At 70.1% G+C, this 49,481-nt stretch carries 48 protein-coding genes and 1 tRNA gene (1 of these 49 running past the window's edge); 28 read left to right on the top strand and 21 right to left on the bottom strand.

Annotated features, from left to right (window positions below; all coding sequences use genetic code 11):
- Positions 1-113: 113 nt before the first annotated feature.
- Both ACIBI4_RS34200 and ACIBI4_RS34195 read right to left on the bottom strand, forming a co-directional pair.
- Positions 114-2,708 carry an ABC transporter permease gene (locus ACIBI4_RS34200; protein WP_399208130.1) on the bottom strand — a complete coding sequence of 865 codons (2,595 nt, stop codon included), beginning with the start codon at positions 2,706-2,708 and terminating at the stop codon, positions 114-116.
- A 53-nt stretch (positions 2,709-2,761) separates the two neighbouring features.
- Positions 2,762-3,532 (bottom strand): ABC transporter ATP-binding protein, encoded by a 771-nt coding sequence (locus ACIBI4_RS34195; RefSeq protein ID WP_399208129.1) that lies wholly within the window; start codon positions 3,530-3,532, stop codon positions 2,762-2,764.
- Positions 3,533-3,761: 229 nt separating this feature from the next.
- On the opposite strand from ACIBI4_RS34195, the gene ACIBI4_RS34190 reads away from it, so the two are divergent.
- The 6 genes from ACIBI4_RS34190 to ACIBI4_RS34165 all read left to right on the top strand — a co-directional run bounded on the left by ACIBI4_RS34190 (position 3,762) and on the right by ACIBI4_RS34165 (position 9,182).
- A tRNA-Thr gene (locus ACIBI4_RS34190) sits at positions 3,762-3,835 on the top strand.
- Between the two features lie 176 nt (positions 3,836-4,011).
- On the top strand, positions 4,012-5,703 hold the full coding sequence (locus tag ACIBI4_RS34185; protein WP_399208128.1) for a sensor histidine kinase: 1,692 nt from the start codon (positions 4,012-4,014) through the stop codon (positions 5,701-5,703).
- Complete coding sequence (locus ACIBI4_RS34180; protein WP_399208127.1) at positions 5,700-6,410, top strand: response regulator; 711 nt, start codon at positions 5,700-5,702, stop codon at positions 6,408-6,410. The genes ACIBI4_RS34185 and ACIBI4_RS34180 overlap by 4 nt, the downstream gene beginning before the upstream one ends.
- A 173-nt stretch (positions 6,411-6,583) precedes the next feature.
- A complete protein-coding gene (locus tag ACIBI4_RS34175) occupies positions 6,584-7,711 on the top strand; it encodes an ABC transporter ATP-binding protein (RefSeq protein ID WP_399208126.1) in 1,128 nt (375 codons plus the stop codon).
- Positions 7,712-7,958: 247 nt separating this feature from the next.
- Positions 7,959-8,402, top strand: coding sequence for a hypothetical protein (locus tag ACIBI4_RS34170; protein WP_399208125.1), 444 nt, complete (start codon positions 7,959-7,961; stop codon positions 8,400-8,402).
- A 48-nt stretch (positions 8,403-8,450) separates the two neighbouring features.
- On the top strand, positions 8,451-9,182 hold the full coding sequence (locus ACIBI4_RS34165; RefSeq protein ID WP_399208124.1) for an NDP-sugar synthase: 732 nt from the start codon (positions 8,451-8,453) through the stop codon (positions 9,180-9,182).
- 94 nt (positions 9,183-9,276) lie between these two features.
- On the opposite strand, the gene ACIBI4_RS34160 is transcribed toward ACIBI4_RS34165, so the two are convergent.
- From ACIBI4_RS34160 to ACIBI4_RS34135, 6 genes are all read right to left on the bottom strand, one after another.
- Complete coding sequence (locus tag ACIBI4_RS34160; protein ID WP_399208123.1) at positions 9,277-10,854, bottom strand: DoxX family protein; 1,578 nt, start codon at positions 10,852-10,854, stop codon at positions 9,277-9,279.
- 88 nt (positions 10,855-10,942) lie between these two features.
- Positions 10,943-11,893 (bottom strand): 23S rRNA (guanosine(2251)-2'-O)-methyltransferase RlmB, encoded by a 951-nt coding sequence (gene rlmB, locus ACIBI4_RS34155; RefSeq protein WP_399208122.1) that lies wholly within the window; start codon positions 11,891-11,893, stop codon positions 10,943-10,945.
- A gap of 95 nt (positions 11,894-11,988) precedes the next feature.
- A complete protein-coding gene (cysS, locus tag ACIBI4_RS34150; RefSeq protein ID WP_399208121.1) occupies positions 11,989-13,389 on the bottom strand; it encodes a cysteine--tRNA ligase in 1,401 nt (466 codons plus the stop codon).
- A gap of 91 nt (positions 13,390-13,480) precedes the next feature.
- The gene (gene ispF / locus ACIBI4_RS34145; RefSeq protein ID WP_399208120.1) at positions 13,481-14,011 is read right to left on the bottom strand and encodes a 2-C-methyl-D-erythritol 2,4-cyclodiphosphate synthase; all 531 of its coding nucleotides are present in this window, start codon (positions 14,009-14,011) and stop codon (positions 13,481-13,483) included.
- Positions 14,001-14,753, bottom strand: coding sequence for a 2-C-methyl-D-erythritol 4-phosphate cytidylyltransferase (gene ispD / locus ACIBI4_RS34140; protein ID WP_399208119.1), 753 nt, complete (start codon positions 14,751-14,753; stop codon positions 14,001-14,003). Before ispD ends, ispF begins: the two co-directional genes overlap by 11 nt.
- Positions 14,754-15,071: 318 nt before the next feature.
- On the bottom strand, positions 15,072-15,554 hold the full coding sequence (locus ACIBI4_RS34135; protein WP_003953493.1) for a CarD family transcriptional regulator: 483 nt from the start codon (positions 15,552-15,554) through the stop codon (positions 15,072-15,074).
- A gap of 641 nt (positions 15,555-16,195) precedes the next feature.
- On the opposite strand from ACIBI4_RS34135, the gene ACIBI4_RS34130 reads away from it, so the two are divergent.
- Positions 16,196-16,894, top strand: a complete 699-nt coding sequence (locus ACIBI4_RS34130) for a DUF461 domain-containing protein (RefSeq protein WP_399208118.1) — start codon at positions 16,196-16,198, stop codon at positions 16,892-16,894.
- Between the two features lie 90 nt (positions 16,895-16,984).
- Here the strand turns inward: ACIBI4_RS34130 and ACIBI4_RS34125 are convergent, their stop codons facing one another.
- Positions 16,985-17,665: a response regulator transcription factor gene (locus ACIBI4_RS34125; RefSeq protein WP_187817023.1), complete on the bottom strand. Its 681-nt coding sequence runs from the start codon at positions 17,663-17,665 to the stop codon at positions 16,985-16,987.
- A complete protein-coding gene (locus ACIBI4_RS34120) occupies positions 17,662-18,963 on the bottom strand; it encodes a sensor histidine kinase (RefSeq protein ID WP_399208117.1) in 1,302 nt (433 codons plus the stop codon). The genes ACIBI4_RS34125 and ACIBI4_RS34120 overlap by 4 nt, the downstream gene beginning before the upstream one ends.
- A 339-nt stretch (positions 18,964-19,302) precedes the next feature.
- On the opposite strand from ACIBI4_RS34120, the gene phoU reads away from it, so the two are divergent.
- The 4 genes from phoU to ACIBI4_RS34100 all read left to right on the top strand — a co-directional run bounded on the left by phoU (position 19,303) and on the right by ACIBI4_RS34100 (position 22,244).
- Entirely contained in the window at positions 19,303-19,998 is a 696-nt protein-coding gene (phoU, locus tag ACIBI4_RS34115; RefSeq protein WP_399208116.1) for a phosphate signaling complex protein PhoU, read from the top strand.
- A 117-nt stretch (positions 19,999-20,115) separates the two neighbouring features.
- Positions 20,116-20,268, top strand: coding sequence for a hypothetical protein (locus tag ACIBI4_RS34110; RefSeq protein ID WP_399208115.1), 153 nt, complete (start codon positions 20,116-20,118; stop codon positions 20,266-20,268).
- A 275-nt stretch (positions 20,269-20,543) separates the two neighbouring features.
- Positions 20,544-21,707 (top strand): hypothetical protein, encoded by a 1,164-nt coding sequence (locus tag ACIBI4_RS34105; RefSeq protein WP_399208114.1) that lies wholly within the window; start codon positions 20,544-20,546, stop codon positions 21,705-21,707.
- A gap of 42 nt (positions 21,708-21,749) precedes the next feature.
- Positions 21,750-22,244 carry a hypothetical protein gene (locus tag ACIBI4_RS34100; protein WP_399208113.1) on the top strand — a complete coding sequence of 165 codons (495 nt, stop codon included), beginning with the start codon at positions 21,750-21,752 and terminating at the stop codon, positions 22,242-22,244.
- A gap of 20 nt (positions 22,245-22,264) precedes the next feature.
- Here ACIBI4_RS34100 and ACIBI4_RS34095 read toward each other — a convergent pair whose 3' ends face one another.
- Positions 22,265-22,621, bottom strand: coding sequence for a hypothetical protein (locus tag ACIBI4_RS34095; RefSeq protein ID WP_399208112.1), 357 nt, complete (start codon positions 22,619-22,621; stop codon positions 22,265-22,267).
- Positions 22,622-22,721: 100 nt separating this feature from the next.
- Here ACIBI4_RS34095 and ACIBI4_RS34090 point away from each other — a divergent pair, with 100 nt between their 5' ends.
- Entirely contained in the window at positions 22,722-23,303 is a 582-nt protein-coding gene (locus ACIBI4_RS34090) for a DUF4240 domain-containing protein (RefSeq protein ID WP_399208111.1), read from the top strand.
- 232 nt (positions 23,304-23,535) lie between these two features.
- Positions 23,536-24,009 (top strand): DUF4240 domain-containing protein, encoded by a 474-nt coding sequence (locus ACIBI4_RS34085; protein WP_399208109.1) that lies wholly within the window; start codon positions 23,536-23,538, stop codon positions 24,007-24,009.
- A gap of 190 nt (positions 24,010-24,199) precedes the next feature.
- On the opposite strand, the gene ACIBI4_RS34080 is transcribed toward ACIBI4_RS34085, so the two are convergent.
- From ACIBI4_RS34080 to ACIBI4_RS34070, 3 genes are all read right to left on the bottom strand, one after another.
- A complete protein-coding gene (locus tag ACIBI4_RS34080; protein WP_399208108.1) occupies positions 24,200-24,448 on the bottom strand; it encodes a hypothetical protein in 249 nt (82 codons plus the stop codon).
- Positions 24,449-25,192: 744 nt separating this feature from the next.
- A complete protein-coding gene (locus tag ACIBI4_RS34075; RefSeq protein WP_399208107.1) occupies positions 25,193-26,425 on the bottom strand; it encodes an XRE family transcriptional regulator in 1,233 nt (410 codons plus the stop codon).
- A gap of 156 nt (positions 26,426-26,581) precedes the next feature.
- Positions 26,582-26,950 (bottom strand): winged helix-turn-helix domain-containing protein, encoded by a 369-nt coding sequence (locus tag ACIBI4_RS34070; RefSeq protein ID WP_399208106.1) that lies wholly within the window; start codon positions 26,948-26,950, stop codon positions 26,582-26,584.
- Between the two features lie 370 nt (positions 26,951-27,320).
- On the opposite strand from ACIBI4_RS34070, the gene ACIBI4_RS34065 reads away from it, so the two are divergent.
- The 5 genes from ACIBI4_RS34065 (at position 27,321) to ACIBI4_RS34045 (ending at position 31,194) form a co-directional block, all read left to right on the top strand.
- Complete coding sequence (locus tag ACIBI4_RS34065) at positions 27,321-27,731, top strand: hypothetical protein (protein WP_399208105.1); 411 nt, start codon at positions 27,321-27,323, stop codon at positions 27,729-27,731.
- Positions 27,728-28,126 (top strand): XRE family transcriptional regulator, encoded by a 399-nt coding sequence (locus tag ACIBI4_RS34060; protein ID WP_399208104.1) that lies wholly within the window; start codon positions 27,728-27,730, stop codon positions 28,124-28,126. Before ACIBI4_RS34065 ends, ACIBI4_RS34060 begins: the two co-directional genes overlap by 4 nt.
- Positions 28,127-28,370: 244 nt before the next feature.
- Positions 28,371-29,762 carry a replication initiator protein RepSA gene (gene repSA, locus ACIBI4_RS34055; protein ID WP_399208135.1) on the top strand — a complete coding sequence of 464 codons (1,392 nt, stop codon included), beginning with the start codon at positions 28,371-28,373 and terminating at the stop codon, positions 29,760-29,762.
- Entirely contained in the window at positions 29,759-29,953 is a 195-nt protein-coding gene (locus tag ACIBI4_RS34050; RefSeq protein ID WP_399208103.1) for a helix-turn-helix domain-containing protein, read from the top strand. The genes repSA and ACIBI4_RS34050 overlap by 4 nt, the downstream gene beginning before the upstream one ends.
- A complete protein-coding gene (locus tag ACIBI4_RS34045) occupies positions 29,953-31,194 on the top strand; it encodes a tyrosine-type recombinase/integrase (protein ID WP_399208102.1) in 1,242 nt (413 codons plus the stop codon). Before ACIBI4_RS34050 ends, ACIBI4_RS34045 begins: the two co-directional genes overlap by 1 nt.
- A gap of 80 nt (positions 31,195-31,274) precedes the next feature.
- Here the strand turns inward: ACIBI4_RS34045 and ACIBI4_RS34040 are convergent, their stop codons facing one another.
- Positions 31,275-32,036: a phosphoglyceromutase gene (locus tag ACIBI4_RS34040; RefSeq protein ID WP_399208100.1), complete on the bottom strand. Its 762-nt coding sequence runs from the start codon at positions 32,034-32,036 to the stop codon at positions 31,275-31,277.
- A 186-nt stretch (positions 32,037-32,222) separates the two neighbouring features.
- On the opposite strand from ACIBI4_RS34040, the gene ACIBI4_RS34035 reads away from it, so the two are divergent.
- A complete protein-coding gene (locus ACIBI4_RS34035; RefSeq protein ID WP_399208099.1) occupies positions 32,223-33,521 on the top strand; it encodes an MDR family MFS transporter in 1,299 nt (432 codons plus the stop codon).
- Here ACIBI4_RS34035 and ACIBI4_RS34030 read toward each other — a convergent pair.
- The 3 genes from ACIBI4_RS34030 to mshA form a co-directional block, all read right to left on the bottom strand.
- Positions 33,511-35,175 carry a glycosyl hydrolase family 28-related protein gene (locus ACIBI4_RS34030; RefSeq protein WP_399208098.1) on the bottom strand — a complete coding sequence of 555 codons (1,665 nt, stop codon included), beginning with the start codon at positions 35,173-35,175 and terminating at the stop codon, positions 33,511-33,513. The genes ACIBI4_RS34035 and ACIBI4_RS34030 overlap by 11 nt on opposite strands.
- Positions 35,176-35,281: 106 nt before the next feature.
- Positions 35,282-35,773, bottom strand: a complete 492-nt coding sequence (locus ACIBI4_RS34025) for a YbjN domain-containing protein (RefSeq protein ID WP_399208097.1) — start codon at positions 35,771-35,773, stop codon at positions 35,282-35,284.
- Positions 35,766-37,130 (bottom strand): D-inositol-3-phosphate glycosyltransferase, encoded by a 1,365-nt coding sequence (mshA, locus tag ACIBI4_RS34020; RefSeq protein WP_399208096.1) that lies wholly within the window; start codon positions 37,128-37,130, stop codon positions 35,766-35,768. Before mshA ends, ACIBI4_RS34025 begins: the two co-directional genes overlap by 8 nt.
- Positions 37,131-37,444: 314 nt before the next feature.
- Between mshA and ACIBI4_RS34015 the strand changes: the two genes are divergently transcribed.
- The 4 genes from ACIBI4_RS34015 to ACIBI4_RS34000 all read left to right on the top strand — a co-directional run bounded on the left by ACIBI4_RS34015 (position 37,445) and on the right by ACIBI4_RS34000 (position 43,611).
- Positions 37,445-39,769, top strand: a complete 2,325-nt coding sequence (locus ACIBI4_RS34015; protein WP_399208095.1) for a CDP-glycerol glycerophosphotransferase family protein — start codon at positions 37,445-37,447, stop codon at positions 39,767-39,769.
- A gap of 51 nt (positions 39,770-39,820) precedes the next feature.
- Complete coding sequence (locus tag ACIBI4_RS34010; RefSeq protein WP_399208094.1) at positions 39,821-40,621, top strand: class I SAM-dependent methyltransferase; 801 nt, start codon at positions 39,821-39,823, stop codon at positions 40,619-40,621.
- Positions 40,622-40,962: 341 nt separating this feature from the next.
- On the top strand, positions 40,963-42,045 hold the full coding sequence (locus tag ACIBI4_RS34005) for an NlpC/P60 family protein (RefSeq protein WP_399208093.1): 1,083 nt from the start codon (positions 40,963-40,965) through the stop codon (positions 42,043-42,045).
- Between the two features lie 261 nt (positions 42,046-42,306).
- Positions 42,307-43,611 (top strand): PP2C family protein-serine/threonine phosphatase, encoded by a 1,305-nt coding sequence (locus tag ACIBI4_RS34000; protein WP_399208092.1) that lies wholly within the window; start codon positions 42,307-42,309, stop codon positions 43,609-43,611.
- An 84-nt stretch (positions 43,612-43,695) separates the two neighbouring features.
- Here the strand turns inward: ACIBI4_RS34000 and ACIBI4_RS33995 are convergent, their stop codons facing one another.
- The 3 genes from ACIBI4_RS33995 to ACIBI4_RS33985 form a co-directional block, all read right to left on the bottom strand.
- The gene (locus ACIBI4_RS33995) at positions 43,696-44,031 is read right to left on the bottom strand and encodes a DUF2516 family protein (RefSeq protein ID WP_399208134.1); all 336 of its coding nucleotides are present in this window, start codon (positions 44,029-44,031) and stop codon (positions 43,696-43,698) included.
- Between the two features lie 119 nt (positions 44,032-44,150).
- Positions 44,151-44,768 (bottom strand): hypothetical protein, encoded by a 618-nt coding sequence (locus ACIBI4_RS33990; protein WP_399208091.1) that lies wholly within the window; start codon positions 44,766-44,768, stop codon positions 44,151-44,153.
- Between the two features lie 36 nt (positions 44,769-44,804).
- Positions 44,805-45,209 carry a helix-turn-helix domain-containing protein gene (locus ACIBI4_RS33985; RefSeq protein WP_399208090.1) on the bottom strand — a complete coding sequence of 135 codons (405 nt, stop codon included), beginning with the start codon at positions 45,207-45,209 and terminating at the stop codon, positions 44,805-44,807.
- A gap of 83 nt (positions 45,210-45,292) precedes the next feature.
- On the opposite strand from ACIBI4_RS33985, the gene ACIBI4_RS33980 reads away from it, so the two are divergent.
- The 5 genes from ACIBI4_RS33980 to ACIBI4_RS33960 all read left to right on the top strand — a co-directional run.
- Positions 45,293-45,817 carry a DUF2199 domain-containing protein gene (locus tag ACIBI4_RS33980; RefSeq protein WP_399208089.1) on the top strand — a complete coding sequence of 175 codons (525 nt, stop codon included), beginning with the start codon at positions 45,293-45,295 and terminating at the stop codon, positions 45,815-45,817.
- 33 nt (positions 45,818-45,850) lie between these two features.
- Entirely contained in the window at positions 45,851-46,309 is a 459-nt protein-coding gene (locus ACIBI4_RS33975; RefSeq protein WP_399208087.1) for a DUF6228 family protein, read from the top strand.
- Between the two features lie 225 nt (positions 46,310-46,534).
- Positions 46,535-47,191: a hypothetical protein gene (locus ACIBI4_RS33970; RefSeq protein WP_399208086.1), complete on the top strand. Its 657-nt coding sequence runs from the start codon at positions 46,535-46,537 to the stop codon at positions 47,189-47,191.
- Between the two features lie 47 nt (positions 47,192-47,238).
- Positions 47,239-48,576 carry a KGGVGR-motif variant AAA ATPase gene (locus ACIBI4_RS33965; RefSeq protein WP_399208085.1) on the top strand — a complete coding sequence of 446 codons (1,338 nt, stop codon included), beginning with the start codon at positions 47,239-47,241 and terminating at the stop codon, positions 48,574-48,576.
- On the top strand, positions 48,573-49,481 hold the 5' portion of the coding sequence (locus ACIBI4_RS33960) for a hypothetical protein (protein ID WP_399208084.1). Its footprint extends 567 nt past the window's final position; the window shows 909 of its 1,476 coding nt (coding positions 1-909); it begins with the start codon at positions 48,573-48,575; its stop codon lies beyond the right edge, outside the window. Before ACIBI4_RS33965 ends, ACIBI4_RS33960 begins: the two co-directional genes overlap by 4 nt.

Genomic DNA, 49,481 nt, shown 5'->3' with positions numbered 1-49,481 from the left:
GGGGCGAGCTCGACTCTCACGCTCACACCTCCCGCCCTCCGGGGGCCCCCCCCCCCCCCCGCGGGCGGGGGCGCCCCCCCCCCCCCCCCCCCCCCCCCCCCCCCCCCCCCGCCCTACGCCCCAATCGCCCCCAGCACATCCATCCGCGCAGCCCGCCGTGCCGGCCAGATCGCCGCCAGCACCCCGACCACCAGGGCGAGCACCACGAACAACCCCAGCCGCACCCACGGCAACACCGTCTCGTACGCGGGCAACGACCCACCCGTGACACCGCTGTTGAGCCACGCCAGGAAGATCCCGGACCCGATACCGAGCGCCGCGCCGAACAGGCAGATGATCACGGACTCCAGGCGCACCATCCGCCGGATCCCCGCCCGGTCGAGGCCGATCGCCCGCAGCATCCCGATCTCGCGGGTCCGCTCGAAGACGGACATCGCGAGGGTGTTCACGACGCCGAGGACCGCGATGAGCACGGCCATCCCGAGCAGTCCGTACATCATGTTCAGGACCGTCCCGACCGCCCCGACCTCGGACGCCACGATCTGATCGCGGTCCTGCACCTTGAGCAGCGGACTGTTGCCGAGCGCGTCACGGATCCTCCCGTCGAGGCCGGTGGCGCCGGAATCCGCCTTCACCAGGACCTCGTCCAGCCGCTTCTCGGTGGCGTACGGCAGCACGTCACCGAGCGTCCCGAGTGCCTCCGCGACCGTGCGGTTCTTCTCGAAGACGCCGACGACGGTGAACGACTTCACGTCCGCGCCCGTGCGCTTCCCGTCGGTGAACCGCCCGCCGAGCCCGGCCTTGACGACCGACCCCACCGCGAGCCCTCGCTCACCGGCCAGTTCCGAGGACACCGCGATCTTCCCGGGCCCGACGTCCGCCAACGACCCGTCGGTGAACCGCAGATCGGTCACCTTGCCGACCGTGCGGGGGTCGGCGCCGGTCAGCTGCAGATAACCGCCCGGCGTGTCCGCCGTCGCCGAGGCCACGGGTGCCGCGGCCGAGACGCCCGGCACCCGCGCCACCTTGCCGGCGGCGTCCGGCTCGATGCCGCGGTACGCGGAGTTGGAGATCCGGTAGTCGGCCGCGAGCCCCGTGGTCGCCTCGGCGGCCACGGCCCGGTCGGCGGACTGCGCGGCCACGGTGAGGCCGGTGATCAGGCACAGGCCGACCATCAAGGCGGAGGCGGTCGCCGCCGTACGGCGCGGGTTGCGCAGCGCGTTCTCCTTGGCGAGCTTGCCGCTCACGCCGTACAGCCGCTCGGTGAGCCGCCCGGCCAGCGCGATGAACGGCCGCGACAGGAGCGGCGCGAGCACCATCAGCCCGCACAGGAACAACCCCGCGCCGAACAGCGCGATGAGCAGGTCGGCCTCGGACGGCTTCGCGAGCCCGGCCACGTACAGCATGAACGGCATCCCGCCCGCGACGAGCAGTACACCCAGCACATTGCGGACCACGAGGCTGCGCGCCTTCGGCGGGGCGTCCACCGTGCTCATCGCCTCGACGGGGGCGATCCGCGCGGCCTTGCGGGAGGGCAGCCAGGCCGCGAGGACCGTCACCACGACACCCACGACGAGCGACCACGCGAAGGCGGCCGGCGAGACGACCAGCGGCCCGTCCGGCAGCCCCGCACCACCGGCGTTCAGGAGCGCGGGCAGGACGGCGGCGATCCCGAGGCCGAGCGCGAACCCGCCCGCCGAAGCGCCGAGTCCGAGCAGGCCCGCTTCGACGAGTACGGAGCGTACGACCTGCTTGCGCGAGGCGCCGACCGCCCGCATCAGGGCGATCTCCTTGGTGCGCTGGGCGATCAGCATGGTGAAGGTGTTGGCGATGATGAACACCCCGACGAACAGGGCGATCCCGGCGAAGACCAGCAGCGCCTTCGTCAGCGATCCGGTGCTCTGCTCGATCTCCCGTGCCTGCTGGTCGGCCAGTTCCTGACCACTGGTCGCGGTCGCGGCGCCGTCGCCCGGCAGCAGCGCCCGGACGTCCGCCGTCAGCGCGGTCTGGGCGGTGCCGGGGCGCGCGCCCACGGTGATCTCGTCGTAGTACCCGGGCGCGGTGAACAGCTTCTGCGCGGTGGCCGTGTCGAAGAGCGCGAGGGTGCCGCCGGCCGTGACGCGCGGGTCGTCCGTGGAGACGAGACCGACGAGCTTCTTGGTGAGCGCGGGTCCGTCCGTCGCGAAGCGCACGGTGTCGCCGATGCCGTAACCGGCCTTCTCGGCGGTCTTCGCGTCGAGCGCCATCTCCCCGGAGGAGGCCGGGGCGCGGCCCTTGGTGAGGGGATAGAGCGGGTCCTTGCCGCCCTTGTCACCGCCGGCGGGTGCGTAATTGACCGCGAGGTTCTGCCAGTTGGCGTCCGCGTTGACGGGCTTTCCGTCCTTGGCGGCGAGCGTGACGCGCCCGTTCACCGTGGGGCGTACGGACTCGGCACCGGGCAGCGCGGCGATCTTGCCTACGAGCGCGTCGTCGAGCGCCGTCCTGAAGGCGCCGGGCTTCGCCTCGGGCGCGGCGCTGGTGCCGCCGTCCTGCACGGCGACCGCGACACCGTCGAGGTTCTTGGCGGAGGCACCGCGGAAGGCACCGGCGACGGTGTCGCCGAAGACGAGCGTGCCGGAGACGAAGGCGACGCCGAGCATGACGGCGAGCGCGGTCATGACCAGCCGGGCTTTGTGCGCGAGGACGTTGCGCAGGGCTGTTCGCAGCATGGTGGGTTCCTGGAGACGTACGAGGGTGGGCGGGGCGGCTTCGGCGGTACGGCTCAGGTGGTCCGCACCCGCCCCTCGAACTGCCGCATCCGGTCGAGCACCGCGTCCGCGGTCGGCGCGTCGAGCTCGTCCACGAGCCGGCCGTCGGCGAGGAAGATCACGCGGTCCGCGTAGGCGGCGGCGACCGGGTCGTGCGTGACCATCACGACGGTCTGCTCCAGGCTGTGCACCGACTCCCGCAGGAAGCCGAGGACCTCGGCGCCCGTACGGGAGTCGAGGTTGCCGGTCGGCTCGTCCGCGAAGATGATCTCCGGCCGGGAGGCGAGCGCCCGCGCCACCGCCACCCGCTGCTGCTGCCCGCCGGACAGCTGCGCGGGCCGGTGCGTGAGCCGGTCGGCGAGCCCGACGGTGTGCACGATCCGGTCGACCCAGGCCTTCTCGGGGCTGCGGCCCGCGATGGCCATCGGCAGCGTGATGTTCTCGTACGCGGAGAGCGTGGGCAGCAGGTTGAAGGCCTGGAAGACGAAGCCCACCTTGTCGCGCCGCAGCCGGGTCAACTCCCGGTCGCGCAGCGCGGTCAGCTCCACCTCGCCGATCCGCGCCGAACCCGAGGTGATCGCGTCGAGGCCGGCCATGCAGTGCATCAGCGTCGACTTGCCGGAGCCGGACGGTCCCATGATCGCGGTGAAGCGTCCGCGCCCGAACGCGACATCCACCGAGTCCAGCGCCACGACCCGGGTCTCCCCCTCCCCGTACACCTTGGTCAGGCCGGTGGCGCGGGCGGCCGCGGTGGCGGCGGGGGCTTGGACGGGTGCGTACGGCATACGAGGGCTCCTGAGGCGGGGGAGGTGGCGATTCGCCTCCATCGTCGGCCTGCCGGCCTGCCCGGATCGTCGCTCTGAGGGCGTGATTCGGCGCTCTGCCGAAGGTCGGGGACAGGCCCTTCGGTAGTCCTCCGGGAGGACCCCCGGGGCCCGCAACTCCGTGGCCCGCACCGAGGCCCGCTGTGTACAGTGAGGGGGTCTGCGCACCTGGCGAACCGCCGGGCGCGACGCCCCCTTAGCTCAGTTGGCCAGAGCGGCTGTCTTGTAAACAGCAGGTCGTCGGTTCGATTCCGACAGGGGGCTCGTCCTGAGACCGAAGGCCCCGCTCCCGCCGAGGAGCGGGGCCTTCGGCGTGCAGGGACCGGGTCCTCGGCGGACGGAGGCGGGCGCGGGCTCTGTCTTAGGGCAGAGGAGCACGCCGGCAGGATCGCCCGCAGGGTGCACGAGTCCGGCGCCCCCGCCGCCCGATACTGGACGGCATGCCCGCCCTGTCCCTGTTCACGCGCCCGTTCGCCGCCCCCGGCGAGGACGGCCGCCATGTGTGGCGTGCGGCCGCCGAGGCGACGGGCGGCGGCATCCTCGTCCTGCTGACCTACGGGGGCATGGCCGGGCTCGGCCACGATCTGCCCTCGCACTACCTGATCCCGCTCACCCTGCTCGCCCTCGCGTTCCTGGTGATCCGCCGCCGCTTCCCGCTGACGTCCGTGCTCGCCCTCGCGGTGCTGCTCGGCGCCGTGCCCTACTACGGGCTGGTGGCCGCGGTGGCCTCGTACACCGTCACACGGCATCTGACCGTGCCGCGCCGGCGCACCCTGCTCCTGCTCGGCGCGACGGCGCTGACCACGGCCTTCTCCACCGTGCTCACCCCGGCCACGCTGCCCGGCGGGTACGGCACGGCCTACGGGGCCGCGCTCGGCCTGGTGCTCGCCGCGACCACGATCGTGGTGCCCGGCCTCGTCGGGATCTCCGCGGGCCAGCAGGACCGCCTCGTCACGGCGCTGCACGAGCGGACCGCGGCGGCCGAGGAGGCGCGGCGGCTCGCGGACGACGCGGGCCGCAGCGAGGAGCGCACCCGGATCGCCGCCGAGATGCACGACCTGGTCGGCCACCGGCTCAGCCTCATCTCCCTGCACACCGGCGGCCTGGAGATGGCGCTGCGCGACCAGGACCCGAAGCTGCAGGAGAGCGCCTCGCACGTGCGCCAGGCGACCCGGGACGCGATGTACGAGCTGCGCCAAGTCCTCGGCGTCCTCGGCCCGTTCAGCCGCGACACCGGTACGGAGGCGCTCACCGACGCGACCGGCACGCGCGCGGACATCAAGGCGCTCGTCGAGGAGTCGGCGGGCGCGGGCCTGACCGTCGGGCTCGACTGGGAGGGCCCCGACCTCGATACGCGCGAGGCGCAGGTGCGGCGTGCGGTGCACCGGGTCGTACGGGAGGCGCTCACCAACGTCCACAAGTACGCCTCGGGCGCGGCCGTCACGGTCGCCGTCGCGCACGCCCCCGACGAGGTCTCGGTCCGCGTCCGCAACGAGGCACCGCCCGCCCCCGCGGCCGAACCGGCCGTCGGCACGGGCCGCGGCCTGACCGGACTGCGCGAGCGCGTGGAACTCCTCGGCGGGCGGCTCGACGCGGGAGTGCGCCCGGAGGGCGGCTTCCAGGTGTACGCGGTGATGCCCGCCGTGCCCGGTCCGGCGGGCCGCCGCCCGGCGCCGGACACCGGGCCGCTCAGCGGGTCGACGGCACTGTCCGGCATCCAGCACCGGCTCGGCACCGTGATCACCGCGCTGCTGGGCCTCGCGGGGGTGGCCGTCACGATGATGCTCGGCGTGATCCTCGTGGAACAGGCAAGGCCCCAGCCCGAGTACGGCAAGCCCGAGGCGATCCACGTCGGCATGCCGAAGTCGCGGGTGCAGGAGCTGACGTACGACAACGAGGCGGTCCGCGCCGCCGCCGCGGACCGCGAACCGGCCCGCCCGTCCGGCACCACGAGCTGCCTGTACTCCTACGCGGACGACGAGGAGTCGTACACCGCGCAGGGCCGCTTCGGGATCGCGCGCTACTGCTTCGGCCCGGAGAACACCCTCACGAAGATCGACACGTTCACGGTCCCGATGGCCACGGAGCCCACCCTCCTGCCGACCGACCCATCTCCCAGGGAGACCCCATGACACCGGCCGCCGAAGCCTCCGTACGCGGACCCGTGAGCGGGCCCGTACGCGTGCTCCTCGCCGACGACGAGGAGATGATCCGGCGCGGGGTCGAGATGATCCTCAGCCACGCCGAGGGCATCGAGGTGGTCGCGGAGGCGGTGAACGGCGAGGAGGCCGTGGCGCTGGCCGCCGAGCACCGCCCGGACGTGGCCCTCGTCGACATCCGCATGCCGGTCCTCGACGGCCTCGCCGCCGTACCGCGCCTTGTCGCGCTCGACCCCGCACCCCGGGTCGTCATGCTCACGACCTTCGGCGACGACCAGAACGTCCTGCGCGCCCTGCGCGACGGAGCCGCCGGCTTCCTGCTCAAGGACGAGGGCCCGCAGGAACTCATCAGCGCGGTCCGCGCGGCGGCCGCGGGCGACTCGGTCCTCTCCCCCGGCGTCACGGCCTCCGTCATCCACCGCATGCTCACCGCCACCCCCACCCCCGCCTCCACCCCGTCCCCCGCCGCACCGGACCCCCGCATCGCCTCCCTCACCGAACGCGAACGCGAGGTCCTCGCGATGCTCGGCCAAGGCCTGTCGAACGCGGACATCGGGCGCGCGCTGGGCATCGGGGTGGGCACGGTGAAGACCCATGTCGGCTCGATCCTGGACAAGACGGACTCGACGAGCCGCGTCCAGGCGGCGCTGCTGGCACATCAGGCGGGGCTGGCCCACTGACACAAACCGACAACAGCCTCTACCGCCCAGACCCCCCACCAGGTACGGTCGGCCACAGTCCACCGAATGGACTACACCACTACGGCCCCCCGCAAGGGACCCGGCCGCAGCGGATCACCACCTTTACTCGGATCGTCCGGCACGTTCCTGCCGGTGAAGGGGGCCGAAGAAACATGGCCACTGTCTCGTTCAACAAGGCGACCCGCATCTACCCGGGCGGCGACAAGCCCGCGGTCGACCAGCTCGAACTCGAGGTCGCCGACGGCGAGTTCCTCGTCCTCGTCGGCCCGTCCGGCTGCGGAAAGTCCACCTCCCTGCGCATGCTCGCCGGCCTGGAGGACGTCAACGCGGGTTCGATCCACATCGGCGACCGCGACGTCACGCACCTGCCGCCGAAGGACCGGGACATCGCCATGGTGTTCCAGAACTACGCGCTGTACCCGCACATGACCGTCGCCGACAACATGGGCTTCGCCCTGAAGATCGCCGGTGTGCCGAAGGCCGAGATCCGCCAGAAGGTCGAGGACGCGGCGAAGATCCTCGACCTCACCGAGTACCTGGGCCGCAAGCCCAAGGCCCTCTCCGGCGGTCAGCGCCAGCGTGTGGCGATGGGCCGCGCGATCGTCCGCGAGCCGCAGGTCTTCCTCATGGACGAGCCGCTGTCGAACCTCGACGCCAAGCTCCGCGTCTCGACCCGTACACAGATCGCCTCGCTGCAGCGCCGCCTCGGCATCACCACCGTCTACGTCACCCACGACCAGGTCGAGGCCATGACCATGGGCGACCGCGTCGCGGTCCTCAAGGACGGTCTCCTCCAGCAGGTCGACTCGCCGCGCAACATGTACGACCGTCCGGCCAACCTCTTCGTCGCCGGCTTCATCGGCTCCCCGGCCATGAACCTGGTCGAGGTCCCGATCACCGACGGCGGCGTGAAGTTCGGCAACTCGGTCGTGCCGGTCTCGCGCGACGCCCTCGGCCAGACCTCCGACAAGACGGTCACGGTCGGCGTCCGCCCCGAGCACTTCGACGTGGTCGAGCAGAACGGCGAAGCCGCCAAGTCCCTCTCCAAGGAGACGCAGGACGCCCCGGCGGGCCTCGCCGTCACCGTCAACGTCGTCGAGGAGCTCGGCGCCGACGGGTACGTCTACGGCACCGCCGAGGTCGGCGGCGAGCAGCAGGACCTCGTGGTCCGCGTCAGCGGCCGCGCCGTCCCGGAGAAGGGCACGGTCCTGCACGTGGTCCCGCGTCCGGGCGAGACCCACGTCTTCTCGACGTCCTCCGGCGAGCGCCTGAGCGACTGATCCTTCGAGGACCGGCGCCGCACCGGGTTCCCGAACTCGCACCGAGGGCCCCACGCTTCACCGCGTGGGGCCCTTTGCCGTACAAGGCCCCATCGCTGCCCGTCGCACCAAAAGTCCCCAATTGCCCGGAAACTTCACCCATTTCACCCCACGACGTCAACACGGGATTCGAAAGACGGCCTCGAACCATCCCTCATTACGGTGACCAAATGTCGCCAAATCATCACTCGCCGCTACTCTCACACGCGTGACGCACTCCTACTCCCCCAGCTCCCGGCGGCACCGGCAGGGCCCCGCCCGCCGTATCGGCCGCACCCTCGCCCTGGTGCTCCCCGTGGTCCTGGTGCTCTCCGGCACCCTCGCGGTGGCCAGCGTCAACTGGACGGGCGCCTCGTCCTCGACGCTGACCACGGCCTCCGAGGACATCTCCCAGCCCGCCAAGTCCCGTGCCCCGCAGGACGTCCTGCGCGAAGCACTCCTGACCGAACTGCAGGAGAAGGACCCGGGCATCGCCCTGACCCACCTCCAGCAGGAGGTCGACCGGCGCCCGTCGCTCGCGAAGCACTGCGTCTCGATCGCACGCTCGCTGGGCCGCGCCGCCGTCCAGCACTACGGGCCCGCCCGCGCCCAGTCGTTCTCGCGCCCTGTCTGTGACACGGCCTTCGCGGCGGGTGTCGCCGAAACGGTCTGACCGCTGCCCCTGTGCGGCCCTCCCCGGAGGGCCGCATAGGGTGCGGCCATGACCTCCACCGCGCCCTGCGCGACCCCGACCCAGGCCGTCGTCCTCGCGGGCGGCCAGGGCTCGCGCCTCCGCCCGTACACCGACGACCGGCCCAAGCCGATGGTCGAGATCCCCGGCACGGGGACCCCGATCATCGGCCATCAGCTGTCCTGGCTCGCGGAGGAAGGCGTCACGGACGCCGTCGTCTCCTGCGGTCATCTCGCCGAGGTCCTGCAGGAGTGGCTCGACTCCGCCGATCTGCCGCTGAACGTCACGACGGTCGTCGAGACGGAACCGCTCGGCCGCGGCGGCGGCCTCAAGTACGCCGCCGCGCATCTGCCCCATCCCGACCAGGCCTGGTACGCCACGAACGGCGACATCTGGACGCGCTTCTCCTTGCGCGCGATGGCCGAGTTCCACACGGAGCGCGCGGCGACCGCGACCCTGGCCCTGGCCCGCCCCCGCATCCCGTGGGGCGCCGTGGAGACGGACTCCTTCGGTCACATCACCGACTTCATCGAGTCCCCGCCGACCTCGTACGAGATCAATGCGGGTGTCTACGTCTTCGCCCCCGACTTCGCCGCGCTGCTGCCCGACGTCGGCGACCACGAGCGCACCACGTTCCCGCAGCTGGCCCGCAGCCGCCGCCTGGCCGGCTTCCCGATCCCGCAGGGTGCGTACTGGCGCGCCATCGACACGGCGAAGGACCTCACCGAGGCGGCCAAGGAACTCGCGGCCCTGGCCCGCTGACCGCGCACGGCCGCCCGCCCCTGTCGCCGGCGCCCCCACGCAAAAGGGGCCTGGCACACCCCCCGATGTGCCAGGCCCCGGTTTCAGCCAACCCTCAGCCGAGGATCCCCCCGATCAGCCCGGGCTTCTCCTCTTCGCCGCCGCCCGGGGCGCCCGTGGAGCCGCCGTCCGTCCCGCCCGAGGTGGGGCCGCCGGAGGACGCCGGAGGCGCCGGAGCGGTCTGCTGAGGCGGCGCCTCGCCCGTGCCCGCGGTCTGGCTGGGCTGCCCGGCCCCCGTGCCCGTGGAGGCCGAGGACGAGGCCGCGCCCGGAGCCGAGGACTGCGGCGGAGCCGAGGAGGTGGCCTCGGCCGACGGGGTCCTGGTGGCGGAGGGGCTTGAGGAGCCCTTCCGCTCCTTCGACTCGCTCGGCAGCGGCGAACCCGGCAGCTCGTTGCGGGGCGGCTGCCCCGGACCGGGCACCGTCACCGTGCCCGCACTGCGCACGGCACCGCCCAGGAGCGCGCCGACCAGCAGCGTCGCACCCACCACGAACGTCCCGACGAGCAGGCCGCGGCGCAGCACGCGGCGGCGCAGCTCCCACAGTTCGGAGCGCGGGCCGAGCGTGCGCCAGGCCTCGCTCGCGAGCCGTCCGTCCACCGAGTACACCGGGGCGCCCGCGATGATCAGCGGCGACCAGGCGGCGAGGTAGATGATGTCCGGCGCGTCGTAGGCGGGGACGGTCTTCCAGCTGACCGTGACGAGCAGCGCCGCGGACAGCAGCGCGCCGATCACGGCCGCGACCCGCTGCCACAGCCCGAGGACCGTCAGGACGCCGACGATCACCTGCACGAACGCGATGACAAGACCCGCACCGACGGGGTGCTGCAGCGCGAAGTCCCGCAGCGGCTCGGCGAGCGGCCACGGATGCAGCGAGTTGAGCCACTTGACCATGGACCCGCGCTCGCCGCCGTCGAAGTAGACGGGGTCGCAGAGCTTGCCCATGCCCGCGTAGATGGAGATGAAGCCGAGGAAGATACGGAGCGGGAGCAGGACCACGCCGAGGTTGAGACGGCGGCCCGGGTAGTACGCGTGCCGCACCGGGTCGGCACCGTGCCGCCGTACGGTCTCGGGCTCGTCGGCCTCGTCGAAGTCCTCGTCGTCGTAGGCCCGTTGCCCGCCGCCGGAGGCTCCGCCGTCCGGCCGGAAGAGCTCGTCGTACGCGCTGTCCAGGGCGGAGACCGCGGGGATCAGCTGCGTCTCGTCGCCCTCGGGGCCCCGCGGTCCGACCACCTGCGGCGTCTCGACCGTCGCCTCGAGGTCCTCGACGGCGATCCGCGGGATGACCTGCGTGGCCGCCCCGTCGCCGAACTCCTCGGCCGGCCGCCGCACTTCGGCCTGGCGTGCCGCCTGCAGGAGCCCGGCGGCCGCGAGATCACCGGACGCGCTCTTCCCGCTCCACACGACAGGCGTGCGCCGCCGCACCACGGCGGCGCCGGCGGCCGCGGGGATCAGTCCGGCCACGGCCGGACCGGAGGCGATACGCGGGGATCGGGGCACTTGCGCGGCAGGAAGCTGCACACGGAAGCTCGCGTGATTGACGATGACCTGCGCCGGGTCGCACGGCACCTTCACCATGCTCAGCGCGGGAGTGTCGTCGAATCCCGTGCGGGGTGTTCTGGTGTCCACACTCATCTAACCGAGTGACGTCACCATAGGACACTGCCTTGACCCTGCGGATCTGTCCGTGACCGGTCAAGGTCAAGTACGGAACCCCAAACGGTCAGCCTCGGCGGCGCGCCGCCTCGTACAGGACAACTCCCGCCGCGACACCGGCGTTCAGCGACTCCGAGCCGCCCGGCATGGGGATGCGGACGAGGTAGTCACAGGTCTCGCCGACCAGCCGCGACAGGCCCTTGCCCTCGGAGCCGACCACGATCACGACCGGGCCTTCGAGCGCCTGGAGGTCACCGACCTTGTGCTCGCCGTCGGCCGCGAGACCGACGACGGTGATGCCCGCCTTCTGGTACGACTCCAGGGCGCGCGTCAGGTTGGTGGCACGGGCCACGGGCGTACGGGCCGCGGCGCCCGCCGAGGTCTTCCACGCACCGGCCGTCATACCGGCCGCACGGCGCTCGGGCACGACCACACCGTGGCCGCCGAAGGCCGCCACGGAACGGACGACCGCACCGAGGTTGCGCGGGTCCGTGACCCCGTCGAGCGCGACGATCAGCGGGTCCTCGCCCACGTCGAAGGCCGCGGCGGCCAGGTCCTCGGGGTGCGCGTACTCGTACGCCGGCACCTGGAGGACCAGGCCCTGGTGGTTGAGCCCGTTGGTCATCCGGTCGAGCTCGGGGCGCGGCGCCTCCATGAGGTGGATGCCGCCGCGCTCCTGCGCGAGCTGCAGCGCGTCCCGCACCCGCTCGTCGTTGTCGATGAACTGCTGCACGTACAGCGTCGAGGCCGGTACGCCGTCGCGCAGCGCCTCGTACACCGAGTTGCGCCCCACGACCAGCTCGGACTGGCCCTTGCCGCCGCGCCGGGCGATGGGCTTACGGGCGGCCTGCTTGGCCTTGGCGTTCGCGATCCGGTTCTTCTTGTGCTTCTTGCGCGCCTCGGCGGGCGGCGTGGGGCCCTTGCCGGCAAGGGCGCGGCGCCCCTTGCCACCGCTGCCGACCGTCGCACCCTTCTTGTTGCTGGTGCGGCGGTTCCTGCGCTGGCTGTTCCCGGCCATGACCTACCTGTTTCTGCGTCTTCGAAGCGTTGCGTGCGTATGTACGTATATGAAGTGTGCCGCCCGGCGGACCGGGCGGCACATCAGGTGCGTGCTCAGCGCGGGCCGAGCGTCCAGCGCGGCCCGTCCGCCGAGTCCTCGATGACCAGGCCCGACTGCTGCAGCTGGTCGCGGATTGCGTCCGCCGCGGGCCAGTCCTTGCGGGCCCGGGCCGCCTCGCGCTGCTGCAGCACCAGGCGTACGAGGGTGTCGACGACGCCGTGGAGATCCTCGCCGCGGTCCGACTCGCCCGCCCAGTGCGGGTCGAGCGGGTCGAGGCCGAGGACGCCGAGCATGGCGCGCACCTCGGCGAGCCGGGCGATCGCCTCGTCCTTGTCGTCGGCGGCCAGCGCGCTGTTGCCCTGGCGGACCGTGGTGTGCACGACGGCGAGCGCCTGCGGCACCCCGAGGTCGTCGTCCATGGCCTCGGCGAACGCGAGCGGCACCTCGGCCGCGGGCTCGACCGGACCCCCGGCCTTCTCGACGACGCGCTGCACGAAGCCCTCGATCCGCGCGAACGCGGACTCGGCCTCGCGCAGGGCCTCCTCGCTGTACTCGATCATCGAACGGTAGTGCGGGGTGCCCAGGTAGTAGCGCAGGACGATCGGACGCCAGCGCTGGACCATCTCGGAGACGAGCACCGAGTTGCCCAGCGACTTGGACATCTTCTCGTTCGCCATGGTCACCCAGGCGTTGTGCAGCCAGTACTTCGCGAACTCGTCGCCGTACGCCTTGGCCTGGGCGATCTCGTTCTCGTGGTGCGGGAAGATCAGGTCGAGCCCGCCGCCGTGGATGTCGAAGGCGCTGCCCAGGTACTTGTGGGCCATCGCCGAGCACTCCAGGTGCCAGCCGGGACGGCCGCGGCCCCAGGGGGACTCCCAGTCGGGCTCGCCCGGCTTGGTCGCCTTCCACATGGCGAAGTCACGCGGGTCGCGCTTGCCGGTGATGCCGTCCTCGGTCGGCTGCAGCAGGTTCTCCAGCTCCTGGTTGGAAAGCTCCAGATAGCCGGGGAAGGACCGCACGTCGAAGTAGACGCTGCCGTCCGCCTCGTAGGCGTGCCCGCGCTCGATGAGGCCGCGCATCATCTCGACCATCTCGGTGATGTGGCCGGTCGCGCGCGGCTCGTACGTGGGCGGCAGGCAACCGAGCGCCTGGTAGCCGTCGTTGAACGCGCGCTCGTTCTCGTACCCGATCGACCACCAGGGCCGGCCCTGCTCGGCGGCCTTGGCGATGATCTTGTCGTCGATGTCCGTGACATTGCGGATGAAGGTCACGTCATAGCCGCGGTACGTGAACCAGCGGCGCAGGATGTCGAAGTTGAGCCCCGACCGGATGTGCCCGATGTGCGGGGCGGCCTGCACGGTCGCGCCACAGAGGTAGATCGAGACGCAGCCCGGTGTGAGCGGGGAGAAGTCACGGATCTGCCGGGCGCTGGTGTCGTACAGGCGAATAGTCACGGCACCAAGGGTAGTGGGCTCCGGCGGGTGCCTTCGGCCACCTTCGGCGCACCCGTACGACCGGGTACCGGAGCACCCGTACGACCGGGTCTCAGCCCACCCGTACGACCAGCGCCGTGGCGACCGCCGCCAGGCCCTCGCCGCGCCCGGTGAACCCGAGGCCGTCGGAGGTCGCGGCGGAGAGCGAGACCGGGGCACCGACCGCCGCCGACAGCACTTCCTGGGCCTCCTCGCGGCGCTTGCCGACCTTGGGCCGCAGGCCCACGACCTGCACCGCGACGTTGCCGATCTCGAAGCCGGCCGCCCGCACGATCCGCGCCGCCTCCGTCAGGAGCGTGACGCCCGAGGCGCCGGACCACTCGGGGCGCCCCGTGCCGAAGTGCGCGCCGAGGTCGCCGAGCCCGGCCGCCGAGAACAGCGCGTTGCACGCCGCGTGCGCCACGACGTCGGCGTCGGAGTGGCCGTCGAGCCCGGGCCCGGAGTCCTCCCAGCGCAGCCCGCCGACCCACAGCTCGCGGTGCTCGTCGGCGGAGAAGGCGTGGATGTCGGTGCCGATGCCGACCTGCGGCAGTCCGGCGATCCGCGGGGCCGGTCCGGGAGTCCCCGGGGTCTCAGTAGCCATCGTTCTTCCTCCTGCGTGCGAGCACGGCCTCGGCGAGCACCAGATCCAGCGGACGCGTCACCTTGAACGCCTCCTCGTGCCCGGGCACGACCACGACGGGCAGCCCCAGCTGCTCCACCATGCTCGCGTCGTCGGTCACATTCTCGGTGACGGTCTCATGCGCCCGTACGAGCGTGGCGCGCTCGAAGCCCTGCGGCGTCTGCACGGCCCGCAGGCGGGCGCGCGGGGGCGTGGCGAGGACGGGCTCGGGGCCCGTGGCGCAGGGCTCGACCTCCTTGACGGTGTCCGCGAGCGGCACCGCGGGAACGACCGCGACCGCCCCGTCCCGTACCGCCTCGACCACCGCGTCGACGGTGTCGACGGGGACGAGGGGGCGGGCGGCGTCGTGCACGAGGACGACGGCGTAGCCGGGCGGCAGCGCGTCCAGGCCGGCCTTCACGGAGTCCTGGCGGTTCTCGCCGCCGGGGACCACGAGGAAGTCCGTGCGGTCGGGCAGCGCGTGCGCGTCGAGCATGCCCTTGACCTCGGCGGTCCCGTCCGGCGGCGCGACCACGACGACCAGCGAGACGGCCCGTGAGGCGGCCATGGCGCGTACGGCATGGATGAGCATCGGCGTCCCGCCGAGGGTGCGCAGCGCCTTGGGGGCGCCGGGTCCGAGCCGTACTCCGCGGCCGGCCGCGGGGATGACCGCGGCGGTGCGGGCGGGCGCGCTCTGGGGGGCTTCAGGCGATTCGTCTGACATCAGGTCCGCGTTCAGGTTTGTGTCCTCGGGGGACATGGGTATGGCCACACCGTGCCGGGCGCGACGCCTTGACCGCGACCCCTTCCGTGACACGCGGTCGAGCACCTGGGCGCCAGTGCCCGGGCCCGGCACACATCAGCTCTGAATTGCGTACGGCTTCGCTTGCGCAGCACTGACGCAAGCATGCCGCAGTGCCCGGCAGCTCGGTCTGGGACCGGCCGGCGGGCACCGCGGCATCAGGATGCAGGCCGACGGACATCGCAATGTCCGCAACCTGTGGGGGTGATCAGCGATCCCCCCGCTTGCGAATTCTTCGCGTCAGGACGCGAGGACTTCGTCGAGGAGGGCCTCGGCCTTGTCCTCGTTGGTGTTCTCCGCGAGCGCGAGCTCGCTCACCAGGATCTGGCGCGCCTTGGCGAGCATGCGCTTCTCGCCGGCCGAAAGGCCGCGCTCACGCTCACGACGCCACAGGTCGCGAACGACCTCGGCGACCTTGATGACATCGCCAGAGGCGAGCTTCTCGAGATTCGCCTTGTAGCGCCGCGACCAGTTGGTGGGCTCTTCGGCATACGGTGCACGCAGCACCTCGAACACGCGGTCCAGGCCGTCCTGGCCGACCACGTCACGCACACCTACGAACTCCGCATTGTCCGCTGGCACACGAACAGTCAAGTCGCCCTGGGCGACCTTCAGCACCAAGTAGGTCTTGTCCACGCCTTTGATCTGGCGAGTTTCGATGGCCTCGATCAGCGCGGCCCCGTGATGGGGATAGACCACGGTGTCGCCAACCTTGAACGTCATGTGACAGGTACCCCTTCCGTGGCTATCCAGGGTAACACGGAAACGGCGGGTTCTGAATGGCGTTTTCGCAGGTCAGGGCATATCTCGGGGCTTGACAACTGCAACACGAACGTGCTGCGGGACCTTTGCGGAGGAAGGTATTCGCAGGTCGGAGCGGCTGTCCCGGGAAGCCGAAACATGTACGTCACAGAGCCCCGGCGGCCCCTCCAGGGGGCCGAACGTCCCGGTTTGCCCCCTTGCCGGGCGGCGGGTTCCGCCATGTGCGCGGGCAATCCGGAATTGATCATTGGCGGGTTCTTTGCCGAGGTCATTGCCGGCGTGACGAGTGGGGCGCGAGTGACTACCGAGGCGTAACTCGGTGATCAATGGTGATCAATTCAGCCAAGGTCCCCTCGTTTCTTCCGAAGGGCTTCTCGGCGTTACGCGGGAATTCACCACGGTGCACGCGTGGCGATTATGTGAAATCCGAACTGTGAAGTCCCGTACGGCCGACCGCCGGTGAGCGGCACGGCAAGGGGCGGGTCGGGTGCGGTGGGGCGACAGGCGGTCGGTAACCTAAGCCCGCTGACAGACTTTCAGGATGGCTTTACCGCCGTCCGTACCACCCTCGTCCGCCCCACGCTTAAGGAGTTGCGCCCGCCGTGAGCCGCAGCCTTCGACGCGGCGCCATCGCCGCCACCGCCCTCGCGTTCTCGATCGCCACGCTCGCCGCGTGCGGTGCCGGCAACGACGCCCAGACCCTCGGCGTGCGCCCGGACAACGCCGCGACCTCCGTCGACGGCGGCAAGGTCAAGATCCAGAACGCGCTGGTCATCACGCAGCCCGACCGCGAGTCGACCGGCCCGGCCGCGATCTCCGCGACGATCTTCAACAACGGCACGACGGCCCAGACGCTGGAGTCCGTCAAGGTCGTCGGTACCGCCAAGGAGGCCGAGCTCAAGCCGGCCAAGGGCGGCTCGCTGTCGATTCCCGCCGGCGGTTCGCTGGTGATCGGCGGCAAGGGCAACGCCTCCGCGATGCTCCCGAGCAGCCGTGAGGCCGTGAAGGACGGCAACGCGCAGGAGGTCACCTTCAGCCTCAGCGAGACCGGCGACGTGACGATGAAGACCTTCGTCGTCCCGGCCGAGGGCTACTTCACCGAGTGGGGTCCCTCGGAGGTGCCGGAGGCGCCGGCCGGCGGCGCCGCCTCGGAGTCCGCCACCCCGACCGGCTCCGCGAGCCAGTCGCCGTCCACCGGCGCCTCGGAGGAGCCCGCCGAGGGCGCGTCCGAGAGCCCGGCGGGCAACGGCGCGTCGGGCGAGCCGGCGGACGGGGCGTCGGAGAGCACCGCGGGCCACTGAGCCGCTGAGCCCGGTCACCGACCGGTCGCAGACAGCACGAAAGGGGCGCCCACCGCACGGTGGGCGCCCCTTTGCACGTAGCACCAGGGTTTACGGCTCGAACTTGTAGCCCAGACCACGCACCGTCACCAGGTACCGCGGCGCCCCCGGGTCCGGCTCGATCTTGGCGCGCAGGCGCTTCACGTGGACGTCGAGTGTCTTGGTGTCCCCCACGTAGTCCGCGCCCCAGACGCGGTCGATGAGCTGCATGCGGGTCAGGACGCGGCCCGCGTTGCGCAGCAGCATCTCCAGGAGGTCGAACTCCTTGAGCGGCAGGTCGACCTTGTCGCCGCCGACCGTCACCACGTGGCGGTCCACGTCCATGCGGACCGGGCCCGCCTCCAGGGCGGCCGGGGTGACCTCCTCCGGCTCGCCGCGGCGGCGCAGGACCGCGCGGATGCGCGCCACGAGCTCACGGGAGGAGAAGGGCTTGGTGACGTAGTCGTCGGCTCCTATTTCCAGGCCGACGACCTTGTCGATCTCGCTGTCCTTGGCGGTCACCATGATCACCGGGACGTTGGAGCGGCCGCGCAGCTGGCGGCAGACCTCGGTGCCGGGGAGGCCGGGGAGCATCAGGTCGAGGAGGACGAGGTCGGCGCCGTTGCGCTCGAACTCGTCGAGACCGTCGGGGCCCGTTGTCGCGATGGCGACCTCGAAACCCTCCTTGCGGAGCATGTAGGACAGGGCGTCGCTGAAGGATTCCTCATCCTCGACGACGAGCACTCGGGTCACGGAAGGACCTCCGGGGCAGGCAGGGGCTCGCGGGTCGCGCGAGCTTCGGGGTGGTTCGAAGCGGAGTCGTGCGGGTCATGAGGTCCGGTGGAGGCTTCGAGCTGGTCGAAGTCCGCACCCGGGAACGGCTTCCGTGCGCGGACCGAGCCCGCCTCCGGAAGCCGGAGCGTGAAGGTGGAGCCCTGGCCCTCCGAGCTCCAGACGGTCACCTCGCCGCCGTGCGAGGCGGCGACGTGCTTGACGATGGCGAGGCCGAGGCCGGTGCCTCCGGTGGCCCGGGAGCGGGCCGGGTCCACGCGGTAGAACCGCTCGAAGATGCGGTCCTTGTCCTTGTCGGAGATGCCGATGCCCTGGTCGGTGACCGCGATCTCGATGAGGTCGCCGCCGGGTGCGTTCACCCGGCGTCCGGCTATCCCCACGCGCGTACGGGCGGGGCTGTAGTTCACGGCGTTCTCGACGAGGTTGCCGAGGGCGGCGGCGAGCTGGCCGCGGTTGCCCCAGACGAACAGGTCGGCGGTGCCCCCTGCGGCCATGGTGATCTGCTTGGTGCCGGCCTGGTGGCGGCAGCGGTCGATGGCCTCGGTGACGAGTTCGTCGACGCGTACGGGCTCGGCGTCCTCCAGCGGGTCGTCGTTCTGCACCCGGGAGAGGTCGATGAGCTCCTGTACGAGGTTGGTGAGGCGGGTCGCCTCTATCTGCATCCGGCCGGCGAAGCGCTCGACGGCCTCGGGGTCGTCGGCGGCGTCCATGACCGCCTCGGACAGCAGGCTCAGGGCGCCGACGGGCGTCTTGAGCTCATGGCTCACATTCGCGACGAAGTCGCGCCGTACCGCCTCGATGCGGCGGGCCTCGGTGAGGTCCTCGACGAGCAGCAGCACCAGACGGGAGCCCAGCGGGGCGACGCGGGCGGAGACCGCGAGGGCCTCGCCGCGACCCGTGCCGCGGCGCGGCAGATCGAGCTCGACCTGGCGTATCTCGCCGTCGCGCCGGGTGTCCCTGGCCATCTGCAGCATGGGCTCGACGGCCAGTTTCCCGCCGCGGACCAGCCCGAGCGCGTACGCTGCCGAGCTGGCCTTGACCACGGCGTCGCCCTCGTCGAGCACCACCGCGGAGGAGCGGAGCACGGAGAGGACGGTGTCCACTCCGGGCGGCAGGACCGCGGTGACGTCGGGGCGCAGGGAGGTGCGGGTGGGGCGTTTCTGGTCGCGCTCGCTCCAGCGGAACGCCAGCATGGCGATGACACCGGTGCACACCCCGGCAATCGCAGCAGCTGCGGCGACCGCCGCGTTCACGTCCATGCCTCCAGGTTAAGCAGGGGATCCGGCCCCGCCACAGCCGTCGGGGTGTCTGCTCGAACACTCGTCGCCGAGAGTTCACCACCGGTAGGCCATTGGTTCATTTGGGTGGCCGAGCTGCGGTGATGCGTCCGGTACGCGGGGGTGTGCGGGGTACCCGGAGTGGTCGCGACGGTGCCCAGAGTTCACCTTGAGGACAGAGGTGGTTCACATGGGGTGCCGGTCCCGGTCGCGTTTGCCCGGGACCGTGGGAGCGTGGGGTCAGGAGCCCCGCCGGCGTGGGGTGCCGAGCCTCGCCTTTTGGCGGGGTGCCCCGGCACGTACTCAGAGAGGGACTGATCAATGCGGGACGCGTACCACGAGGAACTCGATTCGATCGGCGAAGGCCTCGTCGAGATGGCCCGGCTCGTCGGATCGGCGATCGGGCGCGCGACGACGGCGATGCTCGATGCCGATCTGAAGCTCGCCGAGAGCGTGATCGCCGCCGACCAGAAGGTCGACGATCTGCAGCATGAGCTGGAGGCGCGGGCGATAGCCCTGCTCGCGCGGCAGCAGCCGGTCGCCACCGATCTCCGGATCGTCGTCACGTCGCTGCGGATGAGCGCGGACCTGGAGCGCTCCGGCGACCTCGCGCAGCATGTCGCGAAGCTGGCCCGGCTGCGGTTCCCGGAGCGGGCGGTGCCGCGCGACCTGCACGCCACGATCCTGGAGATGGGGCAGCTCGCGCAGCGTCTGATGGCGAAGGCGGCCGAGGTCATCATCACCAAGGACGTCGATCTGGCGCTGCAACTGGAGCAGGACGACGACGAGATGGACCTGCTGCACCGCACGCTCTTCCAGCACCTGATGGACGAGAAGTGGAAGCACGGCATCGAGACGGCGGTCGACGTGACGCTGCTCGGCCGCTACTACGAGCGTTTCGCGGACCACGCGGTGTCGGTGGCCAAGCGCGTGGTGTACCTGGTGACGGGTGAGCACGCGGACGAGCTGCAGGCGAACTCGGGTGGTGCGCCGGCGAGCGTGACCGAGGGCGCGTAGGCGGATCGTCCGGGCCGAACCCGGCCCGGACCCGGACCGAACCTCTGTGCGCCGTTGATGCGCCGTGCGTTGTGGGCATCAACTGGGCGTAGGCAACCGTGCCTTGAGGAGGTTCGTATGGCCGAGTCCCCCACGCCAGAGACCCAACAGCCCGCCGACACGGCGGAGGCGGCCGAGGTGCTGCGGCTCCCGCTGATCGGCGCCTGCGGCTGCGGTTCGGGCTGCGGCTGCGGCTGCCAGCAGGGGGCGCCCTGCCAGTGCGGCGGCTGAGGCCCCGTTTCCGTACGCAGTTTCTGTACGCAGTTTCCGTACGAAGGTGAGGGGCCCGTTCCGATTCCGGAGCGGGCCCCTCGGCCGTTCCGTGCGTGGACACGGTCCGCGTCCGGCTGCGGAAGCTCGCGAACTCCCCCAGGAGCAGAGCCACTTGGCAACTCCCGTGCAGGCCACAACCTTCCGTGCGCCCGGTTGGTCTGGATGACGTCGAAGTGAGCGGATCTTCGGATCCCGCTCCTCATACCGCTGTCCGGCCGACCTCCAGGAACCTCATGAGACCCGCCCTTGCCGAACCCCTGCGCGCCGCATCGCTCTTCTGCGCAGCCGTCGCCGTCGTCCTCTTCCTGGTCCATGAGCGGGGCGACGGCGCCCGCTGGGACGTCCTCGCCTCGCTCGCCGCGGGGGCCGCCTGTTTCGGGGCATGGGCTGTGCTGACCCGGCGGACACCGCCCTCCGGGCCTCCTGCGCCCGCACCGGCACCCCTGCCCGCTCCCCCGTCCGTACTGCTCAGGAATCCGGTCGACTGGTACCTGGCCGCGGGGATGGCCCTTGTCGCGGTCGCTCCCTGGGCGGTGTTCCGCTATGCCGCGTACCAGGAGATCCACCTCGGCGGTGTTGTTCTGGGCGGTCTGCTGTGCGGCGGGTGGGCCGCCGCGGTCCTCTGGATCCTGGTGAAGAAAGTGCTGGTCCGGCCGCTGTCCAAGGCGCACCGGCTGCTGGCGCAGGACGCGGAGGCCGGCCGGGTCGTGGCCGTGCGCTTCGAGGTCGGCAGTGCCGAGTGGATCCGCTTCGTACCGGAGGACAGCACGGCGCTCATCGATGCCGAGCCGCAGGTCGCGCAGATGCTGAAGGTGCGGGACGCCGTGGGCGACTGGTACGGCGTCCACGGCCTGAACCAGGACCCCAACGGCCCCGACCACGCCCGCAAGCAGCTTGCCGTGTTCGGTCCCCGGTATGCGGGCAGCGGTGTGTGGATGCTCTGGCCGCAGCGGTGGGAGCTTGTCCTCTCGGTGGTCCGGCGCCGGCGCAATCCCGCCTATCCGGTGGCCGTCGTGGCCGACAGCGGGGAAATGGTCTGGGGTTACGCCTCGCTCGACTACACCGACCGCTACCTGACGAACCCCGCGAACCTGCGCGCCACCACCCCCGGTCTGCAGGCCCTTCCCGTGCTCCCCCGCCCCTACTTCCGCGGGGCGGTCCACGGCCGCCTGCTCCTGCGGCTCGCGATAGCGGCGGCCGCGCTCGCCCCTCTGCTCCTCGACATGGTGTCGGGCGGCACCGGCGCCACGCTCGGACTCCTCGCCGCGGTCGCGCTCATGGACGCACCGTTCGCGGCCCGCCGCGGCACCGGCAAGGTGCCGGACCCGTCCCGCTGGACCATCCCACCGGTGGAGGACCTGCGACTGCCGCCGTCACCCACGCCGCGCCACGGGTAGCCCGCCGCTTGGCACGGTGCAGCCGCATGGCACTGTGCCGCCATGGCAGCGACCACGGAACTCACGCTCTTCGCCGACTACCACCAGATCCACGTGTCCGACGCGGACTCGGACGGTGACCTCGGCGACGCCTGGACGGAACAGGCGGTCACCGATCACCTTGCGGTTGCTCAGGACGCGCTGGGCATCGGCACGACGGTGAACGTCAACGTGCTCGTCTCGGTCGACCTCCTGTCCGGAGAACCGGCTGACGACAGTGCCGGCTTCGATCACGTCGTCGAGGCCGGACTCCATGTGTCGCGGGGACGGCTGACCGTCATGGGCTGCACGGACTACGGCCCCGACGCGGCGTCGTTCGAGGTGCACCCCGGCTGGAATCGCGTCCGTGTGTCACAGAGCAACCTGGCGCGGGCTGCCGAGGCCGACATCGACTCCGACCTGAGCCCCGAGACCATGGAACGGGTCCGCGTCCAGGTGTGGCCGTCGGCCGAGGCTCCTTTGCGGGTCATCAAGAGATGGGAGCAGGGCGGCGTGTGACGTGTGGACCACCGGAGATTTCAACCCCCGTACCGGGTCCGCAGATCGGTGGCGACGCCGGACATGATCTCCACCGCCTGCGGCAGGGAAGCGGCGGCCAACGGCATCCCGATCTGAGGGTCGTACGCGGTCAGTCCGGTCTCCTTCTCCACGATCGAGCAGAGAGCCAGGAGCTCGCCGAGAGCTCCCTCCGCGGCCGTGCCGGTATGCCAGTAGGGCACGGTGATGCCGACCTCGTCCCCGTACACGGACAGTTCGGATACCGCAGCGGGTATCGGCCCTGCGTCCGCGCTCGGCGCCACGTCCTCGGTGGCCTCCAGGGCTTCGGCCCAGGACTGCCCTTCGCGCCGGCTCAGAAAGAAGATGTCGTAACTCATCGCGTGATCGTAGAACTCGGCTCCCTCAACCCGCTCCGCCCGGCACCGGAGGCACACGCCCCGAGGCCGTTGTCGTACCCGGGTGGCAGAGTGCCCGGCCATGGACACCGCTGAGTTCTGGGACGTCATCCGAGCAGCTCGATCGGCCTGCACCGCAGACAGGCGATTCGCCGAGGCGCTGAGGGATGAACTGGCCACGCGTACGAAGAGCGACATCCTCAGCTACCAGGAACGTTTCGACGAGCTGCGTGCAGCCGTCTACCGATGGGATGTCTGGGCGGCTGCCTACCTCATCGGCGGAGGCTGCTCGGACGACAGCTTCATGGACTTCCGCGCCGGCCTGATCGCCTCGGGCAAGGACTGGTACGAGAAGGCAGCGGCTCTCCCCGACAGCCTCGCCGGCCATCCGGCCGTGATCGCCGCCGTGGGCGCCCACCGCGACGAAGCGCTCTTCGACGAGGACACCAACTACGCCGCCGGCGACGCCTACGAACTGCTCACCGGAGGCGAGGAGGACTTCTACGAGGCCTGGGACGAATTCGTGGCCACACGTGACGCCCCGGTGCGAGACACCCATGACATGGGCGACGACTTCGACTTCGACGACCCCGAGGAGATGCGACACCGCCTCCCGAGACTGGCCTCCCTGTACCTGGAGGCACCGCTGCCCCGGCGTGGGTGATCACGACTCAGGCCCTCTGCTCGCGGAAGAACCCCAGGCAGGGAGCCCAAAGCGCAAGGCCCACTTCTTCTTGCCCTGGGTCTCGCAGGGGTTGATGGTGACCTGCGTATTGCCTGGTCCGGGCGCTGACCACTGGGCGGGTACTGGTCGTTGCCGGTGGTTGTCGGGTGCTGTTCCGTGGCCTCGGACGGCCCACAGACGGCCCAGGATCGGCGCGCCGTACTCTCTGGCCATGATGATGACGTGGGCCGACTTCTGGAGCTTGATAGACACCCTGGGCGGCAAGGCCGATGAGCCTGCTTGCGCTCGCCTGGTGGCAGACCTGAGCCGACGTCCTGTGCCTGAAATCGAGGGGTTCGCCGAGCGTCTTGCCGAGGCCTTGTACCGTCTGGATCAGGAGAAGTTCGGCACACTGCCGGTCGCCGATCTGACGCTGCCCGACGGCGCGCCCTTCCCTCAGTCCGCTGACGTGTTCCTCTACACGCGATGCGCTGTGGTCGCGGCCGGCCGATCCGTCTGGGAGAGCGTCTTCTTCGACGTGGATCGCTTCGCCCCGTACACAGCATCCGAGTACGACGGGGAATCGCTCCTGTACGTACCCGATCAGGCCTACGAACTCGCCACCGGTAGGGAGTGGCAGCGGCAGACCCGGTACTGCTACGAGTCCTACTCGAATCCGGACGGGTGGCCACACCTCCGCACCTGAGGTCGGCGCGGTACTCGATCACCGAACCAAGTCGCCCGGTGCACGCCGACCCTCTCGATGCGAACTACCGGCGGGGCGGTCGCTGAGGTCTGCTGGGCTGGTCATGCAGCTCGTGAAGGGCTACTACGGGCGGTAGTGGTCGGCGTGGTTGCTGTACTTCTCTGCTGTACAGCAATCCCTTCCTGCAAGGTCAGGATGCTGATGCTCTGACGTGCCCGATGGCTATCAGGCCTACTCCGATGACGCCGACGGTCGCAGACCAGAACGTGCCGATGACCAACAGCAATGCGCCAGCTCCCCAGACCCTCGGGTTCTTGACGTGACGCTGTAGCCACATGTTGGGCAGTCTGCCGAGCAGGAGCGCGTGGATGCCGAGTACCGCGCACGTCAACGCGACCGAGAACAGCACACCTGCCGCGACCAGCACGATCGCTCCCATGACCCCCACCCCTCCAAAACACTGCCTCGCGATCCAGCGCCAGTGTTGCAGAGGGGCAGGCACAAGACGGCGCGAGGTCGGTGGAGCGGCTTTGGGCTGGAGCTGCTTTGGGGCGAGTGATCTTGGCCCCGTAAGCTCATCGCGAGTCGGGCAGTCTGTGGACCTGCCCGTTAAAGCACGACGTTGGGGCCAAGGTCTTCGAGGCTCGCCCCAAAGTGGCTGCCTAAAGCCGTGGAACCGACCGCCCCAGCCGAGGGGCCCCGTCCGTGAGAGTGGGTTCGCTGGCATCGCGCCGGCGCCGCGATCCGGCCTTGCTTGTTGAGCACAACGCGGCTTGCGCCTGTACGGCTTCCCCCTGGCCCATGCTTGCTCTTCGCCCCTTGCGGGCGCGGACGGGTGACGACGTGCGCCCCCGGTGGCGTAGACATGGAGGGGAGCGCGCGTCGGCGCCCGTCCGGCGCCGCCGCGCTCTGCGCGGCACACGATTCCCTTGCGGATCGACCTGACTCTGTTAGGCCTCTGGTTTTTGGGGTTGTGGGGTCCGCCGGTTCGTCTGCGACTACGGCCCTTGTTCTTGGTCTCTATCTCTCTTCAGAGGTCGGATCGCGGCGTCGGCGTGGTGTCGGCGTTCCCGCTTCCCCGTGGCGCGGTCCTCAGGCAGGGCGAGATCGGACCTGCGGGCCTGGCGGCCGGCGAGCGGAGCGAGCCTCTTGATCGAGGTAGAGAAACCTGTAACGGGCTGGCTCAGGTGGCGCGGGTCAGCGTGTTCAGGTGATCGAGGTAATCCCGGCCTGCCGCGTCGTCGGCGTAGTCGCGATGGACGATGGACGCCAGTTCTCGGCTGACCATGAGGAGCGAAGGCAGGGACTGCCGCTCTGCCGTCAGCGCTAGTTCGCCGTAGTTCACGGCCTGCTCCACGTCGCCCTGTCGAGCCGCTACGACACCAAGGGTGAGCCTGGCCTCGGCCATGCGCATCGGAGCGCGCTCAGTGCCGTCAAAGTCCGTGCTGGCCCGGATGACCTCCTGTGCCAGGGTCTCGGCAATGCGGTCCTCGCCGAGCAGTCGGTAGCAGTCCATGGCGTAGTAATCGAACTTCGCCGGGTCCACGACGAAGTGGTTGTCCAGGTTCTCCGGGTACGGCATGCCTTCGAGGAGCTTCCGCCCTCGATCAAGGGCTACTTCGGTCTGGCGCCGATCCTTGAGCCTGGCCCATGCCTTGGCTTCCTGGGCCGCGAGCTGGATGGCTACGCCGTGGTGCGGGGCTACGTCCGTGCCCGTCTGGGATGCCGCGATGATGCCTCGGTAGTCGCCCGTCGTGAGGCAGAACCAAGCGCGCATCTCGTGCGCCCATCCGGCGATCTCGCCGTTCTCGGCTTCGGTCGCGAGGGACAGGGCCGCTCGGCGTGTGCTCTCTGCCGCTGGGCGGTCGCCCATGTCGTACTCGACGCATCCCACGAGGAGCGCGAGCCATCCGGACAGGGTGAGAACTTCCTTGTGCTGAGCGAGGGTTAGCCGCTGGCCCTGAAGTCCGGCGATCCGCTTGAGCCATTGGCGCCCCTCCATCACGAGCTGTCCGCTCGGGAGGTACGGGTACTCGGAGCACAGCCGATCTGTGGTGATCCTGAGGGCTTCCAGCGTGGAGTTGTCCACGTCGGAGGACTGCAACCGGCTGATGATGTCGAGGGTTTCCATGCCGCTCACGGCCACGATTTCGGCGTTGCCGTCGCGGCGGCCGGCCGCTGGGAAGAGCGCATGCGTCACGGTGCCGAACACGGCCGCAATGATCGGTTGGTAGAACTCGCTCGGCGTGACCTCGCCCGCCTCCCAGCGCTTCCACTGCCGGATCATGCTGGCGCCCTCGGGGATGGGCTTCGGTGCGTGTGCCCGCAGCGCGGCCACTGCTTCGGCCTGCGACCACTGCCGGGCCAGTCGCTCAGCGGCTATGCGTCGTGCCCATGTCGGTCGATCGTCGCTCATGCTGCCTGCCTCCCGTCCGGGTGCCTGCTTCGAGTCTTCCACCTCGTAGGCCGGTGACATGGGGGGTGACAGGGGGTTGGCACCAAGGCTGTCCCCCGGTGACACCGTCTGTGTCACTAGTGACGCCGATCACTCAGAGCGATGGTTAATCACACGTTAGGCGCTGCCCGTTCCATCGGCCCGCACCTCCAACTTGGCCACTCGGGCGGCAAGTTCCCGAACCTCGGATTGGAGTGCGCTGATGACTTCTTGGACGCTCGCGTCCTTACCCCCGGCCTTCTCGTTGCCCTGCGCGTCTTTCTTCACGAAGTACCCCCGATTGGGTACCGAGAAGATCCGGTCCTCGTCCATGAGGATCTGTAGCCCCTGGCCGACCGTGACCGTCGTGACCTTGAACCGTTCGGCAAGGTCTCGCAATGACCCCAAACGCTGTCCGGCTGCGGGCTTTCCAGCCGTGATCTCTTCGCGCAGCGCGTCAGCGATCTGCACCTTCTTGGGCCTCGGGTCGTCATCCGCAACGGTCATGGATCGAGCGTATCGACCTAGAGCGAACTATTACACCCTGATGCACCCCAAGGACTTGTGCACTATGACGCTATAGAGCACTCTATTCCTAGCTAGCCCGGGGGCGGCGCTCTACCGCCAAGCAGCACGCCGCCCCCTTCGTCCCACGAAGGGAAGTTCCATGATGCATGCGACGCAGACGACTCCGCGAACTGAGGCCAAAGCCTTAGGTGTTGTGGCTGCGCTTCGAGCGGTCGCCCCCGTGCTGACCGACGCGCGGCGCCTGGCCTACTGGGACGCAGGAGTTCCCCAGTCCCCGACGCCCTGTATGGGATGCGGCGCCAGGGTCGAGAGCTGGGGTTGGCAGCGGCACGGCACCGCTGGGGTGCTGATGCACGACACCCAGTCCTCGCCGTACCCGTGCCCCGCTGGTCGGGCCTTCGACTGGGAGACCGGTGATGACGTCCCGGTCCCGATCGACGACATCTGCGCGGACTGCTCGGGTCTGCTGCAAGTCACCGACACCGACGGTTCGATCTCCGGTCGCGTGGGCGCGATCGTCCCCTGCTCGTGCCACTACAAGACCGAGGCGTACTCGCTGTACCGCCCGTGCCCGGTGTGCCGGTCGGTGAACTCCTGCCTGAGCAACAGGCAGTGCGCAGACGACTGGTGGGCCGGTACCTGGGTGGACTGCCCGACCTGTGATCACACCGGGTTCGAGCACACCCCGAACCTGACGGCCTGGTGCCGTAGTTGCCGGGGTGCTCGCTGGCTGCGCGCCTCTCAGGTGGTGACGGCATGACCACCTCGACGATCGCGCTGCCTGTGGACGTTCCGCCTGCCCCGGTGCGTTCGCTGTGTGCGGCGGACACGCCTCTTGCCCGTGCCCGGGTGGCCCGTGGCTGGTCTCAGTACAAGGTCATCCGCGCTCTGATCCTGCTGGCGGAGCACTGGGGTTGGGACATCGCCACCGAGTCCTCGTTGAAGGTGCAGCTCTCGCGCTGGGAGAACGACGCCATGCGCCCGGGGCCGAAGTATCAGGTCCTGTTGTGCGCTCTGTACCGGTCGACCCCGGATGAGCTCGGCTTCACGCGCAAGGGCCGTCCGCCCACACGGGCCGTTCTCGCTGATCGTGTGGCCACGCTGGAATCGCTCCTCGAACGGCTCGTTGCTCAGTCTGGGGCGGTGAGCGAGTGATGGGTCTGTTCAGCCGCAAGCCTGACTCCCCGCCTCGCGGGTACGACGCCGACGACGCGAAGGTCCTCGCGCAGACGCACCGCGACCTCGACGCGCACAGGTCTGAGAAGGACCAGCCGCAGCGCAACTCCTGGCACCGCAACTCTGCGGACACGTCGGGTCCTTCCGATCCGTCCGTGAGCTCCCCGCAGAGGGGGCGTCGCCGGTGACCTACCTGCCTGTTGCGCCCGAGGCCGTCGCTGACATGGCGGCCTCGTTCGGCACCGACCCAATCACCCTCGCGGACATGCTGAGGGTCGCCGGTGATCCGGACTTCGAGCGGTGGCAGGAGCAGATCCGCCGTACCGGTGGCTGCTCGAACCCGATCCACCTCGAAGGCTGGACGCTCACCAAAGACCGCGCGACCGGCGAGACGCTGTACTCGTATTCGACCCAGCAAGAACCCGGCGGGCGGCTCCGCGTCGCCTGCGGCAACCGCCGTGCCTCGCGCTGCCCCTCGTGCGCTTGGATGTACGCGGGCGACACCTACCACCTGATCCGTGCCGGGATCACAGGCGATACCCGCAAGGGCATTGCCCCGGCGGTCCGTTCACACCCCCGGGTCTTCGCCACGCTCACCGCCCCAAGCTTCGGCCCGGTCCACAACCGCCCCGCCTCCGGCCGCTGCCGCTGCGGTCGCACGCACACCGAAGATGACCCCCAGCTCGGCACGGCACTCGATCCAGAGCGCTACGACTACGCGGGCGCAGTGCTGTGGAACAACCATGCGGGCGACCTGTGGCGACGCTTCACGATCTACCTGCGCCGTGAGATCGCGCGGCGTGCGGGCCTGTCCCAACGGGCCTTGCCCGATCACTGCCGGGTCTCCTTCGGCAAGGTCGCCGAGTTCCAGAAGCGCGGCGCCGTGCACTTCCACGGGGTCGTCCGGCTCGACGGTCCCGACGGGCCTGACACCGAGCCGCCCGCCTGGGCCTCGGTCGCGCTCCTGGACGATGCGATCCGCTCGGCTGCTGCTCGAGTAACCGTGGACGTGCCTGCGGCCGGCTGCTTCCCCGCCCGCTCCTTGAAGTGGGGCACGCAGGTGGATGTCCAGCCCATCGGCGGCTTAGCCGAGGATGACCTGACTGAAGAGACCGTGGCCGCGTACGTCGCCAAGTACGCCACCAAGGCCGCCGAGACCACGGGCACCGTGGACCGCCGCATCGGGGAAGTCCGCGAGCTCGACCGGCTCCCAGACCTGCCGGACCACACGCGGCGCCTGATCGAAGCCTGCTGGGAACTGAACGCGAACTATCCGGATCGGCTGCTCGCGCACTGGTCGCACATGCTCGGTTTCCGTGGCCACTTCTCCACCAAGTCCCGCCGCTACTCGACCACCCTCGGAGCCTTACGGCAGGTCCGCGCCGACTTCCGCGCCCGCCAGGACCGCAAGGCACGCGGCTACACGGAAGACCTCGACGACCAGGAGGGCTCCACGCTGGTCCTCGCGCACTGGACCTACGCCGGACACGGCCACACCCCCGGTGAATCGCTGCTCGCAGAATCAATCGCCCGGGACATCCGCCTCAACCGCGAGACCGCCCGCGAAGCACGCGCCGACCAACTCGACGCCGACGACTGGGAGGTCTGCGCATGACCCGGCCCCTCCCCGATCGCTACCTCACTCCAGCCGACCTGGCCGACCTCATGGGTGTACCGATCGAGACCGTCTACGAGTGGCGTCGCAAGCGCATCGGACCGCGCGGGTTCCGAGTCGGCAAGCACCTTCGCTTCGACCCCGAAGACGTGAGCCTGTGGGTCCAGTCCCTGATGGAAGGGGCTGCCTGATGGCCGGACACATCCAAGACCGCTGGTACAAGGTCGAGACGGGGCCCGACGGTAAGCCCGTCAAGACCAAGACCGACCGCTATGGCACCGGGATGCGCTATCGCGCCCGCTACGTCGGCCCCGACGGTACCGAGAAGTCCAAGAGCTTCCCGGACAAGCAGAAGCGCTTGGCTGATCAATGGCTGGCGCATATCGAGGCCGACATGTCGCGTGGCCAGTACCTCGACCCGCTCAAGGCCAAGACGACGTTTCAGCAGTACGCCGAGCGCTGGTTGCCGTCGGCCGCGACCGACCCGAACACCGAAGCCTCGATGACCTCCCAACTCCGGCTGCACGCCTTCCCGTACATCGGGTCGCGCCCGCTCGGGACCTTCCAGCCGGAGCACATCCGGGACTGGACCCGAACGCTCAAGGAGAACGGTGTCGTCGGCTCGTACGCCCGGGTCATCTACTCGAACGTGCGGGCCGCGCTGAGCGCTGCCGTGGATGACGGGTACCTGGCCCGGAACCCGTGCTCGGCACGCTCCGTCAAGGCCCCGGAGGTCGAGCGCAAGCGCATCACCCCGTGGACTCCTACGAGGGTGTTCGCCGTACAAGCGGGCCTGCCTGAGCGCTATCGGGCGATGGCGGATCTGGGTGCCGGCTGCGGGCTCCGCCAGGGTGAGATCCTTGGCGTCGCCGTGGACGCGATCGACTTCGAGTCGGACACCCTGCACGTGGTGCGGCAGCTCAAACTCAGCCTGAGCAAGCCGGTGTTCGCCCCGCCCAAGGGAGGCAAGCTCCGGGATGTTCCTCTCCCCGAGCCGGTGGCGGACGCCTTGCGTGCCCACATGAAGGAGTTCCCGCCCGTTGAGATCACGCTGCCATGGAGGACCGCCGACGGGCCGATGACCACTCATCGCCTGATCTTCACCGCGCCCGGGGGCAACCACGTGTGGCGCACTTCCCTGAACACGGAGGCGTGGAAGCCTGCTCTCGTGGCTGCCGGGGTGATCCCCGAGCCGAAGACCAGGGCTGAGGGTCACGCCGCCGCGCGCGAGCACGGGATGCACGCGCTGAGGCACTTCTACGCCTCGGCCCTGCTCGATGGTGGCGAGAACATCAAGGCCGTCAGCGAGTACCTCGGGCACAGCGATCCGGGCCTGACGCTGAGGGTCTACGCCCACCTCATGCCGAGCAGCCAGGAGCGTACGAGGAAGGCCATCGCCGCCGCGTACGACAAGGCCCAGCATCCGGGCTGACGGCCCACAGACGGCCCCAGGCACGACTCAAGCCCCCTACTCACGGAAAGACCGCAGGTAGGGGGCTTGATCGAGGGTGCTTACTTCTTCTTGCCCTGGTTCTTGACCGCCTCGATCGCAGCCGCCGCCGCGTCCGGGTCCAGGTACGTGCCGCCCGGCTTCACCGGCTTGAAGGTGGCGTCCAGTTCGTAGGCGAGCGGGATGCCTGTCGGGATGTTGAGGCCCGCGATGTCCGCGTCCGAGATGCCGTCCAGGTGCTTGACCAGGGCGCGCAGCGAGTTGCCGTGGGCCGCGACCAGGACGGTGCGGCCCGCGAGGAGGTCGGGGACGATGCCGTCGTACCAGTACGGGAGCATGCGCCCCACGACGTCCTTCAGGCATTCGGTCTTCGGGCGCAGCTCCGGCGGGATCGACGCGTAGCGCGGGTCGTCCGACTGGGAGTACTCGGTGCCGTCTTCCAGGGCCGGCGGCGGGGTGTCGTACGAGCGGCGCCACAGCATGAACTGCTCCTCGCCGAACTCGGCGAGGGTCTGGGCCTTGTCCTTGCCCTGCAGGGCGCCGTAGTGACGCTCGTTCAGACGCCAGGAGCGGTGGACCGGGATCCAGTGGCGGTCGGCGGCCTCGAGCGCCATCTGCGCGGTGCGGATCGCGCGCTTCTGGAGCGAGGTGTGCACGACGTCGGGGAGCAGGCCGGCGTCCTTGAGCAGCTCACCGCCGCGGACCGCCTCCTTCTCGCCCTTCTCGTTGAGATTGACGTCCACCCAACCGGTGAACAGGTTCTTCGCGTTCCATTCGCTCTCGCCGTGGCGGAGGAGGATCAGCTTGTACGGTGCGTCGGCCATGGCTCCGAGCGTAATCGAACCCACGGGCCCCTCGCGCGCGCAGTCCGGTGCCCGGACCCCCCGGCCGCCGATTGACGGTTCCTGTTAATCGGGTGGCCCGCACGGACCCTCGACTCGTAACGTGTGAGCACCTTGAGCGCCTATTACAGGCACCACTTCACCAGCCGTTTCCGGGGGGATACACCGATGTCGATCGCCAGCATCAGGCGGGCCGCCCACGAGACCGTGGCCGGGCTCCCCCGTGAGTTCTGGTGGCTCTGGACGAGCACCCTGATCAACCGGCTCGGGGCTTTCGTCGCCACGTTCATGGCCTTGTACCTGACCCTCGACCGGGGCTATTCGGCCTCGTACGCGGGACTTGTGGCCGCCCTGCACGGCCTCGGCGGTGTCCTCGGCACCCTCGGCGCCGGTGTCCTGACCGACCGGCTCGGGCGCCGGCCCACGATGTTCCTCGCGCAGGGCGCCACGGCGGTCAGCGTCGCGGTGCTCGGGTTCATGACCCACCCGGTGGCCATCGCGGCCGTCGCCGGTGTGGTCGGGGTGGCGTCCAACGCCTCGCGTCCCGCCGTCCAGGCGATGATGGCCGACATCGTGCGGCCCGAGGACCGCGTGCGGGCCTTCGCCCTGAACTACTGGGCGATCAACCTCGGCTTCGCCTTCTCGTCGATGGCCGCGGGCATCGTCGCCCAGTACAGCTATCTCGCCGGATTCCTCGGCGAGGCCGTCCTGACCATGGCGTGCGCGGTGCTCGTCTTCCTGAAGCTGCCCGAGTCGCGGCCGGAGCGGACCGTCGTGGCGGGGAAGGCCGTGGACCCGCAGGTGTCGATGGGGACCGTCGTCAAGGACGGCCGGTTCATGGGCGTCGTCGGGCTCTCCTTCCTCATCTCGCTGATCTTCACGCAGAGTTACGTGGGCCTGCCGGTCGCGATGGGCAGCGAGGGCTTCACACCCTCGGACTTCGGCATGGTCATCGCCGTCAACGGCGTCCTGATCGTGGCCCTGCAGATTCCGGTGACGCGGTTCATCGAGCACCGGGATCCGCAGAAGCTCCTCGTGATCTCGGCGCTGCTCGCGGGGTACGGGTTCGGGCTCACCGCGTTCGCCGGGTCGATCGCCACGTACGCCCTGACGATCGTCGTCTGGACGCTCGCCGAGATCGTCAACGCGCCCACCCAGACGAGCCTCGTCGTCCGGCTCTCGCCGGTGCACGGCCGCGGCCGCTACCAGGGCATGTACTCGATGTCCTGGTCGGTGGCGGCGCTCGCGGCCCCGCTGATGGCCGGGTTCGTGATCGACCACTTCGGCGCCGACTGGCTGTGGGGCGCCACGGCGGTGCTCGGCACGGTGGCCGCGCTCGGCTACTGGCTCCTGATGCGCAACCTGCCCGCGACGGACGAGGTGACCGGAACCCCGGCCGCCCCGGTGGCCACGGAGCCCGTACAGGCCGCCGCCACCGAGGGAGCCAGAGCCGAGCTCAAGGCCTGACGGCGAGCGCCCGCTGAGCCTCGTAAAGGTTCTGCGGGCGCACCCCGCCGGGACGCCCGTACGCCTCGCTGCGCGTGTGCAGCTCGCCGGTGAAGTCCGGGACGTCGATCTGGCCGAACTCGCGGACCTCGCTGATCGCCACGGTCGCGCTGTACGGGGCGATCCCGTCGAGGCGTACGCAACCCGCGCGGCCGTTGGTGACGGTGACGTTCCAGTGCGTGAAGCGGGCCCCGTACAGCGGGCCCGCGCTCGCGTCGCCGCCGTGCGTCCCGGTGTTGTCGACGGTCACGTCGGTACGGACGTTGGCGAAGGGCATCCCGCGGTGGGTGTCGAAGGTGCCCATGTGCATGGTGCCGCGGGACCAGACGTTGTAGCTGGAGAGCCCCTCCACGTTGACCCCGTGCAGCTGGGTTCCGGCCGGCGCGGGCACGGTGCGCTGCTCGATCGTGAAGTCCTCGACGAGGTTGTCGTGCGAGCCCTCACGGCAGTAGTACGGGTGGTGCGAGCCCCGGCCGCCGACACGCGTCCTGCGCAGGGTGCACGCGGAGGCGGCGATGAAGCCGAAGCCGTTGTCGACGTGGCGTACGACGACGTCCTCGGCCCAGCAGTCGTACGCGCACTGGAAGGCAAGGCCGTTGTACCCGAGGTCGAGCAGATGCTGGGCCTGCGGCGTCTCGACGGCTTCGAGGGTGAGGCCCTCGACGCCCGAGCCGGTGAGGGGCTCGGCGAGGGCGGTCAGGCGGGGGTCCCACGAGGGGCGGACGTCGAGCGGCAGCGGGCGCTCGAACGTCACCCGGCTGCCCCGGACCGCGGTGATGCGGACGGGCCATTCGTAGGGGACGTACGAGGTGAGCTTGGTCTTGTCGTCCCAGGTGTACGCCTCGGCGCCCGCGCCGCCGCCCGCCATGTGCTCCAGGAGCGTGTGGTCCGCGTCGTCGGCGAGGCGCAGCAGGACGAGCCGGCCGGGCGCGAGGCGCGAGGGGTCGGCGACGGTCACCGACCAGTCGCCACGCTCGGCGGGCGCGACCGTCGTGAGGGTCTCCCACGCGTCGCGCTTGTTGCCGGTCCAGCCCTCGAAGGGCCAGTCCTGCGCCTTGACGGCGGCGATCAGCGAGTCCCAACGCGCCTGCGGGGCGAGCCAGATGAGGCCGCCCGCCCAGGACCAGCCGGACTTCGTGCCGCCGTAGCGGCTGCCGTACTTGCCGATCAGTTCGGTGAGGTGCTTGGTCGCGAGCAGCTTGGTACGCCCGCTGCCCGCGCCGCGCAGCACCACGCCGCTGTGGGCGATCCGGATGATGCCGTCGATGCGGTACGTGCCCGCCGGGATGAGCACCGTGCCCCCGCCGGCTCGTCCGGCATCGGCGAGGGCACGGTTGATCGCGGGGGCGGCGTCCTGTGAGCCGTCGTTCTTCGCGCCGTACGCGAGGACGTTCGCCCGTATGCGGGGGCGGGGGCGGGAGCGGCTGCCGCGCGCGTAGCCCGCGCGGCCCACGTACGGGATCTGCGGGTGGGTGTACGGGGTGCGGGTGAACTCCCGCCACAGCGCGGCCGTTTCGGGCCGTGTCCCCGCGGCGGCGGGGGTGGTGCCGACGGTCGCCGCCGTGGCCACGGCGATCGCACCGCCGAGCAGCCCCCGTCTGCTGAGCCCTTCCATGAGCACCGCCCTTTCACGTATGTGAACAGCATTCACGTCTGCGTGCGCGGTGAGCATGGCACGGCAGAGGAGGGCAGGGAAGGGGCTGTGCAGGGTGTGAGAAGAGCTAGCCGGCGCTCGGCTTGGTCAGATGCGTGAACGCATCCAGGTTGCGCGTGGACTCCCCGCGCGACACCCGCCACTCGTACTCGCGCCGGATCGCCGAGGCGAAGCCCAGCTCCAGGAGGGTGTTGAAGGAGCCGTCCGCCTCTTCGAGGACGACTCCGAGGAGCCGGTCCACCTCGTCGGGCGTGACGGCGGCGAGCGGGAGCTTGCCGGCGAGGTAGATGTCGCCGAGCGGGTCGATCGCGTAACCCACCCCGTACAGCCGCAGGTTGCGTTCGAGCAGCCAGCGGTGCACACCCTCCGCGTTCTCGTCGGGGTGGCGGATCACGAACGCGTTGAGCGAGAGCGCGTGCCGGCCCAGCCGCAGCGAGAGTGTGGTGGAGAGCTTGCGGGTGCCGGGGAGCTGGACGACGTAGGCACCGGGCTCCGGCGACTCCCAGGACAGTTCGGCGTCCTTGAGCGTCTGTTCCAGGACCTCGCGCGCGTCAGCCATGGTGCGAGCGTACGCGACGGCGCTGGTCGAACAGGGCCGCGGTGTAGACGTCCGCGGTGGCGGAGGCGGCGGTGTCCCAGCCGAAGGAGCGGGCGTGCCGGGCGGCGGCCGCGCCCATCCGCTCCACCAGGTGCGGCTCGTCCACGAAGAGCTCCAGCTTCCGCGCGTACGCGGCCGGGTCGTGCCCCTCGACGAGGAAGCCACTCACCCCGTCCCGTACCGCCACGGGCAGACCGCCGACGGACGCGGCGACCACCGGGGTGCCCGCGGCCTCGGCCTCGATGGCGACCAGGCCGAAGGACTCGCTGTACGAGGGCATGACCAGCACGGACGCGGCCCGGAACCAGTCGGCGAGCTGCTCCTGGCCGACCGGCGGCCGGAACCGTACGACATCGGCGATGCCCAGCTTGGCGGCCAGCTTCTGCAGGCCTTCGGGCTTGGCGAGACCGCTGCCGGAGGGGCCGCCGACCACCGGCACGACCAGGCGGGAGCGCAGCTCGGGGCGGCGGTCGAGCAGCAGGTGCACGGCGCGCAGCAGGATGTCGGGGGCCTTGAGGGGCTGGATGCGGCCCGCGAACAGCGGGATCAGGGCGTCCTGCGGAAGCCCGAGCCGCTGCCGGGCGGCGGCTCGTCCGTCGGCCGGGCGGAAGCGGTCGAGGTTCACGCCGGGGTGGACGACGGCGACCTTGGCGGGATCGGCCGCGTAATGCCGTACGAGTTCGTCCGCCTCCTCGTCCGTGTTGGCGATGAGGCGGTCCGCGGCGTCCACGATCTGTGTCTCGCCGATGACGCGGGCGGCGGGCTCGGGGGTGTCGCCCTCGGCCAGCGCCGCGTTCTTGACCTTCGCCATCGTGTGCATCGCGTGCACGAGGGGGACGCCCCAGCGCTCGGCGGCGAGCCAGCCGACGTGGCCGCTCAGCCAGTAGTGCGAGTGCACCAGGTCGTAGTAACCGGGACGGTGGCCTGCCCAGGCGCGCATCACCCCGTGCGTGAACGCACAGAGCTGGGCGGGCAGTTCCTCCTTCGCAAGACCTTCGTACGGACCGGCGTCCACATGCCGTACGAGGACACCGGGCGCCAGCTCGACCTCGGGCGGGAGGTGGCCGGTCGTGGCCCGCGTGAAGATCTCGACCTCGATGTTGATCGCGGCGAGCCGCTTGGCGAGCTCCACGATGTAGACGTTCATGCCGCCCGCGTCGCCCGTGCCGGGCTGGTGCAGCGGCGAGGTGTGCACGCTGAGCATCGCGACCCGGCGCGGCTTGCGCGGGGTGCCGGGCAGCCGCAGCCGCGGGGTGGTGGACAGCAGCGCGGGCGTGGAGGCGAGCCGCCCGCCGAGCCTGCTCACGTACTGGCTCACGCGCGAGGCCTCCTCGTGACGACATGACAGATCCGGAGGACACGGCACGCCCTCCGAACCTCCCGAACACCGGAGGCACCCGTTCCTATTCCGGCCGTCCAGCCGTGCTGCCGGCCGCCCGTCCTGCCGCCCTGACGTCCGGCCGCCCGTCCAGGATCGCCTGCGGCCGGGCGGGCCGCACGGCGGCGGTGCCCGGATTACGGACCAAAGTCCCTCGCCGCCGGGACCATCGGCGCACTTCACGAGGTGGTGACCGGGATTAGGTTCGCAGAGTTCAAGAATTTGCTTATGGCGGCGTTACACGAGGAGAGTCCGTGAATCAGCCCGGTCAGGACCGGCCGCGTATCAGCGTGATCGTCCCGGTGTTCAAGGTGCAGGGATATCTGCGCGAGTGCCTGGACTCGGTCCTCGGGCAGGATTTCACCGACTTCGAACTGATCGCGGTCGACGACTGCTCGCCGGACGGATGCGGCGCGATCCTCGACGAGTACGCGGCCCGCGATCCGCGCGTACGGCCCGTCCACCTCACGGAGAACGGCGGCATCGGCAACGCGCGCAACGTCGGCGTCGAGCACGCCCGCGGCACGTACCTGTTCTTCCTGGACAGCGACGACACCATCACGGACGGCGCGCTGCGGGCCATGGCCGAGCGGCTCGACGTGTGCGAGGACCCGGAGATCCTGCTCTTCGACCATGTGCGGACGTACTGGTGGAACAAGGAGCAGCCGAGCGCGTCGGGCGAGCTCCTGGAGGCCGCAGGCGCCACGTGCTTCCGTCCCGTGGACCGCCCCGAAACGCTGCACATGTTCGCGGTGGTGTGGAACCGGCTCTACCGCCGCGACTTCTTCACCCGGAACGGATTCGCGTTCACGAGCGGCCTCTACGAGGACGCCCTCATGGTCTATACGACGATGCTCACCGCCGAGCGCGTGGCGTGCCTCGACCGGGTCTGCGTGGAATACCGTCAGCGGCGCAGTGGAAACTCCATGCGCACGCCCGGGCGTAAGCATTTCACCATCTTCCCGCAGTACCGCCGGCTTTTTGATTTCCTCGACGCCCGCGACGGTCTCGACGCTCTCCGTCCGTTCCTTTTCGAGCGCATGGTGAGCCATTTCCTGTTCACCCTCGCGCGTACGGACCGTGTGATGCCCCGCGACCGCCGGGAGTTCTTCCGCAGGGCCGCCGCCATGTACCGCGCGTACGAGCCCGCCGGCTTCGAGCCGCCCGAGGGGCTGATGGGCGCGAAGTTCCGTGCCCTGCGCCTGGGCTCGTACGCCGCCTTCCAGGTCTCCAAGCAGGCCCATTTCGGCCTGCAGACCGCGGGCCGGCGGGCCCGGCGCACGAAGCGCGCGCTCGGCAGGCGCGCCTACGCGGCGCACTACCGGATGCAGCTGCGCCGCCCGCTCGACGAGAACCTCGCGGTGTACGGCGCGTACTGGAACCGCCGCCCCGCCTGCAATCCGCTGGCGATCCACGAGCGCGCCAAGGAGCTCGCGCCGCAGATCCACGGAGTGTGGGTGGTGAGCCAGGAGGTCGCCGACGAGATGCCCGCCGGGATGGACTACGTGGTCGTGAACACCCCCCGGTACTGGGAGGTGATGGCCCGCGCCAAGTACCTGGTGAACAACGTCAACTTCTCGAATGACGTGGTCAAGCGCGAGGGCCAGGTCTATCTGCAGACCCATCACGGCACCCCGCTCAAGCGCATGGGCATCGACCAGCAGCGCTTCCCCGCGGCCGCCAAGGGCATGAGCTTCCGCAAGCTGCTCGAACGCGCCGACCGCTGGGACCTCAGCCTGTCGTCGAACCAGCACAGCACCGAGCACTGGGAGCGGGTCTACCCCTGCGACTTCACCTCGCTCGACCTCGGCTACCCGCGCAACGACGTCTACTTCCGGGCGAGGGCCGAGGACGTCATCGGGATCCGCGAGCGGCTCGGCATCGCGCCCGGCACCAAGGCCCTCCTGTACGCGCCGACGGTCCGCGACTACCAGGCGGGCTTCGTGCCGCGCCTCGACTTCGCCCGCCTGGCCCGGGAGCTGGGCCCCGACTTCGTCCTCCTGGTGCGGACGCACTACTTCTACAAGGAGGACCCGGAGCTGCGGGAGCTGGAGCGCCGCGGCCTGGTGAAGGACGTGTCCGCGCACCCGTCCGTCGAGGAGCTCTGCCTCGCGTCCGACGCGCTCATCGGGGACTACTCGTCGCTGATGTTCGACTACGCGTGCCTGGACCGTCCGATCGTCACGTTCGCCGACGACTGGGACGTGTACGTGAAGGCCCGCGGCGTCACCTTCGACCTGCTCTCGGGCGAGCCCGGCGAGACCCCCGGCGAGGTCGCCACGACCGAGGACGAGCTGATCGCCCTGTTCCGCGACGGCTCCTGGAACGGCGAGCGCTCGGCGCGGCGGCGGGCCGCGTTCCGCGAGCGCTTCTGCCCGTACGACGACGGGCACGCGGCGGAACGCGTGGTGCGGCGGGTCTTCCTCGGCGAGCAGGGCCCCGGGATCCTGCCGCTTGCCGAGCGCCGCACGGCACCCTCGCCCACGGCGGCGGAGGAGGCGCTGCGGGCGGAGACGGCGGAGGGGCTGGCCCTTCTGGACGGGAGCAGCCTGGACGGGAGCAGCCTGGCCTCGGGCTGACCGCCCCCGGCTCGCGCCGAAACCTGCCTCGCGCTGACCGATACTGGACCCATGGCCCGCCCCTCCACCTGCCCCGTCGGGACCGTGACGCGCGGGACCACCAACCCGAACCGGCTGCGGCGCATGGACCGCTGGATCGCCGCGTGGCACGGGCGGGCGCTGCGGGCGCGGGACGCGCCGCTCGCCGTGGACCTCGGGTACGGGGGCGCGCCCTGGACCGCCGTGGAGCTGCTGCACCGGTTGCGGACGGCGGCCGCGGACGTACGGGTCGTCGGGATCGAGATCGATCCGGCGCGGGTCGCGGGGGCGAAGCCGTACGAGGAGGACGGGCTGAGCTTCCGGCTCGGCGGCTTCGAGGTGCCCACCACGCCGGCCGACGGGCCGCCGGTCCTGATCCGTGCGGCGAACGTGCTGCGGCAGTACGACGAGGAGCAGGTCGCCGAGGTCTGGCGGCGGCTGTGCGGGCGGCTCGCGCCCGGCGGGCTGCTCGTCGAGGGGACCTGCGACGAGATCGGGCGGCGGCACGTGTGGGTGGCGCTGGGGCCCGAGGGTCCGCGCACGGTGACGTTCGCGACGCGGCTCGGCTCCCTGGAGCGGCCCTCCGACCTGGCCGAGCGGCTGCCGAAGGCGCTGATCCACCGCAATGTGCCGGGTGAGCCCGTGCACGCGTTCCTGCGGGACTTCGACCGCGCCTGGGCGGCCGCGGCGCCCTTCGCCTCGTACGGGGCGCGCCAGCGGTGGATCCGGACCGTGCGGGATCTGCGCGCGGACTGGCCCGTGGTGGACGGGAGTTCGCGGTGGCGGCAGGGCGAGGTGACCCTGGAGTGGGGGGCGTTGGCGCCTCGGGGGTGAGAGGCGAAAGGTGAGGGGCGGGGGCGGGGGCGAGCGGCCTGGCGGCCGGCGGCACCTTCCTCACGTACGTCTCAATCCGCGCATAAGTCCCAAGGACCACAAGGGTGACAGTCCGCGTCGGCGGGAACGAGACGTGGCAGTCATTCGTCAGACGGGACGGGAGCGTGCCGGTGGCGCGGGAAGTGGCAGGTGGGGGCGTCGAGTTGGTCCCGCGGTGGGGTGGATGTCGCCGTGTGGCCGATTCGCGTGACTGCGGGACTCTGTCGTAATCCGCGCGGGCGTGGCACCATCCCGGAGTCGTGCACTGTTACTGACGGGCCATCAGATCAGGGGGCGTGAGCGTGACCTGCAGGCGAACCTCGACCATTGCGGCAGTGGCGCTGGTCTGCGCCCTGGGCCTGCTCAGCGCGCCCGGCGGCGCCGTGGCGGCCCCGGCGTCCGGACCGCTCGCCGCCGCGCCGGCCAGGCCCGATGAGCCCGAGCCCGAGGGCCGCAGCCTGCAGGAGGTGCGCGAAGAGCTCGACGACCTCTACCACGACGCGGCGGTCGCGACCGATGCGTACAACGCGGCGGAGGAGAAGGCCAAGAAGCAGTCCGACCAGATCGTCGAGCTCGCCAACAAGATCCAGGACCTGCAGGCCAAGCGGGACCGCCTGAAGGACCAGGCGGGCGCGGCGGCCCGCGCGCAGTACCGCAGCGGCGGGGTGCCCCCGCAGGCGCAGCTGGTGCTGAGCGACGATCCGGAGGAGTTCCTCGACGGCGCCCAGCGCGTGCGCCAGGGCCAGCACGCCACCACCAAGATGCTGGCGGAACTGGCCACCACCGAAGAGGACTTGCAGCTCTACGCGAAGGACGCGGGCGACTACTGGATCGAGCTCGACCGCCACACGAAGGACCAGGCCAAGCGCAAGAAGAAGATCGAGGCCAAGATCAAGGCCGCCGAGAAGCTGGAGAAGAAGCTCGCCAAGGAGGAGCGCGAGCGTCTGCTGCAGATGGAGCGCGACGCCCAGGCGCAGGCCCAGACCGCCTGGCTCGACACCGGCATCCTCAAGGAGATCAACGGCAAGGCGTCCGCGCAGGGCAAGAAGGCCATCGCCTTCGCGAGCAAGCAGATCGGGAAGCCGTACGTGTGGGGGGCCGAGGGCCCGGGCTCGTACGACTGCTCGGGGCTCACGCTGAGGGCCTGGGAGGCGGCCGGCCGGTCGATACCGCGCACCTCGCAGGAGCAGTGGAAGCAGCTGCCGCGCATCAAGGTCAATGAGATGCGGCCCGGCGACCTGATCATCTACCACGCGGACGCGAGCCATGTGGGGATATACGTGGGCAACGGAGCGATCGTGCACGCCCCGCGCCCCGGGCGGAACGTGACGGTGGCCGGCGCCGGTTCGATGCCGATACTCGGGGTCGTACGCCCGGACAAGTGAGGTGTGGGCGGGTTCGCCCCGGGGTGACCCCGCTCACGTGACCTGCGCCACCCGGGCAACCCGCGGGGCGTGATGTTCGTCATCCCGGGTGGAGGCGCCGCGTGCCCAATTACGGGACGGGACGCGGCATATGACTCCGGCTCTTTGCAGCTCGCCATTCCAAACCGGTGTCGGCTACCGCTAAGGTCCCCGTCGGCGGAACGTCGTTTCGACTGGGTGTCGTCCCGCCGCGCCCTCGGGGGGAGGGAAGGAACCAGAAGGATGCCCGTACCCATACCGCGGCAGAGAGCAGTCCCGGCCGTGGAAGGTGGTCAGGCTCAGCCTGCACCGGCGCTCGCGCCCGGTGCGGATGCCCTGTCGGCACAGCCAGGCGCCGTGGAGACCGGTGTCGGCCTGACGCTGCTCGTCATCGAGGACGACCCGGCGCAGACGCTCGGCGTACCCGAGCTGCTCGACGCCGCCGGCAAGCCCATCAAGGTGCGCACCGCCCGCAACCTCACCGAGGCCGAGCGGCTGCTCACCGACGACGTGCACTGCATCCTGCTCGACCTCGCCCTGCCCACCCCCGGCCGCACGGCCGCCGAGGACGTGCTGGGCACGCTCAAGCACGTGCTGCGGCTCGCACCCCGGCACGCGGTCCTCGCGCTCACCGCGAGCGACGACACGGAGCGGGCCACGGAGGCGGTACGGGTCGGCGCGCAGGACTACCTGTTCCGTGACGAGCTGGACAGCCGCGTCCTGACCCGCGCGATCCGGTACGCGGTGGAGCGCAAGCGCGCCGACATCGCCCAGCACCAGCTCACCGAGTCCCGGCTGCGCGCCCAGGAGAACGCACGCCTGGAGCGCGGTCTGCTGCCCACGCCGCTGCTCGACGGCGCCCCGCTGCGGTTCGCCGCCCGCTACCGGCCGGGCCGCTCCCGCGCACTGCTCGGCGGCGACTTCTACGACGCCGTGCGCACCCCCGACGGCACGGTGCACGCCATGATCGGTGACGTCTGCGGGCACGGCCCCGACGAGGCCGCGCTCGGCGTCGAACTCCGGATCGCCTGGCGCGCGCTGACCTTCGCGGGCCTGTGCGGCGACGAGCTGCTCTCGACCCTCCAGCAGGTCCTGGAACACGAACGCCCCGACGACGAGATCTTCGCGACGCTCTGCACCGTGGACATCTCGCCCGACGGCCGTCGCGCCGGCCTCTGCCTGGCGGGCCACCCCTCGCCCCTGATAGCGCGCTCGGGCGGCCTCGCCGAGCTCCTGCCGTACGAGAACAGCGGCCCCGCCCTCGGTCTGCTGCCGCGCGCCCGCTGGCCGCGCCAGCAGGTGGAGCTGGGCGGCGCGTGGAGCCTGATGCTCTACACCGACGGTCTGATCGAGGGCCGCGTGGAATCCGGCAGCAAGCGCCGCCTCGGCCAGGACGGCATGGTCGCGATGATCCGCCGCCAGCTGGACGAGGGCCTCACCGGCGACGGTCTGCTCCAGGCCGCGGTCAACGAGGTCCGCGACCTCAACGGCGGCGAGCTGACGGATGACGTGGCGGTCGTGCTGCTCGAGCGGGGGCCGCGGGCGTAGGGATCGCCCTGCCCCCGGACAGCAGTACGGCGGATCCGTCCCGAGGACGGATCCGCCGTGTGGCTCGTATGTACTCCCCTTGGCTCAGCGGCCGCCGTTGTACGGCCCGTACGGACCGTCGCTGCTGGAGCCGCCGCGGCGGCCACGGCCGCCGGTGACCTGCTGGAGGGCGGGGCGGACGTCGACGAAGAAGACGATCGTCGCGATCAGGCCCGCGATCTGCAGGAACAGCATCGGCACCAGGAGGTTCACCAGAACCGCGATGCCGAGGATGATCAGCCAGAAATTCTTGGTCTGCTTGTCCGCCGCACGATAAGCGTCCTCGCGGGCGGTCGCGGCCATGACCAGGGCCACCACGGCGAGCACCAGCATCGCCGTGAAGAGCAGCCACATGAAGCCGCCGAACGCTGACATCAGCACTTCGTCCACCACCTGTGTGTCAGGCCACTCGCCGATTGGGTTCCTGCGGCCACCGTACCCCGTACAACGGCCCGGACACTCGCTTCGTGCCCAGGCCGTTCCCGGTCCCCGCCCATGCCCTACTTGGCGGGCGGCGTGGTCTTCTTCGCGGCGGTCTTACGGGCCGGAGCCTTCTTCGCGACGGGCTTCTTGGCGGGCGCCTTGGCCTCGACGGGCTTCTCGGCGGTCTTGCCCTCGGCCGGCTTGTCCTCGACGACGGGCTCGGGGGCAGGAGCGGCCGCCTTCTCGCCCTCCACGACCGCGGCGATCTCCTCGATCTCCTCCGCCGCCTCGCCACGCCAGGTCTTCACGGCCTGCTCGCCGCGCTCGGCGACCTCGTCGTACTTCTCGCGCGCCTTGACGGCGTACTCGGCGGCGACACCGACACTGCGCAGCGCCAGGTCCTGAGCCGTCTCGCCGAGCTTCTTCAGATCGGTGTCGAAGCCGCCGATCACCTCGGTGACCTTGGCCTGCACGACCTCCTGCACCTCCTTGGCGCGGGCGGCGGCCTTCTCCTGGACGGCCTTCGGGTCGGCGCTGCGCACGGCCTCGAAGCGCTCCGGGGCCTCGGCCTGCAGCTTCTCGATGAGCTCGGGCACACGCCGGGCCTGCTGGACCGCGAGGTCCGCGGTGCCGGCGGCGAAGTAGAGGGGCTTGGGGTCGGTGACGGCCTTGCGGATGTCGTCGGTCAGAGCCATGGCGTACGTTCCTCCGGTCGGTATGAGGGTGCGGCGTCAGTCGTCGTCGGCCGTGCGGGCCTGGTCATCGGCGGTGTCCGTACCGTCTGCGGGAGCGGTCCCGTTCTCCTTGCGGAACGACTCGTAGATCTGAAGCAGCACCTGCTTCTGCCGCTCATTGATCGAGGGGTCCGCGAGGATCGCCGCCCTCGTCTCCACCTCGTCGCGCTCACGCTCGTCGAGGATCCCGGCCTGCACGTACAGCGTCTCGGCGGAAATCCGCAGCGCTTTCGCCAACTGCTGCAGAATCTCGGCACTCGGCTTGCGCAGCCCACGCTCGATCTGACTCAGATACGGATTGGACACCCCGGCGGCATCAGCAAGCTGCCTGAGCGACAACTGCGCCGTACGACGCTGCTCGCGCAGGTACTCACCGAGGTTGCCGACGTTGAGTGATGCCATGTGTGCATGCTGCCGCACCCTTGCTAACTATTGCAAGCAGATGCTTGCAATAGTGGTGCAGGACACGGCATTAGGCTCCACCGATGACCAGCAACCCCGGCTTCACCTGCTCATGCTGCGGCAGCCACCACGCCGAACTGCCGACGAACTACTCGACCGGCGCCCCATACGGCTGGGATCCGAGCTTCGCTGATTCCGCGGACTGCCTGCTCTCGTCGGACCAGTGCGTGATCCAGGCACAGCACTACTTCGTCAAGGGCCTGGTCGAGATACCGATCATCGACAGCAACGAGGTGTTCTCCTGGGCCGCGTGGGTCTCCCTCAGCCGGGACAACTTCTCCCGATACGCGGACCTTTGGGACACCCAGGGACGTGAAACAGAGGTGCCGTATTTCGGGTGGCTGTCCACCGACTATTTCCTCTACTCGCCCAGCACCATCAACTTGAAGACCCGCGTCCACACCCGCCCCATCGGACAACGTCCCTTCATCGAGCTGGAGCCGACCGACCACCCACTCGCAGTCGAACAGCGGACTGGCATCACCATGGAGCGCGTCCGTAAAATCGCCGAGGCCGTCCTCCACTCCGCCGACGGCGAAGTCAAGTGACGTCGAACGGGCTGCTGACCTAGCGTTCCGGGCATGACCTCCTGGGCCGAAGCCACCGACAGCTGCAAGCAGAACTTGGTCGTCCACTGCCAGGACGACACCTCCGTCAGCGTCACGTTCGACAACCGGTCCAGCTTCGACGCCGACGCCGTCCACTACGCCCTTGCACTGCACGCCCCGGGCTTGACTGCTCGTGCCGCGGAGATCGTCGCCTGGATCTGGGACGCCGACCTCGTCACATTCCTGGAGGAGCTGGCAGCCGACTACAGAGGCTGGAACGGAGACCGCAGCTGGCAGACCCTCGACCGGGATCTGACCGTGACGGCCGTTTTCCGCTCCGGCGGCCACGTCGGCCTCACGTGGTCCATTCGGCCATGGCGGCAGGCCGCCGGCGGCTGGAGCGCCTCGGTGACCACCTGGATTGAAGCCGGTGAACAGATGGCCTCCATGGCTGCCGATATCCGGCATTTCCTCGCCGGGGAGCCGCAGTGACCAGCGACCTGCGCATCACCTGGACACTAGGCGCACACGGGTGGGCCGCCTGCATCGTCGCGGATCACAAGGGTCCGCGAAGCTAACCGCGTCCTACACCAGCACCGCACCAGACGATCTCCTGGTAGCAGTGGCCAGGCTCGTCGTCGGCACATCGGTCCGTGACAACGATCGATGGGTGGGCGCTGCTACGCGCAGAGGGCCCGAGTATGACTGCCGCCCTCGATGAGCCAACCGGTCGAGGTGGTGGACCTGTCGTTCGGGCCGATGATGTTGGACGATCTCTATTTGAAGGCCGTGTTCACGCAGTGGTGGGCAACGTTCGGACGCGGCCGTTCTAGCGAACCTCGTCCTATGATCCCTTGCGTGTCAGGGACTTCAGGAACGTCGTCGGGAACTTCGTCAGCGCCTTCGGCTGAGCATCACTACGCTCACGCCGCCGAGCGGCACTACAAGGACGCTGTCTACCTCCAGGACGGTGGCCGCCTGCCCAACGCTGACTACCACCTCGGCTTCGCGGTGGAGTGCGCGTTGAAGAGCCTGTTGCTCAGGTTCACAGCCGCCACTATGGCCCCCAAGAAGCAGGGAAAGCCCCCGGCGAATGCCCCCTGGGTGTCTGATCCGGTCACGGGCAAGGTGAGCCACGACTACGGCCATCTGCCGTGGGTCACAGCCGATGTCTCCCTGCTGACGCACGGCCGGTCTGCGGCACGGTTGTCAGCCGCGCTCGCCAATCTCACCGCCTTCGACTCGTGGTCGGTCCACCAGCGTTACCTCGACGGGACCGCTGTCGCCGAAACTGACGTGTCGCGGCGGCGTACCGTGGCGCAAGAGATCCTCGGCCTGCACGAGCAAGCCCTGATCACCGGAAGGCTCCAGTGAACCTGCCTCATGTCCCCGTCCGGTTCGACGACGCCCGTCCCCGAGCCTTGACGATCGCCCACGACGTGGCCGCCGAGGGCGTGGACGTGCTGCTTGTACGGGACGTGCTGGGCCGTTTCGCACTCCTAGTCGACGACCGCGAGAAAGACGTGGTGGCCGCCCAAGCAATTGCCTGGAGCGAACGTCTAACCACAGATTTGCAACGGTACGCCGCCGACAGACCTCTGCTTCTCGCCTCGACTCTATTCTCAGCCGATGACCTGCTCGACTCCGAGCGCGTTCAGTCGGACGCGTTGCACCTGCCAGCCGACGGGCACGGCAGCGTCCGTGTCCTGGACAACACCGTGGTCGGCGAGGACTGGGCCCAGGTGTCCACCCCAACCGTCGAGACCGACGGCTCGCGTACCCACCGCACCGCCATGTACGGCTTCAAGGGCGGCGTCGGCCGGACAACAGCCACCGCAATCCTCGCCCGCCACCTCGCTGACCAGGGTCACGTCGTCCTCGTCGTAGACCTCGACCTAGAGTCTCCGGGCGCTGGCCCGCTCCTCGCCGCCGGGGCGCTGATGCCTCGCCATGGCATCGTCGACCAGCTCGTCGAGTCCGCAGTGCACAACGCGGACAACCTGGAACTGGTGGCCCCGACGGGATACACACCGCGCACGGGTCGAGGCGAACTTTGGGTGGCTCCGGCACGCGGCCGAGGCACCGAGAGCGCCCCCTATTCCTATGTCGACAAACTCAACCGGGTATACGCCGATATTCCTGGAATGGAGTTCGCTGACCGCCTGGCTGGCGCGGTCCGTGCCTGCGAAGATGCCGTGACCCGCGAGGGCGAAAGCGGTCGCCGCCCGAACGTAGTCCTCCTCGATAGCCGGGCTGGCATCCACGACATCGCCGCAGTCGCCATCTCCCGCCTGTGCGACCTCGCCCTGCTTTTCGGCGCGGACAACCGTCAGACTTGGGGCGGCTACGGTGATCTGTTCGCAGCCTGGCACGCTTCCGGGCAGGCCCGCGCGATCCGAGAGAAGCTCCGCATGGTTGCTTCCATGGTCCCGGAATCACCGCAGCGCCCAATGGACGCTTATCTGGAGTCGTTCCGCGAGCACTCCTGGGGTTGCTTCTCCCTCCTATACGACGATGACGTGCCGGAACCGGAGACTGGTCGGCTCGCCCCAGGTGCTTTCTCTCCGTCCCTGGAGGATGACTCGGCCCCGCACCACCCGATCCCTATTTTGTTCGAGCCCGGCCTGGTCGGTTTGGACGCAGACAGCGCACCAGGCTGGCAGGATCGCGCGTTCGTGCAGGCCGCATACCGTGACTTCCTGGCCACCGCAACTCTCCTGATCACCGCCGACCCGCAGAGCGACGAAGGACCGCGATGACGACTGCACTGGGCGCCCATGAATACCGCGAGCTGCTCTCCGCAGCGCTGCCCGAGGCGACAGACGCCGACACGCTCCTTCCGAACCTGCACACCCTGTTCACCCCGGACAGTCACCGGGTGGCGCTCTACGTCGACAGCACCGTGGTGCGCGGCGGGCGGGGCGTCGGCAAAACCTTCTGGTATCGCTCGCTGCTCGACGAAACTCTACGGGAGGTCGCCGCCGAGGAGTACGGCATCGAGCGACTACGCAAGCTCACCGTCTCTCCCGGCTACGGGGCGGCCGTCGAGCCGGACCTGTACCCGGGCACTGGCGTCTTGCGGCAGCTCGTGGAGGAGGGCGTGCGGCCCTATGACCTTTGGTACGCCGTACTACTGACGGCCCTTGGCCAGGCTGAACTACATGACCTCCCTGAGTGGCGCGACCGGGTCGCCTGGGTGCGCGCCAATCCTGGCGCGGCGGAACGCACAGTGCAGCACGCCGATCAGGAGGCACAGCGGTACGGCACCACTCACCTGGTCATCTTCGACGCCCTGGAACATCTCCATCGGGTGCGTGCTCAGGCCGACCGCCTCGTCGGCGGTATCCTGGAGCTCGCTCTCGCCATGCGTCTGGGCACCCGCAATATCCGCTGCAAGGTGTTCATCCGCCCCGACATGTTCGACGGCGCGCTCCTCCACTTCCCGGACGCCTCCAAGCTCACGGCCAACGCAGCCAGCCTGACCTGGTCCAACGCCAACCTGTACGGGTTGCTCTTCCACTACATGGGCAACCACAACAGCGAGTACGCAGAGCGCTTCCGCAGTCTCACAGGCGGTTGGGAGACCGACTCCTTCGGCCGACGCCACATCCCGTCCGCTCTACTCAGAGGCGACGAGCGGTCCCAGGCCGAACAGTTCACGCAG

The sequence above is a fragment of the Streptomyces sp. NPDC050418 genome (assembly GCF_044458745.1).
Lineage (GTDB): Bacteria > Actinomycetota > Actinomycetes > Streptomycetales > Streptomycetaceae > Streptomyces.
Note: the sequence above shows the minus strand (reverse complement) of the source record. Positions and strands in the feature narration are given on the sequence as shown.

Bases quoted from the DNA above. Each gene is read 5' to 3' on its own strand.
- ACIBI4_RS34200 (WP_399208130.1), bottom strand. From the start codon at position 2,708: ATGCTGCGAACAGCCCTGCGCAACGTCCTCGCGCACAAAGCCCGGCTG.
- ACIBI4_RS34195 (WP_399208129.1), bottom strand. From the start codon at position 3,532: ATGCCGTACGCACCCGTCCAAGCCCCCGCCGCCACCGCGGCCGCCCGC.
- ACIBI4_RS34185 (WP_399208128.1), top strand. From the start codon at position 4,012: ATGCCCGCCCTGTCCCTGTTCACGCGCCCGTTCGCCGCCCCCGGCGAG.
- ACIBI4_RS34180 (WP_399208127.1), top strand. From the start codon at position 5,700: ATGACACCGGCCGCCGAAGCCTCCGTACGCGGACCCGTGAGCGGGCCC.
- ACIBI4_RS34175 (WP_399208126.1), top strand. From the start codon at position 6,584: ATGGCCACTGTCTCGTTCAACAAGGCGACCCGCATCTACCCGGGCGGC.
- ACIBI4_RS34165 (WP_399208124.1), top strand. From the start codon at position 8,451: ATGACCTCCACCGCGCCCTGCGCGACCCCGACCCAGGCCGTCGTCCTC.
- ACIBI4_RS34160 (WP_399208123.1), bottom strand. From the start codon at position 10,854: ATGAGTGTGGACACCAGAACACCCCGCACGGGATTCGACGACACTCCC.
- rlmB (WP_399208122.1), bottom strand. From the start codon at position 11,893: ATGGCCGGGAACAGCCAGCGCAGGAACCGCCGCACCAGCAACAAGAAG.
- ispF (WP_399208120.1), bottom strand. From the start codon at position 14,011: ATGGCTACTGAGACCCCGGGGACTCCCGGACCGGCCCCGCGGATCGCC.
- ispD (WP_399208119.1), bottom strand. From the start codon at position 14,753: ATGTCAGACGAATCGCCTGAAGCCCCCCAGAGCGCGCCCGCCCGCACC.
- ACIBI4_RS34135 (WP_003953493.1), bottom strand. From the start codon at position 15,554: ATGACGTTCAAGGTTGGCGACACCGTGGTCTATCCCCATCACGGGGCC.
- ACIBI4_RS34120 (WP_399208117.1), bottom strand. From the start codon at position 18,963: ATGGACGTGAACGCGGCGGTCGCCGCAGCTGCTGCGATTGCCGGGGTG.
- phoU (WP_399208116.1), top strand. From the start codon at position 19,303: ATGCGGGACGCGTACCACGAGGAACTCGATTCGATCGGCGAAGGCCTC.
- ACIBI4_RS34110 (WP_399208115.1), top strand. From the start codon at position 20,116: ATGGCCGAGTCCCCCACGCCAGAGACCCAACAGCCCGCCGACACGGCG.
- ACIBI4_RS34105 (WP_399208114.1), top strand. From the start codon at position 20,544: ATGAGACCCGCCCTTGCCGAACCCCTGCGCGCCGCATCGCTCTTCTGC.
- ACIBI4_RS34100 (WP_399208113.1), top strand. From the start codon at position 21,750: ATGGCAGCGACCACGGAACTCACGCTCTTCGCCGACTACCACCAGATC.
- ACIBI4_RS34095 (WP_399208112.1), bottom strand. From the start codon at position 22,621: ATGAGTTACGACATCTTCTTTCTGAGCCGGCGCGAAGGGCAGTCCTGG.
- ACIBI4_RS34090 (WP_399208111.1), top strand. From the start codon at position 22,722: ATGGACACCGCTGAGTTCTGGGACGTCATCCGAGCAGCTCGATCGGCC.
- ACIBI4_RS34085 (WP_399208109.1), top strand. From the start codon at position 23,536: ATGATGATGACGTGGGCCGACTTCTGGAGCTTGATAGACACCCTGGGC.
- ACIBI4_RS34080 (WP_399208108.1), bottom strand. From the start codon at position 24,448: ATGGGAGCGATCGTGCTGGTCGCGGCAGGTGTGCTGTTCTCGGTCGCG.
- ACIBI4_RS34075 (WP_399208107.1), bottom strand. From the start codon at position 26,425: ATGAGCGACGATCGACCGACATGGGCACGACGCATAGCCGCTGAGCGA.
- ACIBI4_RS34070 (WP_399208106.1), bottom strand. From the start codon at position 26,950: ATGACCGTTGCGGATGACGACCCGAGGCCCAAGAAGGTGCAGATCGCT.
- ACIBI4_RS34065 (WP_399208105.1), top strand. From the start codon at position 27,321: ATGCACGACACCCAGTCCTCGCCGTACCCGTGCCCCGCTGGTCGGGCC.
- ACIBI4_RS34060 (WP_399208104.1), top strand. From the start codon at position 27,728: ATGACCACCTCGACGATCGCGCTGCCTGTGGACGTTCCGCCTGCCCCG.
- repSA (WP_399208135.1), top strand. From the start codon at position 28,371: ATGGCGGCCTCGTTCGGCACCGACCCAATCACCCTCGCGGACATGCTG.
- ACIBI4_RS34050 (WP_399208103.1), top strand. From the start codon at position 29,759: ATGACCCGGCCCCTCCCCGATCGCTACCTCACTCCAGCCGACCTGGCC.
- ACIBI4_RS34045 (WP_399208102.1), top strand. From the start codon at position 29,953: ATGGCCGGACACATCCAAGACCGCTGGTACAAGGTCGAGACGGGGCCC.
- ACIBI4_RS34040 (WP_399208100.1), bottom strand. From the start codon at position 32,036: ATGGCCGACGCACCGTACAAGCTGATCCTCCTCCGCCACGGCGAGAGC.
- ACIBI4_RS34035 (WP_399208099.1), top strand. From the start codon at position 32,223: ATGTCGATCGCCAGCATCAGGCGGGCCGCCCACGAGACCGTGGCCGGG.
- ACIBI4_RS34030 (WP_399208098.1), bottom strand. From the start codon at position 35,175: ATGGAAGGGCTCAGCAGACGGGGGCTGCTCGGCGGTGCGATCGCCGTG.
- ACIBI4_RS34025 (WP_399208097.1), bottom strand. From the start codon at position 35,773: ATGGCTGACGCGCGCGAGGTCCTGGAACAGACGCTCAAGGACGCCGAA.
- ACIBI4_RS34010 (WP_399208094.1), top strand. From the start codon at position 39,821: ATGGCCCGCCCCTCCACCTGCCCCGTCGGGACCGTGACGCGCGGGACC.
- ACIBI4_RS34000 (WP_399208092.1), top strand. From the start codon at position 42,307: ATGCCCGTACCCATACCGCGGCAGAGAGCAGTCCCGGCCGTGGAAGGT.
- ACIBI4_RS33990 (WP_399208091.1), bottom strand. From the start codon at position 44,768: ATGGCTCTGACCGACGACATCCGCAAGGCCGTCACCGACCCCAAGCCC.
- ACIBI4_RS33985 (WP_399208090.1), bottom strand. From the start codon at position 45,209: ATGGCATCACTCAACGTCGGCAACCTCGGTGAGTACCTGCGCGAGCAG.
- ACIBI4_RS33980 (WP_399208089.1), top strand. From the start codon at position 45,293: ATGACCAGCAACCCCGGCTTCACCTGCTCATGCTGCGGCAGCCACCAC.
- ACIBI4_RS33975 (WP_399208087.1), top strand. From the start codon at position 45,851: ATGACCTCCTGGGCCGAAGCCACCGACAGCTGCAAGCAGAACTTGGTC.
- ACIBI4_RS33970 (WP_399208086.1), top strand. From the start codon at position 46,535: ATGAGCCAACCGGTCGAGGTGGTGGACCTGTCGTTCGGGCCGATGATG.